Annotated in this window: 56 protein-coding genes, 12 tRNA genes and 1 pseudogene (1 of these 69 only partly in view); 44 read left to right on the forward strand and 25 right to left on the reverse strand. The window is 40.7% G+C overall.

Going from position 1 to position 57,321, the window contains the following annotated elements; all coding sequences use genetic code 11:
• Positions 1-47 precede the first annotated feature (47 nt).
• From QMF37_RS11785 to QMF37_RS11850, 14 genes are all read left to right on the forward strand, one after another.
• Positions 48-123, forward strand: a tRNA-Asp gene (locus tag QMF37_RS11785).
• A gap of 17 nt (positions 124-140) precedes the next feature.
• Positions 141-216 (forward strand) — tRNA-Phe (locus QMF37_RS11790).
• A gap of 18 nt (positions 217-234) precedes the next feature.
• Positions 235-310, forward strand: a tRNA-Thr gene (locus QMF37_RS11795).
• A gap of 3 nt (positions 311-313) precedes the next feature.
• A tRNA-Tyr gene (locus tag QMF37_RS11800) sits at positions 314-397 on the forward strand.
• Positions 398-403: 6 nt separating this feature from the next.
• Positions 404-477 (forward strand) — tRNA-Trp (locus tag QMF37_RS11805).
• An 18-nt stretch (positions 478-495) separates the two neighbouring features.
• A tRNA-His gene (locus tag QMF37_RS11810) sits at positions 496-571 on the forward strand.
• Between the two features lie 40 nt (positions 572-611).
• Positions 612-687: transfer RNA gene (locus QMF37_RS11815), tRNA-His, on the forward strand.
• Positions 688-698: 11 nt separating this feature from the next.
• Positions 699-770 (forward strand) — tRNA-Gln (locus QMF37_RS11820).
• 6 nt (positions 771-776) lie between these two features.
• A tRNA-Gly gene (locus QMF37_RS11825) sits at positions 777-851 on the forward strand.
• A 6-nt stretch (positions 852-857) separates the two neighbouring features.
• Positions 858-931 (forward strand) — tRNA-Cys (locus QMF37_RS11830).
• A gap of 9 nt (positions 932-940) precedes the next feature.
• Positions 941-1,024 (forward strand) — tRNA-Leu (locus QMF37_RS11835).
• A 210-nt stretch (positions 1,025-1,234) separates the two neighbouring features.
• The gene (locus tag QMF37_RS11840) at positions 1,235-1,852 is read left to right on the forward strand and encodes a DUF47 domain-containing protein (RefSeq protein WP_071153387.1); all 618 of its coding nucleotides are present in this window, start codon (positions 1,235-1,237) and stop codon (positions 1,850-1,852) included.
• A gap of 15 nt (positions 1,853-1,867) precedes the next feature.
• Complete coding sequence (locus QMF37_RS11845) at positions 1,868-2,866, forward strand: inorganic phosphate transporter (RefSeq protein ID WP_058385987.1); 999 nt, start codon at positions 1,868-1,870, stop codon at positions 2,864-2,866.
• Between the two features lie 105 nt (positions 2,867-2,971).
• Positions 2,972-3,055, forward strand: a tRNA-Leu gene (locus QMF37_RS11850).
• Positions 3,056-3,219: 164 nt separating this feature from the next.
• Here the strand turns inward: QMF37_RS11850 and QMF37_RS11855 are convergent.
• Genes QMF37_RS11855 through QMF37_RS11865 form a run of 3 tightly spaced genes read right to left on the reverse strand, consistent with a single transcriptional unit; the run spans position 3,220 to position 5,727 of the window.
• Complete coding sequence (locus tag QMF37_RS11855) at positions 3,220-3,672, reverse strand: hypothetical protein (protein WP_078080217.1); 453 nt, start codon at positions 3,670-3,672, stop codon at positions 3,220-3,222.
• Positions 3,656-4,483, reverse strand: a complete 828-nt coding sequence (locus QMF37_RS11860) for a DUF3100 domain-containing protein (protein ID WP_058385985.1) — start codon at positions 4,481-4,483, stop codon at positions 3,656-3,658. Before QMF37_RS11860 ends, QMF37_RS11855 begins: the two co-directional genes overlap by 17 nt.
• A 47-nt stretch (positions 4,484-4,530) precedes the next feature.
• Complete coding sequence (locus QMF37_RS11865; RefSeq protein ID WP_283478387.1) at positions 4,531-5,727, reverse strand: M20 family metallopeptidase; 1,197 nt, start codon at positions 5,725-5,727, stop codon at positions 4,531-4,533.
• A gap of 416 nt (positions 5,728-6,143) precedes the next feature.
• Here QMF37_RS11865 and QMF37_RS11870 point away from each other — a divergent pair, with 416 nt between their 5' ends.
• Positions 6,144-7,196 (forward strand): C45 family autoproteolytic acyltransferase/hydrolase, encoded by a 1,053-nt coding sequence (locus tag QMF37_RS11870; RefSeq protein ID WP_283478388.1) that lies wholly within the window; start codon positions 6,144-6,146, stop codon positions 7,194-7,196.
• 41 nt (positions 7,197-7,237) lie between these two features.
• Here QMF37_RS11870 and QMF37_RS11875 read toward each other — a convergent pair whose 3' ends face one another.
• Positions 7,238-8,284, reverse strand: a complete 1,047-nt coding sequence (locus QMF37_RS11875; protein WP_058385982.1) for a C45 family autoproteolytic acyltransferase/hydrolase — start codon at positions 8,282-8,284, stop codon at positions 7,238-7,240.
• A 240-nt stretch (positions 8,285-8,524) separates the two neighbouring features.
• Between QMF37_RS11875 and QMF37_RS11880 the strand changes: the two genes are divergently transcribed.
• Positions 8,525-9,661 carry an Ig-like domain-containing protein gene (locus QMF37_RS11880; RefSeq protein ID WP_058385981.1) on the forward strand — a complete coding sequence of 379 codons (1,137 nt, stop codon included), beginning with the start codon at positions 8,525-8,527 and terminating at the stop codon, positions 9,659-9,661.
• A 60-nt stretch (positions 9,662-9,721) separates the two neighbouring features.
• On the opposite strand, the gene QMF37_RS11885 is transcribed toward QMF37_RS11880, so the two are convergent.
• Positions 9,722-10,384, reverse strand: a complete 663-nt coding sequence (locus tag QMF37_RS11885; protein ID WP_058385980.1) for a B3/B4 domain-containing protein — start codon at positions 10,382-10,384, stop codon at positions 9,722-9,724.
• Positions 10,385-10,449: 65 nt separating this feature from the next.
• On the opposite strand from QMF37_RS11885, the gene queG reads away from it, so the two are divergent.
• From queG to QMF37_RS11900, 3 genes are all read left to right on the forward strand, one after another.
• Complete coding sequence (queG, locus tag QMF37_RS11890; RefSeq protein ID WP_058385979.1) at positions 10,450-11,595, forward strand: tRNA epoxyqueuosine(34) reductase QueG; 1,146 nt, start codon at positions 10,450-10,452, stop codon at positions 11,593-11,595.
• 9 nt (positions 11,596-11,604) lie between these two features.
• The gene (trmL, locus tag QMF37_RS11895; protein WP_058386941.1) at positions 11,605-12,078 is read left to right on the forward strand and encodes a tRNA (uridine(34)/cytosine(34)/5-carboxymethylaminomethyluridine(34)-2'-O)-methyltransferase TrmL; all 474 of its coding nucleotides are present in this window, start codon (positions 11,605-11,607) and stop codon (positions 12,076-12,078) included.
• A gap of 310 nt (positions 12,079-12,388) precedes the next feature.
• Positions 12,389-12,691, forward strand: a complete 303-nt coding sequence (locus tag QMF37_RS11900; RefSeq protein WP_078080221.1) for a hypothetical protein — start codon at positions 12,389-12,391, stop codon at positions 12,689-12,691.
• 37 nt (positions 12,692-12,728) lie between these two features.
• Here QMF37_RS11900 and QMF37_RS11905 read toward each other — a convergent pair whose 3' ends face one another.
• The gene (locus QMF37_RS11905) at positions 12,729-14,030 is read right to left on the reverse strand and encodes an NCS2 family permease (RefSeq protein ID WP_071153652.1); all 1,302 of its coding nucleotides are present in this window, start codon (positions 14,028-14,030) and stop codon (positions 12,729-12,731) included.
• Between the two features lie 151 nt (positions 14,031-14,181).
• On the opposite strand from QMF37_RS11905, the gene QMF37_RS11910 reads away from it, so the two are divergent.
• Entirely contained in the window at positions 14,182-15,012 is an 831-nt protein-coding gene (locus tag QMF37_RS11910) for an aldo/keto reductase (protein WP_071153653.1), read from the forward strand.
• A 162-nt stretch (positions 15,013-15,174) separates the two neighbouring features.
• Here the strand turns inward: QMF37_RS11910 and QMF37_RS11915 are convergent, their stop codons facing one another.
• The 3 genes from QMF37_RS11915 to QMF37_RS11925 are packed head-to-tail and all read right to left on the reverse strand — an operon-like array spanning position 15,175 to position 16,973.
• A complete protein-coding gene (locus QMF37_RS11915) occupies positions 15,175-16,020 on the reverse strand; it encodes an RluA family pseudouridine synthase (RefSeq protein WP_071153654.1) in 846 nt (281 codons plus the stop codon).
• Between the two features lie 55 nt (positions 16,021-16,075).
• Positions 16,076-16,546, reverse strand: coding sequence for a thioredoxin family protein (locus tag QMF37_RS11920; RefSeq protein WP_071153655.1), 471 nt, complete (start codon positions 16,544-16,546; stop codon positions 16,076-16,078).
• Position 16,547: 1 nt separating this feature from the next.
• Positions 16,548-16,973 carry a disulfide oxidoreductase gene (locus tag QMF37_RS11925; protein WP_058385974.1) on the reverse strand — a complete coding sequence of 142 codons (426 nt, stop codon included), beginning with the start codon at positions 16,971-16,973 and terminating at the stop codon, positions 16,548-16,550.
• 132 nt (positions 16,974-17,105) lie between these two features.
• Between QMF37_RS11925 and QMF37_RS11930 the strand changes: the two genes are divergently transcribed.
• The 4 genes from QMF37_RS11930 (at position 17,106) to QMF37_RS11945 (ending at position 22,436) form a co-directional block, all read left to right on the forward strand.
• Positions 17,106-18,650: a carbon-nitrogen hydrolase family protein gene (locus tag QMF37_RS11930; RefSeq protein WP_058385973.1), complete on the forward strand. Its 1,545-nt coding sequence runs from the start codon at positions 17,106-17,108 to the stop codon at positions 18,648-18,650.
• Positions 18,651-18,841: 191 nt separating this feature from the next.
• Positions 18,842-20,542, forward strand: coding sequence for a phospho-sugar mutase (locus tag QMF37_RS11935; protein ID WP_078080222.1), 1,701 nt, complete (start codon positions 18,842-18,844; stop codon positions 20,540-20,542).
• Between the two features lie 124 nt (positions 20,543-20,666).
• A complete protein-coding gene (locus tag QMF37_RS11940) occupies positions 20,667-21,782 on the forward strand; it encodes a GAF domain-containing sensor histidine kinase (protein WP_071153656.1) in 1,116 nt (371 codons plus the stop codon).
• Positions 21,783-21,794: 12 nt separating this feature from the next.
• Complete coding sequence (locus tag QMF37_RS11945; protein ID WP_071153657.1) at positions 21,795-22,436, forward strand: response regulator; 642 nt, start codon at positions 21,795-21,797, stop codon at positions 22,434-22,436.
• A 215-nt stretch (positions 22,437-22,651) separates the two neighbouring features.
• Here QMF37_RS11945 and rsgA read toward each other — a convergent pair whose 3' ends face one another.
• Complete coding sequence (rsgA, locus tag QMF37_RS11950) at positions 22,652-23,707, reverse strand: ribosome small subunit-dependent GTPase A (RefSeq protein WP_245830239.1); 1,056 nt, start codon at positions 23,705-23,707, stop codon at positions 22,652-22,654.
• Between the two features lie 334 nt (positions 23,708-24,041).
• Between rsgA and QMF37_RS11955 the strand changes: the two genes are divergently transcribed.
• From QMF37_RS11955 to QMF37_RS11965, 3 genes are all read left to right on the forward strand, one after another.
• The gene (locus tag QMF37_RS11955; protein ID WP_058385968.1) at positions 24,042-25,109 is read left to right on the forward strand and encodes a phosphotransferase family protein; all 1,068 of its coding nucleotides are present in this window, start codon (positions 24,042-24,044) and stop codon (positions 25,107-25,109) included.
• 212 nt (positions 25,110-25,321) lie between these two features.
• Positions 25,322-26,611 (forward strand): DUF2254 domain-containing protein, encoded by a 1,290-nt coding sequence (locus QMF37_RS11960; RefSeq protein ID WP_078080224.1) that lies wholly within the window; start codon positions 25,322-25,324, stop codon positions 26,609-26,611.
• Between the two features lie 42 nt (positions 26,612-26,653).
• On the forward strand, positions 26,654-27,703 hold the full coding sequence (locus QMF37_RS11965) for a mechanosensitive ion channel family protein (protein WP_078080225.1): 1,050 nt from the start codon (positions 26,654-26,656) through the stop codon (positions 27,701-27,703).
• A 155-nt stretch (positions 27,704-27,858) separates the two neighbouring features.
• Here QMF37_RS11965 and QMF37_RS11970 read toward each other — a convergent pair whose 3' ends face one another.
• Positions 27,859-28,752, reverse strand: coding sequence for a cation diffusion facilitator family transporter (locus tag QMF37_RS11970; protein WP_071153658.1), 894 nt, complete (start codon positions 28,750-28,752; stop codon positions 27,859-27,861).
• A gap of 350 nt (positions 28,753-29,102) precedes the next feature.
• Here QMF37_RS11970 and QMF37_RS18280 point away from each other — a divergent pair.
• From QMF37_RS18280 to QMF37_RS11985, 4 genes and pseudogenes are all read left to right on the forward strand, one after another.
• Positions 29,103-29,333, forward strand: a pseudogene (locus QMF37_RS18280) (chromate transporter); the annotation flags it as partial.
• 44 nt (positions 29,334-29,377) lie between these two features.
• A complete protein-coding gene (locus QMF37_RS18285) occupies positions 29,378-29,659 on the forward strand; it encodes a chromate transporter (protein WP_425439676.1) in 282 nt (93 codons plus the stop codon).
• A gap of 21 nt (positions 29,660-29,680) precedes the next feature.
• Positions 29,681-30,931 (forward strand): kynureninase, encoded by a 1,251-nt coding sequence (gene kynU, locus QMF37_RS11980; RefSeq protein ID WP_071153659.1) that lies wholly within the window; start codon positions 29,681-29,683, stop codon positions 30,929-30,931.
• Positions 30,932-31,555: a cyclase family protein gene (locus tag QMF37_RS11985; protein ID WP_078080226.1), complete on the forward strand. Its 624-nt coding sequence runs from the start codon at positions 30,932-30,934 to the stop codon at positions 31,553-31,555.
• Between the two features lie 68 nt (positions 31,556-31,623).
• Here QMF37_RS11985 and QMF37_RS11990 read toward each other — a convergent pair whose 3' ends face one another.
• A complete protein-coding gene (locus tag QMF37_RS11990) occupies positions 31,624-32,067 on the reverse strand; it encodes an arsenate-mycothiol transferase ArsC (protein WP_078080227.1) in 444 nt (147 codons plus the stop codon).
• 211 nt (positions 32,068-32,278) lie between these two features.
• A complete protein-coding gene (locus QMF37_RS11995; protein WP_283478389.1) occupies positions 32,279-32,797 on the reverse strand; it encodes a universal stress protein in 519 nt (172 codons plus the stop codon).
• Between the two features lie 468 nt (positions 32,798-33,265).
• Between QMF37_RS11995 and QMF37_RS12000 the strand changes: the two genes are divergently transcribed.
• Together QMF37_RS12000 and QMF37_RS12005 are read left to right on the forward strand one after the other, a co-directional pair.
• Positions 33,266-35,002, forward strand: coding sequence for an ABC transporter ATP-binding protein (locus tag QMF37_RS12000; protein WP_283478390.1), 1,737 nt, complete (start codon positions 33,266-33,268; stop codon positions 35,000-35,002).
• A gap of 2 nt (positions 35,003-35,004) precedes the next feature.
• The gene (locus tag QMF37_RS12005; protein ID WP_071153662.1) at positions 35,005-36,759 is read left to right on the forward strand and encodes an ABC transporter ATP-binding protein; all 1,755 of its coding nucleotides are present in this window, start codon (positions 35,005-35,007) and stop codon (positions 36,757-36,759) included.
• Between the two features lie 109 nt (positions 36,760-36,868).
• Here the strand turns inward: QMF37_RS12005 and QMF37_RS12010 are convergent, their stop codons facing one another.
• Positions 36,869-37,072 carry a YheE family protein gene (locus QMF37_RS12010; protein WP_058385958.1) on the reverse strand — a complete coding sequence of 68 codons (204 nt, stop codon included), beginning with the start codon at positions 37,070-37,072 and terminating at the stop codon, positions 36,869-36,871.
• Between the two features lie 82 nt (positions 37,073-37,154).
• On the opposite strand from QMF37_RS12010, the gene QMF37_RS12015 reads away from it, so the two are divergent.
• The 3 genes from QMF37_RS12015 to QMF37_RS12025 all read left to right on the forward strand — a co-directional run bounded on the left by QMF37_RS12015 (position 37,155) and on the right by QMF37_RS12025 (position 39,534).
• The gene (locus QMF37_RS12015; RefSeq protein ID WP_058385957.1) at positions 37,155-38,297 is read left to right on the forward strand and encodes a DUF445 domain-containing protein; all 1,143 of its coding nucleotides are present in this window, start codon (positions 37,155-37,157) and stop codon (positions 38,295-38,297) included.
• A 20-nt stretch (positions 38,298-38,317) separates the two neighbouring features.
• On the forward strand, positions 38,318-38,665 hold the full coding sequence (locus QMF37_RS12020) for a YlbF family regulator (RefSeq protein ID WP_071153691.1): 348 nt from the start codon (positions 38,318-38,320) through the stop codon (positions 38,663-38,665).
• An 89-nt stretch (positions 38,666-38,754) separates the two neighbouring features.
• Entirely contained in the window at positions 38,755-39,534 is a 780-nt protein-coding gene (locus tag QMF37_RS12025) for an enoyl-CoA hydratase (RefSeq protein WP_058385956.1), read from the forward strand.
• 37 nt (positions 39,535-39,571) lie between these two features.
• On the opposite strand, the gene QMF37_RS12030 is transcribed toward QMF37_RS12025, so the two are convergent.
• A complete protein-coding gene (locus tag QMF37_RS12030; protein WP_058385955.1) occupies positions 39,572-39,757 on the reverse strand; it encodes a YhzD family protein in 186 nt (61 codons plus the stop codon).
• A 208-nt stretch (positions 39,758-39,965) separates the two neighbouring features.
• Between QMF37_RS12030 and QMF37_RS12035 the strand changes: the two genes are divergently transcribed.
• Genes QMF37_RS12035 through yhaM form a run of 3 tightly spaced genes read left to right on the forward strand, consistent with a single transcriptional unit; the run spans position 39,966 to position 44,960 of the window.
• Complete coding sequence (locus tag QMF37_RS12035; protein WP_283478391.1) at positions 39,966-41,180, forward strand: metallophosphoesterase family protein; 1,215 nt, start codon at positions 39,966-39,968, stop codon at positions 41,178-41,180.
• Positions 41,181-41,184: 4 nt separating this feature from the next.
• On the forward strand, positions 41,185-44,025 hold the full coding sequence (locus QMF37_RS12040; protein WP_283478392.1) for an ATP-binding protein: 2,841 nt from the start codon (positions 41,185-41,187) through the stop codon (positions 44,023-44,025).
• Positions 44,022-44,960 (forward strand): 3'-5' exoribonuclease YhaM, encoded by a 939-nt coding sequence (gene yhaM, locus QMF37_RS12045; protein WP_058385952.1) that lies wholly within the window; start codon positions 44,022-44,024, stop codon positions 44,958-44,960. Before QMF37_RS12040 ends, yhaM begins: the two co-directional genes overlap by 4 nt.
• Positions 44,961-45,098: 138 nt before the next feature.
• On the opposite strand, the gene QMF37_RS12050 is transcribed toward yhaM, so the two are convergent.
• The 7 genes from QMF37_RS12050 to QMF37_RS12080 form a co-directional block, all read right to left on the reverse strand.
• Positions 45,099-45,989, reverse strand: coding sequence for a peptidylprolyl isomerase (locus QMF37_RS12050; RefSeq protein ID WP_058385951.1), 891 nt, complete (start codon positions 45,987-45,989; stop codon positions 45,099-45,101).
• A 108-nt stretch (positions 45,990-46,097) separates the two neighbouring features.
• Positions 46,098-46,283, reverse strand: coding sequence for a hypothetical protein (locus QMF37_RS12055; RefSeq protein WP_006828367.1), 186 nt, complete (start codon positions 46,281-46,283; stop codon positions 46,098-46,100).
• A 61-nt stretch (positions 46,284-46,344) separates the two neighbouring features.
• Entirely contained in the window at positions 46,345-46,890 is a 546-nt protein-coding gene (locus QMF37_RS12060; RefSeq protein WP_058385950.1) for a DUF3267 domain-containing protein, read from the reverse strand.
• A 100-nt stretch (positions 46,891-46,990) separates the two neighbouring features.
• On the reverse strand, positions 46,991-47,554 hold the full coding sequence (locus tag QMF37_RS12065) for an HTH-type transcriptional regulator Hpr (protein ID WP_078080228.1): 564 nt from the start codon (positions 47,552-47,554) through the stop codon (positions 46,991-46,993).
• A gap of 284 nt (positions 47,555-47,838) precedes the next feature.
• Positions 47,839-48,261 carry a YtxH domain-containing protein gene (locus tag QMF37_RS12070; RefSeq protein WP_058385948.1) on the reverse strand — a complete coding sequence of 141 codons (423 nt, stop codon included), beginning with the start codon at positions 48,259-48,261 and terminating at the stop codon, positions 47,839-47,841.
• 125 nt (positions 48,262-48,386) lie between these two features.
• Positions 48,387-48,917, reverse strand: a complete 531-nt coding sequence (locus tag QMF37_RS12075) for a tryptophan transporter (RefSeq protein WP_058385947.1) — start codon at positions 48,915-48,917, stop codon at positions 48,387-48,389.
• 104 nt (positions 48,918-49,021) lie between these two features.
• On the reverse strand, positions 49,022-49,453 hold the full coding sequence (locus QMF37_RS12080; RefSeq protein WP_058385946.1) for an HIT family protein: 432 nt from the start codon (positions 49,451-49,453) through the stop codon (positions 49,022-49,024).
• Positions 49,454-49,562: 109 nt separating this feature from the next.
• On the opposite strand from QMF37_RS12080, the gene QMF37_RS12085 reads away from it, so the two are divergent.
• Positions 49,563-50,312 carry an ABC transporter ATP-binding protein gene (locus QMF37_RS12085; RefSeq protein ID WP_283478393.1) on the forward strand — a complete coding sequence of 250 codons (750 nt, stop codon included), beginning with the start codon at positions 49,563-49,565 and terminating at the stop codon, positions 50,310-50,312.
• Positions 50,296-51,498, forward strand: coding sequence for an ABC transporter permease (locus QMF37_RS12090; protein ID WP_071153665.1), 1,203 nt, complete (start codon positions 50,296-50,298; stop codon positions 51,496-51,498). The genes QMF37_RS12085 and QMF37_RS12090 overlap by 17 nt, the downstream gene beginning before the upstream one ends.
• A gap of 39 nt (positions 51,499-51,537) precedes the next feature.
• On the opposite strand, the gene QMF37_RS12095 is transcribed toward QMF37_RS12090, so the two are convergent.
• From QMF37_RS12095 to QMF37_RS12105, 3 genes are all read right to left on the reverse strand, one after another.
• Positions 51,538-52,707 (reverse strand): M20 metallopeptidase family protein, encoded by a 1,170-nt coding sequence (locus QMF37_RS12095; protein WP_071153666.1) that lies wholly within the window; start codon positions 52,705-52,707, stop codon positions 51,538-51,540.
• Between the two features lie 179 nt (positions 52,708-52,886).
• On the reverse strand, positions 52,887-53,882 hold the full coding sequence (locus QMF37_RS12100) for a sodium:calcium antiporter (RefSeq protein ID WP_071153667.1): 996 nt from the start codon (positions 53,880-53,882) through the stop codon (positions 52,887-52,889).
• Between the two features lie 41 nt (positions 53,883-53,923).
• Positions 53,924-54,430 carry an antibiotic biosynthesis monooxygenase family protein gene (locus tag QMF37_RS12105; protein WP_071153668.1) on the reverse strand — a complete coding sequence of 169 codons (507 nt, stop codon included), beginning with the start codon at positions 54,428-54,430 and terminating at the stop codon, positions 53,924-53,926.
• A 209-nt stretch (positions 54,431-54,639) separates the two neighbouring features.
• Between QMF37_RS12105 and hemE the strand changes: the two genes are divergently transcribed.
• The 3 genes in view from hemE to hemY are tightly spaced (at most 39 nt apart) and all read left to right on the forward strand, a layout consistent with a single transcriptional unit that may run on beyond the window.
• Positions 54,640-55,686: a uroporphyrinogen decarboxylase gene (gene hemE / locus QMF37_RS12110; protein WP_058385940.1), complete on the forward strand. Its 1,047-nt coding sequence runs from the start codon at positions 54,640-54,642 to the stop codon at positions 55,684-55,686.
• A gap of 39 nt (positions 55,687-55,725) precedes the next feature.
• Positions 55,726-56,643 carry a ferrochelatase gene (hemH, locus tag QMF37_RS12115; protein ID WP_071153692.1) on the forward strand — a complete coding sequence of 306 codons (918 nt, stop codon included), beginning with the start codon at positions 55,726-55,728 and terminating at the stop codon, positions 56,641-56,643.
• A gap of 24 nt (positions 56,644-56,667) precedes the next feature.
• A protein-coding gene (gene hemY / locus QMF37_RS12120; protein WP_078080230.1) for a protoporphyrinogen oxidase crosses the window boundary here: on the forward strand, positions 56,668-57,321 show its beginning. 786 nt of this gene lie beyond the right edge of the window; 654 of the gene's 1,440 nt are visible here — the first part of the coding sequence; it begins with the start codon at positions 56,668-56,670; its stop codon lies off the right edge, out of view.

Here is a 57,321-nt window from a genome sequence, read left to right on the forward strand (position 1 = left end):
TCATAACCCAAAGGTCGCAGGTTCAAATCCTGCCCCCGCAACCAAATGGTCCCGTGGTGTAGCGGTTAACATGCCTGCCTGTCACGCAGGAGATCGCCGGTTCGATCCCGGTCGGGACCGCCATTTTCAATAAATAAAGTGGGTCAGTAGCTCAGTCGGTAGAGCATTAGATTGAAGCTCTAAGTGTCGGCGGTTCGATTCCGTCCTGACCCACCATTTTTTATTAATACTTGTGCCGGAGTAGCTCAGTTGGTAGAGCAACTGACTTGTAATCAGTAGGTCGAGGGTTCGACTCCTTTCTCCGGCACCACTAGGTGGGGTAGCGAAGTGGCTAAACGCGGCGGACTGTAAATCCGCTCCTTCGGGTTCGGCAGTTCGAATCTGCCCCCCACCACCAGTTTTTAGGGGCATAGTTTAACGGTAGAACAGAGGTCTCCAACACCTCCGATGTGGGTTCGATTCCTACTGCCCCTGCCAATTTTAAATTTTATGATGGCGGTCGTGGCGAAGTGGTTAACGCACCGGATTGTGATTCCGGCACTCGGGGGTTCAATTCCCCTCGTCCGCCCCATGTTTTCATTTCATTAAGTGAACTTATAAATAATAAAGTGGCGGTCGTGGCGAAGTGGTTAACGCACCGGATTGTGATTCCGGCACTCGGGGGTTCAATTCCCCTCGTCCGCCCCATCTTTTACTAGTGGGGTATAGCCAAGCGGTAAGGCAACGGGTTTTGATCCCGTCATGCCCTGGTTCGAATCCAGGTACCCCAGCTTTAAGCGGAAGTAGTTCAGTGGTAGAACGCCACCTTGCCAAGGTGGAGGTCGCGAGTTCGAACCTCGTCTTCCGCTCCAATATTTGGCGGCATAGCCAAGTGGTAAGGCATGGGTCTGCAACACCCTTATCACCGGTTCGAGTCCGGTTGCCGCCTCCATAATATTTTGCCGGCGTGGCGGAATTGGCAGACGCGCGGGACTCAAAATCCCGTTCCTTCACGGGAGTGTCGGTTCGACCCCGACCGCCGGTATCACGAAAGAGCCTGCCTGCTCTTTCAAAAACCTCTTAACTGTGAGAAATCATAGTTAAGAGGTTTTTTTATTGAGTTTAGATTAAACTGGAAATTCGGTTTCAACAAAAATTTGTAAATTGATTATATAGATAGTGTTAATATCTCGAGAAATAAGCTATTATAATTTAGCTGAGAAATTATGTTGCGAAAATAGTGGAGGTAGAGAAAATGGCTTTCAAAAAGAAAGATAAGTTTGCATTGCAGTTGAGTGACATTGCGTTGAATTTAAAAGAAAGTGCAGCTTATTTTGCTGAGTATAAATTAAAAGCTAGTAATGACTTGATCATTTTTTCGAACACTATGAAGGATTATGAAACAAAAGGAGATTCTTTTATACATTCCATAATCCAAGATCTTAACAACGCATTTATTACGCCAATTGAACGAGAAGATATATTGGCTTTAGCAATGAGTATGGATGATGTATTAGACGGTTTAGAACACACAGCTGCACGATTTGATATGTATTCAATAGTAGAAGCAGATGAATACATGCTTGAATTTGTTGAAGCAATTCGATTGAGCACGATTGAGATAGAAATGGCAGTCGAACTAATGGTTTCTAAGAAGTTGCCTCAGATGAGATCTCATGCGATTAAAATTAAAGATTACGAATCTAAATGTGATGCCGTCCTGCGTCGATCCATAAAAAATCTGTTTCAAACTGAAAAAGATCCGATTCGAATTATTCAATACAAGGACATATACGAAGAGTTAGAAGAAATTGCTGATCATTGTCAGCAAGTCGCGAATACATTCGAATCAATTATTATGAAAAACGCCTAAGGAGCAAAATGACTAATGGATATGGTATTGCTGTTAACAGTTTTGATTGTCATTTTTGCTATAATATTTGACTTTATCAATGGGTTTCATGATACGGCAAATTCGATAGCTACTGCGGTTTCTACAAAAGCACTAACACCGAGACGTGCAATTATGCTTGCGGCCATTATGAATTTTGTCGGTGCTATGGCTTTTACGGGTGTTGCTAAAACAATAACCAAGGATATCGTCGATCCTTTTGCGCTCGATAATGGCTCTGTCGTTATTCTAGCAGCTTTATTAGCGGCTATTACATGGAATTTGTTGACTTGGTACTATGGAATTCCAAGTAGCTCCTCACACGCGCTAATTGGTTCAATAGCTGGAGCAGCTATTGCAGGGGCTGGCTTTGCAGCTCTTAATTACAGTGGCTTTCTAGCAATTTTGCAAGCTTTAATCTTTTCACCAATTCTTGCTTTGGTCGTGGGTTATCTCATGTATAGTGTTTTTAAAATAGTATTCAAAGATCATAATTTAACAAAAACAAATAAGAATTTTAGATTAATTCAAATTGCCACTGCTGCATTGCAGTCATTTTCCCATGGTACGAATGATGCACAAAAAGCGATGGGGATTATTACGTTGGCATTGATTGTGAATAATTATCAAAGCTCTGATGATATCCAATTATGGGTACAAGCTACATGTGCCCTAGCAATGGCGTTAGGGACTTCGGTTGGCGGTTGGCGAATTATTAAAACAGTGGGCGGGAAAATCATGAAAATTCGTCCAGTTAATGGTGTAGCAGCTGATTTGACAGGTGCAGCAGTAATTTTTGGTGCTACTCTGATTCACTTGCCAGTTAGTACAACTCACGTTATTTCGTCTTCTATAATGGGAGTTGGGGCAGCGCATCGTGTTAAAGGCGTTCAGTGGGGGACAGCCAAGACTATGTTAATCACTTGGGTGATTACAATGCCAATATCGGCGATGTTAGCCGCTGTCTTCTACTTTCTTCTTAATTTGGTTTTGTAAAAAAGATAAACACCTGTTTTTGCAAAATTATTTGTTATACGAATAAAGTATTGGCGAGCGAAATGAGATGTGCTATAATAATTCTTGTCCGCTAAAGAAATACTTGCCGGCGTGGCGGAATTGGCAGACGCGCGGGACTCAAAATCCCGTTCCTTCACCGGAGTGTCGGTTCGACCCCGACCGCCGGTATACCGCAAGATTAGATGAGAGGCCCTAACATTATTGTTGGGCTTTTCTTTTTGGAATTTTTAAGATGGATTGCTGAGGATAAGTAGCAGTAAATAGATTCTTAAAGAACTAGTAAAAAGACCACCGCAAAAGCTTTAGCTTTTGCGGTGGTCTTTTGGTTAACGTTAAATAATTCCTTGAAATCGAAGGATAATTTCCGCGATGACTGCTGAGCCAAGAAATGTTCCGAGCAGAACCACCATGCCAATTACGATAGTTTTCCAACCTAATTGCACAAAGTCGAACCATGAACGGCCAATGGATACGCCGGCATAAGCTAAGATAGGCGTAGCAATTGCTAATAAAGTAACTTCTGTCGTGTAAGTGACAATTTGTGCTGCTCCCGGCATACCCGGAATTGTCAATATTAGACCGATAATGCCGATGTAAGCGATGCTAGGCAACTTGAATGGTAGTAGGCGGTGAATGACTAATCCGGCCAGGCTAATGCCTATTAGGATGGCTATTCCGGGAAGCGCATCCCAAGGAAGTATATCGTAGCCAATCCAATTACCAATCAGCATGATCACACCAATAATCATAAAGACCAGTATCCATTCTTTAAGACTTTTTATCATAATCTACGCTTCCTTTCGCTGCTTTTTTCTCTTTGTTTTTAGAGAGAATCTCATACAGTTTAACCGTTAAGGGCAAACCAATAAAAATACTCATGTATAGACCTGTTACTGAGGAAATTAAGTTGCTGACTCCTGAAAAGGCAGTCAAGGTTTCACTCATCTCAGGAAATGCGGCAATTAAAGGACCTAGAGAAGCCGCTGCCATACTACCGCTGCCCACACCTGTCGCCATGGCGAAAGAAATCGGGTGCAGGGGCGTCACGGTAGCTAAAAAGCCTGATATCAACCCAATAAAAATCGATCCGAAGACGGTACCAAAAATATACATAGCCATAACGCCGCGTCCTTCGGGAGAGGATAAACCATATTTATCGGTAATCAGAGCAAGGTTGGCTTCTCGTCCGATAGAATGCGTCATACCGATGCTTTCTCTCTTGAGTCCTAGAAATACAGCTAAAGGAAGAGCTAATAAGATCGTGCCAAGGTTACCAAATTCCTGTAACAATAGAGCAGGACCGGCTTCGATGATTTGAGGCAGAGCGGGTCCTGCTTGGACACCGAATTTAGCTATCAGTACAGAAACTGAGAGAAATACTAAAGGTTCTGCGTTAATCGATTGTTTATCGGTTACCAGTGGAGTGAAATACAATCCGAGACCAATCACAACTGCATAAAGCATCGGCAACAATAGAATGGTCCCAGGTCCAACTGGAATAGCGAATGTACCAATCGACTCAGTCACGGCTACAATCGCTAAAACGATGACATGTAGCCGCCAATCTTTCCACAATTTAAAAGCTTGTTCGCCCATGTAACATCTACTCCTTTTATGTGGGAGAACTGGCTCTCCGTTAGTGATTAGCTTGCGTTAATAGCAGACTGGTATTTTTTCGCATAGTTAAGTGCCGCTGTGCCTAATGCTTTTGCGGCTATCAGCAAAGAACGTTCATCAATATCAAATTTTGGATGGTGATGTGGGTAAGCCTCAGTGTTGTCTGGGCTCTGTGCACCTGTAAAAAAGAACGTTCCTTTTATATGTTGAAGGTAATACGAGAAATCTTCGCCACCCATGACAGGTGGTGTTTCTCTAACTTCTTCTACTCCAGGGACAGAGGATGCGAGAGCTGCTAGAAAATTTGTTTCCTCTTCGTGATTGACTGTTGTTGGATAACCGCGTGTATAGGTATATTCATAATCTGCTCCTGAAACGAGACAAGTTCCTGCAATGACGCGTTCAATTTCTTCTTCGATAAAACTACGAATGTCTTCTTTGAATGTCCGTACAGTTCCAGTCATTTCAGCCGTGTCCGCGATAACATTATAGGGATTTTTAGCTTCGAAATTACAAATTGAGACAACAGCAGATTCCAATGGATTGATTCGGCGGCTGACGATTTGTTGCAAGTTATTAATCAGTTGTCCCCCAATGACAATGCTGTCTTTTGTATCGTGAGGGCTTGCAGCATGCCCACCTCTTCCAAGGATTTTAATGTCAAAGCGATCTGGAGCGGCTTGAAGAGGACCTGAGCGATAACCAATTTCTCCAAGAGGGATTTGTGCCTGTAAATGCGTACCAAAAATAACATCGACGCCATCGAGACAGCCGTCTTCAATCATGGCGATGGCTCCGCCGGGTGGTAGTTCTTCTGCGTGCTGATGCAAAAAGACAATGGTACCTTCAATTTCTGATTGCATACTATTTAATGCTTTCGCTAGACCAAGTAGACTCGCCGTATGGCCATCATGGCCACAAGCATGCATGACACCGTCATTTTTAGATTTAAAAGGCACGTCAGTTTGTTCTTGAATCGGTAGGGCGTCAAAGTCTGCGCGCAAAGCAACAGTTGGACCAGGTTTGTCACCTTTTAAGTAGGCCAGCACACCGTTACCACCAACATTTCTGCGGACCTCGTGACCTAATTTTTCGTGGAAAAGAGCAATATATTCGGCTGTTTCCACTTCCTCAAAAGATAGTTCTGGGTATTCATGAAGATGGCGCCGAATATCGACAATCTCGTCGTACAGTTTATCGAGCTTAGTGAATAGTTGATCCAAAAAAAACCCTCCTTTAGAATAATAGTCTTATCCTATCATAATTTTCAGTGAAGTTTAAGGTGTTTTTGCGGAAAATAAAAAGTATTCAGTTATATTAACTTCCATTCCTGGTGTAAAAAGTATATTCAGGAGTAATAAGGGCTATCTACGAGAACGACTGTGGAATATGTTAGTAGTATAACTATAAGGAATACTTGGATTGATGTATTTATCCAGTTGAAATAGCAAAATCAACTGGATAAACAAAATGAAGAATAGAAAGAGTGAGCTGCTTTACTTAATAATAAGGATCGAATTTAATAAGGAATTATTTCTTTAATTTAAGAACAACTTTTCAAACGCTGCTTTTGAGTTTTTTATCGTAAATGTGTATGCTAAAACCTAATCAGTGATTCTGCACTACAAAGGAGAATTTGATGAAATCTATACATAGTAACATTTTAGAATTTAGAGGAAGTCATTACGATTTTGGATTCAAGCAAGGAGAGCTGTTAAAGAATAGTATAATATTGGAGAATCGACAAAAGCAGTGGAAAGCAAAAAGACCACGATTTAAAATAGATGTGGCAGAAACGGCAGAAGCTTATTGTAAATTTGCTCCTCGGATCTGGCATGAGTTAGTGGGTCTGCAGGAAAGTCTCGGCTTGCCGATGGAGGAAGTGCTGCGCGATTTTGGTGGATACCGAATCGATGCCATGCCATCTGGCTGTTCAATCGTGACAGGCACAGATTTTATGGTTCGAAATTATGATTTTCACCCGCAGACCTATGAAGGACGTTTTAGTTTGTTTCAACCAAACGACGGGGGCTATGCGACGATTGGTCCAACATCACGAATTATCGGACGGATGGACGGCATGAATGAAAAAGGACTTGCCATGGGCTATAATTTTACACACCGAAAAAAGCCAGGAGACGGCTTTGTGTGTTATTTAATCGGGCGGATTATTCTAGAAACTTGTGCAACAATTGAAGAAGCGGTGAAACTGTTAAAACAACTTCCTCACCGCGGGTCGTTCAGCTATATTGTCACAGATACAAGCGGAAGAACACGCATCATCGAAGCAAGCCCTCGCTCGGTTGATGTCCGCATCAGTAACGCATGCACCAATCATTTTGAAATTCAGCAGCACGAAAACCGCAATTATTTAAAGGATTCGTTTGACCGTTTAGAAGTTATTCAAAGTCAGCAAAGCCAAACGGCAGACGCATTGAAAGCATTTCGTTTATTTAACGACACCGGCAAAGGTGTATTTTCGAAGCTTTACAAGAGCTGGGCGGGGACGATTCACACATCTCTTTATTTGCCAAAAGACAAAGAAGTTTGGTTTGCACTCGGTGGAAATCAACAGCCAACCGTTTTTGATTTTGCAGGCTGGCTACGCGGAGAAAATTTGAACATTCAGCAAATCCATGGAGTAGTAGATACGGATATTGGCTTTGCACATGTCGACAAACAATTCAGCTAAACAAAACAGGCGCCAGCAATTTAGTTGCTGGCACCTGTTTTTTATAGTTCTGCCATATGAGCAAATGGAAAATGTGTGTCAATATTCCCATTGATCCGTTTGGCGTATAGTCGCTCACCTTGTAACCATTTATCGAAATCGAGCATCAGTGGCAAACGGTCAGGACCAATGGCAAATCCAATTTCGAGACTATGCGGAAAGTAAGAAGCGGTATGCAAGGTTCCTGAAGCGGTGCTGTACTTTGTTGAAAAGACACCTTGATTCGAGTCGTTTAATAGACGAAATGCACTATAGGCATCGATTTTATTTTGTTGTTGCTTTAACATAGCGTCTTCTCTTCTGCGAGAATCATCAATTTGGTACCGATTTTCTTCTACGAGCAATTCAAAATGATTGGTCGACACAGCGGAGTCACGAACGACGACAAAACGAGGCGATGCTTCAACGACCACTGATCTTCCTGTACGATCAAGTAAGACATAACTAAACGAACGACGATGAGGCAGTTCTTCTAATAACTCGACTGCATCATCAATGGTAGCGCAATTTTCCAAAATCAACCGGCCAATCATATTGCAAATAAAACCATCTTCAGAGTTGCGTCGATTGATAAAGTTATACCCCATAACAAGCCCTTTTTCATTCATACCATCCGTGCGACCGGTTATTTGCATCGTCGGGCCAATCGTGGCAAATCCACCATCAGTTGGTTGATACAAAGCAAGTCGACCTTCATAGCCTTGTGGGGAACTATCGTAATTGCGAACCATAAAGTCGGATTCGGTATAAATCGAACAGCCACTTCGTGTGTATTCTAAATAATAGCCGCCGAATTCTCGAATGGCATCATGCAACGACCAATTTAACGCATCAGCAAGGCCGTTAATTTCTTCCCACACACGTGGTGCTAACGTTTGCAAGATGTTTTTAGCGCGTTGTTCATCTATAATCAAATGGCGACTGGAAGCTGTTCGTTGTTTTTGGCGGTTGGCAAGAATTACGGACTTTTTCAATAATTCTCCTTGCATTTGACCAAAATCGTAATGGCTTCCACGAAACTGGACGATGTCACTGTGTACTCGTTTCACGTATTGATCCCTCTTTTACTAATTAATGTAAGAAGAGTTTACTGCATTTATAGGCAAATAGAAAAGAATATGCCTATGGACTACTAGTTGTGTTGTACTAGTTGTTAATGAGTGATCTCGTCGTGCAGTTAACTTATCTGTAGGGAAGACTTTTTTACAATAAAAAATAACTAGGCTTGGTTTGTTATATATTGTATGATATTACAGTAGGTAAAAGTAATCATTAAAAAGGGGATTAATATGAGTAAAAAAACAGGGGTTCTATTATTTTTATCAGGTCTTTTAGCTTTGACGGTATCAACGGAAACAACATTTGCAAATACACAATATTCACAGGCAGTTAAACAATTATCAACCTTCCAAAAGAAATTGCCTGTTGAACAAAAACTACTGAAATCTTCGACTATTCAGCAACTAGAATCACAGCTACAAAAAGAGTTGTTGATTCAGAAACACTCGGTTCCACAAGCCAATACATCTACAGTTAACCGCGCAGCTTCAGATTACCTGATAGAGCAAGAACCAAATGATGACTTTGATTTCGCTAATCAATTATCTTATTCAAAACCCACGGTAGGACAATTACTACCTGATTATGATTTGGATTTTTACAAAGTGATCGTTCCAAGCGACGGTATGTTGGCTGTTGGTGGGGGAACAACGTCTTATGAAATCGACCTTTTGTTCATGGCAACTGAAAAAGATTTTAAAGACACGGGAAAGCTTAGCTATTTAGCTAGTGATTATGACGGTAATGTAGAAATCCAAGTTTATCAAGCTAAGGCAGGCACTTATTATATTCCAGTAATTGATGCAGATGATTACAGCAATGGCTCATCAGATCTATACATTATGGCTACATCCTTTATAGATAACGTTGCCCCATCTAAACCGACTGTTAACGCAATTGACAATAACGATTTAGTTATTACTGGGAAAGCTGAAGCAAATTCCACAGTTACAATAAAAAATGGCAGTAAGGTTATAGCTACAACAAAAGCTACAACAAAAGGCGTATTTTCCTCTAAAATAGCTGCTCAAAAAGCTGGTGTGAAATTGAATATTACAGCGGAAGACAGTGCAAAAAACAAAAGTTCAAATGCAACAGTAACGGTAGCAGATAAGACAGCCCCAGCGAAACCAATAATCAATAAAATTACTAGTAAGGACTTAAAAATAACCGGTAAAGTAGAAGCAAATGCTACAGTTACAGCAAAAGTAGGGAAAACAGTGTTAGGTTCAGTGAAAGCTGATGCAAAGGGTAATTATTCTGTGAAGATAAAAGCGCAGAAAACAGGTACAACAATTGAAGTAACGGCAAAAGATAAAGCCGGGAACATTAGCAATAAGACTACAAAAGTAGTTGTTAAAAAATAAGTAAAAATACAAAAGACCAACAACTTTCAAAATTGAAAGTGTCGGTCTTTTGTATTTTTACTAGATAACATAAAACTCGGCATTTCCGCCGTTAATACCGGTAAACATATTCGAAGCGGCGGTAAGCAGCTGCAAAGCCGTATCTTTTTGCATAGAAGGACGCAGATAAAAAATATGTACTGCATTTTTTGTCTGTTCTGTAACAGCCGTCCGTTTAGAATCGACATAAGGGCTACCGAAAGCGCCTTCGTCGTCTTTGGATACGAGAATACCAGTCAATGTATTGGTGCGGTTATTTAAGCCTTCATAGCGGTCTGTGCTGGTTCCAACCGTAATTTCAATATCGCCTGAAATTTTATCAGCATCGTAAAGACCTAGTGGAATTTCGTATTGGAGCGACAAAAAGCTATTCATGTCGACAGCAGAATCGACGACGGATAAATAATTTTGCTTTTTAATACGACGGTATAATGCTTCAGCAGACGGTCGGTAACGACTTGGATCGGCTCCTAATGCTTTCCATATTAGTTGCCATTCGAGCAAACCAGGAAAATCGGTAAAGTCTTTATCTTCTAACTCGAAATACAATTGCTCTTGAAAAAGTTGCAAACGGCCTTTTAACATTTGAGGTGAATCGGAAACGGTGATATTGTTATAAAGAATGATGCCAATTTTAAAATCGCCTAGAATCTCGTTTATTTGAGGATCGATTGTCAGCTTCATTGCAATCTTCCTTTCGCGTATGGGTTTTTATTATCGTATCATAGAATTGAGTGAGGGGTTACGACATGAATCTTGATCAATTTCAAAAAGAGCTTGTTGCGTATGCCTCGGACATCGGAATTGATAAAATCGGCTTTGCATCGGCAGAACCTTTTTATAGCTTAAAGCATCAATTGATTCGTCAGCAGCAGTTAAATTACCAGTCAGGCTTTGAAGAATCAGATGTGGAAAAACGTACGAGGCCGGAGCTGTTGCTAAATGAAGCCGTTAGTATTGTTGCGATTGCCATTGCTTATCCATCAAAGATGGAAGATGCACCGCAAGGAGTAAAAGGCGCAAGGCGAGGCATGTTTTCTCGTTCCTCTTGGGGCAAGGATTACCATGCCGCTCTCAGAGAGCGGCTGACGCTGTTAGAAGCGTTCATTGCGTCGCGTTACCCAGAAGCACGAATGCGATCGATGGTGGACACAGGAGAACTATCTGACCGGGCAGTAGCAGAACGAGCTGGCATTGGCTGGAGTGCTAAAAACACGAACATTATCACGCCAGAATTTGGTTCGTACGTGTATCTGGGTGAGATGATTACCAATATCCCGTTTCGTTTTGATGAGCCAATGGAAGATCAATGCGGGGACTGTCGGTTGTGTATCGACACGTGCCCAACAGGAGCGATTGTCGAAGGCGGCCAATTAAACGCTCAGCGTTGCATTTCGTTTTTGACGCAAACAAAAGGATTTTTACCGGATGAGTTTCGTAGCAAAATTGGCAATCGGCTATATGGCTGTGACACGTGTCAGACGGTATGTCCGAAAAACAAGCGAAAAGCCAATCAAATTCATGCAGAGTTTGAGCCAGATCCAGAAATTGCGAAACCCTTATTGCTGCCATTATTAACAATTTCTAATCGTGAGTTTAAAGATAAGTTTGGTTATGTGTCCGGATCGTGGCGAGGCAAAAAACCGATTCAGCGAAATGCTATTTTGGCGTTAGCACATTTTAAAGAAACAGCTGCTATACCTGTTTTGATTCAATTGCTCGACAGTGATGAGCGACCGGTCATTCGAGGAACTGCGGCTTGGGCAATTGGTAAAATTGGCACTGATGAAGGATTAGAAGCATTAAAGCGCGTGCAACAGCTAGAAAAAGATGGTGAAGTGCAAGAAGAAATTCAAAAAGGATTGGCATTTTTTGCTGAAAGATTGAAAGGATAAGTGACAGATTTGGCTATTCATATTGTGTTGTACCAACCGCTGATTCCAGCAAATACAGGGAATATCGCGCGTTCATGCGCCGGGACAGGAGTTAAGTTGCATTTAATCCGGCCGCTCGGTTTCTCGACAGACGATAAAATGCTTAAACGCGCCGGGCTGGACTACTGGGAACATGTCGATATTTATTATTATGACGGGTTGCAGGAGTTGTTTGACAGTTACCAAGACGGGGTGTTCTACTATATTACGAAGTTCGGCGCAAAGCCGCATACTTCATACGATTTTTCCGATAGAGGAAAAGATCATTTCTTCGTTTTTGGACAAGAAACTAAAGGATTGCCGAAAGAACTGATCGAGCAAAACCCAGATCATTGCTTGCGAATTCCAATGAACGATCATATTCGTTCACTTAATTTGTCGAATACGGCAGCGATACTCATGTACGAAGCGTTGCGTCAACAAGATTATCCAGGCTTAGAATAAAAAAAGGACAGCGAATTTCGCTGTCCTTTTACACTATTCTCTTTCGTTTGTTCCAGGTTTGTCATCGTATCCAGCAGTAAAAATAGCTACTAAGAACGAAACACAAACACCTAAAATAAGGATTAAGTTCATAAGAATGACCTCCTTGAAATGTGCATCTTTGTTTAGTATAGCTTACAAGTGGGAAAAATGAAATATACAACATCGCTCGAAATGTGGATAATTTCTGACGGTCTCGTAAATAATGAAACCTTAGCTGTTATCGTTCGTATAAAGAAGATAGCAACTTTTATAGAAGGGATGAAGATATATGAAAATGAAGATTTCTGTTGCGTTACTTTGGATTACAGGCTTAGCTGAAGCCTTTCTAGCAATCCCGTTAATTGGCGGAGGCTTTGTCATCAGCACAGGTTACTCAGCGTTAGGTGTTATGTTCGTGCTTCACGCGATTACTTTATTCTTCAGCTTCCGTGAATATTCACCAAAAGCAGGTTCGATTCTCGGAATCATTACAAGCATAATCGCATGGATTCCAGGTGTCGGTTGGGTATTCCACTTGATTACTGCAGCTGTGTTATTATTGTCAGCAACATTCACCAGAAATAGAATCTAAAAAAACCGCCAATTTGGCGGTTTTTTTACATCTATCATCAATGAGGTGCGATTAATAGTTGAATCGTGAACAAAATCGCAAAGACGTAAAGAATTGGATGAACCGACTTGCCTTTGCCTTTGAAGATTTTCATTAACGGATAAGAAATAAAACCGAAAGCAATCCCCGTTGCAATACTCGATGTTAACGGCATAGCGAGTACAATCAAAAAGGCGGGGAAAGCTTCATCGAATTTTTCCCACTCAATTTGTTTGACTGCACCAATCATTAAACTGCCAACGATAATTAATGCAGGAGCTGTAATGGCGGCAACACTTGATAAAGAGCCGACTAACGGTCCGAAAAACGCTGCGAGTATGAAAAGAACGGCAACTGTTAAACTTGTAAGACCGGTGCGACCACCTGCTGCAACACCTGCCGTAGATTCAACATACGCGGTAGTTGGACTGGTTCCAACCATAGCACCGGCAGTAGCTGCGAACGAATCTGCTAGCAACGCTTGACGCATTCTAGGCATTTTATTGTCTTTTAGTAAGCCAGCTTGTTTGGCGACACCAATCATTGTGCCAGTCGTATCAAACAACGTCACGAGTAAGAAAGAAAAGACAACGCCATAAAGACCATATTCAATGACCAATTGAAGAGCTTCTAACGGATTCCAAATCAGAATCCCTTCGGGCAATGACGGTAATTTTATAAATCCTGTTTCAAATTTTAATTGACCAGTGAAAAAGGCAACGATTCCTGTGACAATCATACCGTAAAAAATACCACCACTAATATTTAATGACATAAAGATGACAGTAATTAGTAAGCCGAGCAACGTTAAGGCGACAGGAAGAGAAGTTAAATCACCTAAGCCGACCAAATTCGCCTCGTTTGCAACAATCAAGCCGCTCAGTCTCATACCGATAAACGCGATAAACAAACCAATTCCAGCAGTAATAGCATGCTTTAAGTTTTCAGGAATGGCTTGAATCAGCACTTTTCTCAAAGAAGTCAATGACAACAAAATAAAAATAAGACCCGCCACAAATACAGCTGCAAAGGCAGTTACGTAATCGATGGCCCCATTTGATCCGAGTACCATAGAAGTGAAATAAGCATTCAATCCCATGCCGGGTGCAATGGCAATGGGGTAATTAGCGGCTAAGGCCATCCATAAAGTTCCGATGGCGGCGGCGATAATCGTCGCTAAAAATACTTGATCAAACGGCACACCTGCAGCACCTAAGATGACTGGATTGACAATGACGATATAGGCCATAGTTAGGAAAGTCGTCATTCCAGCAGTCACTTCAGTCTTTATCGTCGTATTGTTTTCTTTTAAATGAAACATAAAAAACTCCTCCTAAAACACGAACAATTTTACACAACATGATATATATTATTCGTTTTAATCGGAGAGTGCAAGAGCTTGCACCGAAATCCTAAAAGTCGAATTAATCTAATATTATTTGTACAATAGAAAGATGAAAGGATGATGATAGATGGGGTTAACAATCAACTCAACAAAACAATTACATAATGGTGTAGAAATGCCCCGCTTCGGCCTCGGTGTCTACAAAATGACCGACAAAGAAGCCGCAGTAGAAGCGATGATTACGGCAATTGGAGCAGGCTATACAGCAATCGATACAGCGACCATTTACGACAACGAAGCAGAAGTAGGCGAAGCGGTACGGAATTCGGGTGTTAAACGCGAGAACTTGTTTATCACTTCGAAAGTTTGGAACACGGACCAAGGCTATGATGAAACTTTGCGTGCATTTGAAGCATCGCTAAAACGTCTGGATTTTGATTATTTGGATCTGTATTTGACACATTGGGCGATTGAAGGGAAATACGTAGACACGTATCGTGCCATCCAACGTCTTTACGACGAAAAGCTCGTTCGTTCCATTGGTGTTTCAAATCACCAAGAGCATCATTTGGAGAAAATTATGGCTACGGCCAATACAAAACCAATGGTCAATCAAATTGAATTGCATCCACAACTGACACAAGTGCCATTACGAAACTATTGCGACGCAAATGACATTGTAGTAACATCGTGGTCGCCACTTGCAAGAGGTCGTTTGCTAGAGGATCCTGTGTTAGTGGAAATCGCAAAACAGCATAATAAATCAATTGCACAGGTCATTATCCGTTGGCATTTGCAGAATGATTTAGTCGTTATTCCAAAGTCAGTAACACCCTCACGCATTCAAGAAAACGCGCAAGTATTTGATTTCGCGTTGACTCCAGAAGAAATGGGTATAATCGATGGGTTAAACCAAGATTGGCGTAGCGGAACACATCCAGATGACATTAAGGTTTAAAAGATCCTCTACTTAAGTAGAGGAAATCAAAAAGAACGAAGAAAAGGACATCCTCTTCTCCGTTCTTTTTATTGTTTTTAAAATCGCTGATTGAAATGGAAGCGTCAACGTAAGCCCACGAGAAAGCGTCCGCTGCAATGGACATCAGTCACTACTTTTTTATTATCTCGCAGTATCTTCAACCACTACTTTTTCATTTGTAAACGGGTGGATGAATGACATGCGGAAAGCATGAAGGTGATAAGCGCCGTCTTGTGTTGGCGGTCCGTCGTATAATGTATCTCCAACAATCGGATGACCGATATGAGAAAGGTGTGTACGGATTTGGTGCGTGCGTCCTGTTTCAAGTGTTAAATGAAGCAAAGATTTGCCTTCCATTAGTTTCAGTACACGGTAATGAGTAACAGCGCTTTGACCTGTTTGAGAAACCATGCGACGCGTTGGGTGATGGCGATCGCGACCAATTGCGAAATCAATTGTGCCAGATTTATTGTGAACTTTGCCTTTCACAACAGCTTCGTAGTCACGAACCAATTGTTTTTGTTCTAACATACGGTCCAGCACGTTTTTTGCAACAGGGTGTTTTGCAACCATCAACAAACCGGAAGTTCCTTGATCCAAGCGGTGAACATGCTCCCCATATGATCCGCCGTTACGAATAATGTGACCAAGAATGGCGTTAATGAACGTATCTGTTTGGCCAACTTCGTTCGGGTGTGTCGCCATACCTTTTGGTTTACGAGCCACGATAAAGTGATCGTCTTCAAAAAGTACCGGTAACTCAACATCGTGTTTTGGTTCGTAAGGTGAGTCTGCGGGAGGCAAGTCAAATTGCAAGACAGTTCCTTTTGGTAAAGGTTCTTTCCAAACTACTTCTTGGAATTTATCGTTTTTAACGCTTTTGGCCATGCGCATTTGGTGAACGACTTTTTTTCCAAGGCCCCATTCGGTTCTTAGTAATTCTTCAACGGTCATACCGTCATCTTTGATTTCATAACTCCAAGTCATGTGGTTTCCTCCATTAAAAAAGGACCATGCGCCAGGCACATGATCCTTTTGTCAGTTATTTTTTAACTACATCAGTGAAAAATTGTTCAATATTCTCTTTTGGCTGTGCACCGACCCAACGCGAAACTTCTTTACCCTCTTCGAAATGGATCAATGTTGGTGTAGCTTCGATCAAGTATTGTTGCCAACCTTGATCATATTCTAACAGATTGTACTGCAAAACGTCTATACTCATATCTTCAGCAACCGGCATCAAAACAGGTGTAGTCTGCTGACAGTAGCTACAAGTTGGGCTGTAAAAATAAACCGTAGTTGGCTCTCCGCTAGCAATTTCCTTTTCTAAATCAGCCGGTAAGACAATGTTCTGATAATTTTCATCGTCTAATTGATCAATAGTTGCCTGCTCTAGATCCTCTGTATCGTATGGGTTATCCGCCAATTTCTCATCATTTGCCTGATTCGTTAAAAAGATGATTCCGGCAAAAATAATAACAACAATTCCTGCGATGATTAATAACTTTTTCATGTTACTTTTCCTCCTTAAGGGACTTTAATAAATAGATACTCATTCCAGCAATTAGAATAAATGCAGTAAGCGCTAAAAAGGGAATGGTGATAAATCCGAGGAGATTGATATACTCACCGTTACATGGAACAAGTCCACAAGATGGTGCAGAATCTGCCAGGAAATCGAGCTTCTGTAAACCGTAATGATAAAGAGAAATTCCTCCTCCTATAATGGAGAACACAAGCGCAGTAGCTGCAATTCGAACATTTTTCTGTACGTAAGCAACTCCGATGACAATAACAAGCGGATACATAAAGATACGTTGAATCCAGCATAGTTCACACGGAGCAAAGTCACGAATTTCAGAAAAATAAAGCGAACCGGCCGTGGCGATAAGGGCTACAACCCACATGGAAAGCAAAACATTCTCCTGGCGTTTCGTCATTTGAGATTCCCTCTTTTCAAAAAATGATTCCATAGAATTATAATTGTTATCGGGAGACAAGTAAAATAATATCAACCTGAGCGACTATCCGATATAATAAAGTATGAAACTTTTGTGAAGGAGAGCTGTGCTGTGTCAGAACAATTTGATTTATCCCATTTTGAAAAAAGCATGATCATTCGCGAGATGACTTATGCAGATATAGATGCCATCCTGGCAATGCAGCGTCTATGCTTCCCGGGAATGGATCCTTGGAAAGAAGAACAGTTAAGAAGTCATTTGGGTGTTTTCCCACAAGGTCAGCTTATAGCTGAGTTAGATGGAACAGTCATTGGCTCCTGTTCAAGTTTATTAATCAACTTTGATGAATATGACGACCGTCATACGTGGGACGATGTAACCGACGCGGGATATATTACCAACCATAATCCAGATGGTTACAATATGTACGGCATTGAAGTGATGGTACACCCAGAATACCGCCGGATGAAAGTAGGCCAGCGTTTATATGAAGCCCGCAAAGAATTAGCACGCGAATTAAATTTAAAATCGATTATCATCGGAGGACGTATTCCAAATTACCACAAACACGCGGATGAAATGTCACCACGTGAATATGTAGATTCGGTTTCACGTCATAAAATTTACGATCCGGTTTTGACGTTCCAATTGATGAACAACTTCCAATTAATGCGCATCAATCCGAACTACTTGCAAGACGACGTAGCTTCAGGTAAATACGCAACGTTGATGGAATGGAATAACGTCGATTACAAACCTGTTTCTAAACGTCATTTCAAAACAAGCTTGCCGGTCCGTATTTGTGTTGTCCAGTATTTGATGCGCGCCATCGAATCGTTTGATGATTTAGCGAACCAAGTAGAATATTTTGTAGATGTAGCGTCAGATGCCCATTCAGATTTTGTGGTATTCCCTGAAATCTTCACGACGCAGCTCATGTCGTTCTTAAATGAGCCATCGCCGAGCCAAGCAGTACGTAAGTTAACGGAATATACACCTCAATATATTGAATTGTTTACAGACCTTGCTGTTCGTTACAATGTCAACATTATCGGAGGATCGCATTTCGTTAAAGAAGAAGACGATGAAATTTACAATATTGCTTACTTGTTCCGCCGTGACGGATCGATCGACAAGCAATACAAAATCCATATCACACCAAACGAACGTAAATGGTGGGGCATTTCTGCAGGAGATTCGGTTCGTGTCTTCGATACGGATTGTGGGAAAATCGCTATTCAAATTTGCTACGATATTGAATTCCCAGAACTGGCGCGTATTGCGACAGATATGGGTGCCAATATTATTTTCACCCCGTTCTGTACAGAAGATCGCCAAGGCTACTTGCGCGTTCGTTATTGCGCACAAGCGCGTGCTGTGGAAAATCAAATCTACACGGTCATTTCCGGTACGGTCGGTAACTTGCCGCAAACCGAAAACATGGACATTCAATATGCACAATCGGGTATTTTTGCGCCATCCGATTTTGAGTTTGCACGTGACGGCATTGTCGGCGAAACCAATGCAAACCTTGAAATGGTGTTGATTGGAGATGTCGATTTGGAAATTTTACGTCGTCAACGTCAAAATGGAACAGTCAAGCAGTTAAAAGACCGTCGTCATGATGTCTACCGTGTAGAATACAAAAAAGACTGAACACCGCCGCTTCCGAAATGGAGCGGCTTTTTTTTGAGATGTTTGATAAACTGGAGATTCAGCGAAAAAATTTTTAACTGATGTGCTTACTTAGTGAGGAGCTCTCGCAGGAAAGCGCAACTGGTTTGTAGAATATCTACATATAAGACTGTTTAATTTAACTCAATTTCAATATGGATGGAGGAATTTCTATGTCATGGAAAGAACGCATGAAGCGTTGGTTAGACAATGAATCACTTGATGAAGAAACGCGCCAATCATTAACTGTCTTAAAAGACGATGAAAAATTAGCAGAAGATGCGTTTTATCAAGATCTGGTTTTTGGTACCGGAGGCATGCGCGGTGAAATTGGTCCAGGGACAAACCGCATGAACGTTTATACGGTCCGTAAAGCCTCTCAAGGAATCGCGGATTACATGAAGGAAAATGGGGAACTTGCTATGGCACGGGGGATGGTCATTGCATATGACAGCCGCCGCATGTCACCTGAATTTGCAGAAGAAGCAGCACGTACATTTGCAGCAAACGGTATTCATACGTATTTGTACAGTAGCCCTAGAACGACACCCCAGTTATCGTTTAGTGTTCGATATTTGAATGCATTTATGGGAATTGTTATTACGGCGAGTCACAATCCGCCGGAATACAATGGCTATAAAGTGTACGGAGAAGATGGCGCTCAATTAAATCTAGAAGATGCCGACCGTGTCATTGACTATGTTAGCCGTGTAGAAGATGAGCTATCTATCGTCAACGAAGGATTTGACGAGTCATTACTAATCCGAATTGACGAAAAATTGGATGAAGCGTATCTTACCAATGCGTTAACTGTTCAAGAGCATTCAGCGAGTCCGATCCAAGCCGTTTTTACGCCACTTCACGGAGCATCGGGTGCAACGGTTAAGCGGTTATTAGATCGAGCAGGCTATGATCAAATTACTTACGTAACCGAACAGATGCAACCAGACGGTGAATTTCCAACTGTTACTTCTCCGAATCCAGAAGAAGGATCTGCATTTGAATTGGCAAAAGAATACGGTAAGAAATCCGGAGCTGATTTACTGATTGCCGTCGATCCAGACGGAGACCGTGTTGGAATTGCCGTTTGGAGCGGTAGCCAGTATGAACTACTGAGCGGCAACCAAACCGGCGCTATTTTGATTGAGTATTTGCTGAGTCAAAAACAAGCAAAAGGCACGTTACCCAAAAACGGTCGTATTTTTAAAACCATTGTCACATCAGAATTTGGTCGCGTCGTAGCAGAATCATATGGTGTCAGTTCGGAAGATGTTTTAACTGGTTTTAAATTCATCGGTGAAAAATTAAAGCACAACGATGAGGATCCGAAATTCGAATTTTTATTCGGCTACGAAGAAAGTTATGGTTATTTAATTCGTGATTTTGCAAGAGACAAAGACGCTGTCCAGTCTGTTTTATTGCTCGTTGAAGCAGCTGCTTTTTATAAAAAACAAGGGAAGAATCTTCATGACGTGTTGATCGAATTGTATAATGAGTTTGGTTGGTACCGTGAATCACTCGTATCTGTTACGAAAAAAGGCATTGATGGGGCCCGTGAAATTACTGCATTGCTGGAAGGTTTGCGTAAACACCCAGTACAGGCGATTGCCGGCATTCCTGTTGTTTCGATTGAAGATTATGAAACGCAAAACCGCATTTCTGTCAATTTGGGCACCAATGAAAAAATTGAACTGCCTCAATCTAATGTCTTGAAGTACTTCTTAGAAGATGGTTCGTGGGTATGTGTGCGTCCAAGCGGCACAGAACCGAAAGTGAAATATTATTTCGGCATCACCGCAAAAACACAGCAAGAAAGCGATGAAAAAATGGAATTGCTAAAAGAATCATTCATAGAAGAAGTAAATAGCCGCTAACGACTAAGCCCCCCTAAAAAAGGGGGCTTTTATTGTCTAACTCTGTATACGTATGTGCCTTTCTAAGACAAAAGTACGAGTGAGTTGGATTGCGATCACGTATATGATAAAAGTGAGGTGATTAATGTTGGCAGAACCTTCAAATGTAACGCTGTTAAAAGAAATTGCTGAACTGTTAAATGAAGAAATGGATATGACGTGTATGTTAGATGGGGCTATTCGTAAATTGTTGAACGGCTCTGCTTTTGAAACGGCTTGGATATTTTTTATTAATGAAAAAGGCAAGCATCAATTAGTGGCTCAGGCTAATTTGCCGGCCGCTTTAGAAGAAAACAGTTGCCGTCATTTACAAAAAGGTGGCTGTTGGTGCGTTAAGCGCTATCACGATGGCGATCTTGAAAAAGCATCGAATATTATCGCTTGTCAACGTATCGAAAATGCCATGCCAGAAAATTCGCGGCTACAAGGCAGTATCACTCATCATGCGACGGTTCCTTTGCAGTCAGGAGAAGAGAAATTTGGCTTGCTGAACATTGCCGCACCCGACACTGTCGGGTTTTCAAAAGACGAATTGGCTCTGTTGGAATCAGTGGCTTTTCAAATTGGCTCTGCAATCAAACGAATTGGCTTAACAAAGCAAGAACAGGAATTGGCTCTTGTGAAAGAACGAAATCGCTTAGCGCGCGACCTCCATGATTCTGTTAACCAATTGCTGTTTTCAGTGACGTTAACTGCTCGCGGTGGTGTCGAGATGTCAGAGGATCCTGTTGTTCAAGAAACTTTTCGCGATATTCAACATTTGACGCAGGAAGCATTGAATGAAATGAGAGCGTTAATTTGGCAATTGCGGCCAAAAGGGTTAGAGAGTGGATTGCTTGATGCCATCAAAGGTTACGGAGAAATGCTCGGAATTGCAGTTGAAACAAAAGTAATGGGTGTTATTCAATTGCCATCGCGAATTGAAGAAACGCTATTCCGGATTGCGCAGGAATCGTTGAACAATGTCCGGAAACACGCGGAAGTTAATAAAGTCGAATTGTATTTATCGGTCACGGCAACGGATGTTTTGTTCGTGCTAAAAGATGAAGGGCGCGGATTCGCATTTGATCATAGAGTCCACTTGCCATCTATCGGCATTCAAAGCATACGTGAACGTGCCAAAGCAGAAGGTGGCACAGCTGATTGGTCAAGTGAGATTGGCAAGGGAACGGAAATCTTAGTGCGGATTCCGTATGGATAAGGAGTTGAAAACGTGATGAAAGTTTTAATAGCCGATGACCATCATGTGGTCCGACGAGGATTGTTATTCTTTTTGAAAACACAAAAGGATATTGAAGTGGTAGGAGAAGCGATAAATGGCAAAGAGGCTGTAGAAATGGCTGCAGCACTTCAGCCGGATATTGTGTTAATGGATTTGGTAATGCCCATTATGGACGGCATTCAAGCAACGCGAATGATCAAAGAACAATTCCCCACTATCATCGTTTTAATGCTAACTAGTTTTTCAGATCAAGATCACGTGGTGCCTGCGATTGAAGCGGGAGCAGCAGGCTATCAATTGAAAGATATTGAACCGGATGAACTGGTTGCTTCTTTGCGCAGTTTGATGCGTGGTGAAAACACACTGCATCCAAAAGCTTCTTCTGAACTGATGAAAGCGCCAGCGGAACCGGCACCTCATACCATCAACCAGCTGACACCAAGAGAACAGGAAGTGCTGGCTGAATTGACTAAAGGCAAAAGCAATCGCGAAATCGCTTCTGCGTTATTTGTTACCGAAAAAACAGTGAAAACGCATATTTCCAACATCTTTATCAAACTAATTGTTCAAGACCGGACGCAGGCGGCACTTTATGCCGTGAAGCATGGTCTGACTGAACCAGAGATAAGATAAAAGGAGAGGGCTGTACTCAAAAGGTCATGAAAAACGACTTTTTGAGTACAGCCCCGTTTTCAGGCGACAAAATAGGTGGATGCATTTGCACGTACGATCTGTAATCAATGACTTTTTATATTCTCAGAAGCAATTCAAAAAAACAGGTGGAGAAAAAGAGTTTCTTTTTCTCCACCTGTTTTATGTTAGAGACTTACGGGATAGCCTCCTCTATTTTAGCGTTTTTTAACGGGTCGTTTGCGATTGTCTTTGGTTAGTTGTTTCCATTTGTTACGCGCGGCTTTTTGAGCAGCGGCATCGCTTTTTCGCTCCATATGAGCAAGCTCACGCTTTAGCTTTAAATAACTCTGGTAACGTCCGGCATCCAACTTACCATTTCGAAGTGCCTCCTGAACGCAACAACCAGGCTCGTCATGATGAGCGCAATCACGGAATCGACAGTGGAGTGCCAAATCTTCGACATCGCTAAATCCTGCTGTTACGCCTTCTGAATAGTCGCCCAGCTGAAATTCACGCATGCCAGGTGTATCAATCATTAATCCGCCTGCAGGCAGTAAAATCATTTCTCTGTGTGTAGTCGTATGTCGCCCTTTGCTGTCATCTTCTCGGATATCTTGAACCAGCATTTGTTCATTGCCAGACAAGGCATTGATCAAAGAAGATTTCCCGACACCGGAAGAACCGAGTAAAGCTCCAGTTTTTGAACCCGTTAACTGCTTCTGTAATTCTTCGATTCCTTCACTAGTACGTGCGGATACGGCAAAAATCGGAACGCCGAACGCTACATTTTCTACTTCACGTAAATAAGGGGTAATGTCAGTGCATTGGTCTTTTTTTGTTAAGACGATAATGGGATTCGATCCAGAATCCCAAGCGGCTAACAAATAGCGTTCTAACCGCCGAATATTAAAATCATCGTTTAGTGACATCGTTAAAAACACGATATCCACATTGACCGCAATCAATTGGATATCAGATGTTTCGCCCGCCACTTTTCTAGAAAACTGAGACGTTCGTGGTAGCACATGGTGAATAATGCCTTTGTCTTCACCCGGCATTTGCTCGACCATGACCCAATCTCCGACGCACGGAAATTCTATGCCATGGTGCTGGTGTCTGTACTTTCCAGATAATGAGCAAAGCCATTCGCCATCATTTGTGACAACGCGGTATCCATTTTTATGCTCCAGTGTGACACGCCCTGGAGTGCCATTCGTCGTTGTTTTGTCTTGCCAGCCTGAATTCCAGCCGTATTGTTCAATTTTCATCAATGTTATTTCCTCCTAATTATGCAAAATAAAAAACCACGGATGCGCGCAATTCGCAGTCGTGGTCTCCGGACATAATGGAAGAAGCGTATCGTCAGCGATACACAGAGGGAGACACTATAGACTGGAATTGCGTATTCAACAATAAAATAGCCATAATGCTTCACCTCTTTCTTCAAGTTAGATTAACGATATAGGATATTCTGTTTTTGGTCAAGAACATTTTTTAGATTATTGGGAAATATTTTACTGTAACTTGCATAAACGAAATGACCACGCTACCATTAAGTGACTATTCCGAATTCTTGTGGTGATTAAATTTAGAAGAGGTGGAGAAATGAGAGAGCGACAAAATGTGATTATTCCAGTAAGAGTAGGCGAAGAACTTGATATAGAGACGCTTGAGCGATTTCTCCAAGAGAAAATTGAAAATCTACCAACAGGAAAACTTGAAGTTCAGCAGTTTGGTACGGGTCATTCCAATTTAACGTATGCCTTGCAAATCGGAAACTGGCAAGCTGTATTAAGAAGGCCACCGCTCGGACCTGTAGCACCTAAAGCGCATGATATGGAACGCGAATATAACATTCTATCTGCTTTACATCCAGTCTTTAAAACAGCACCAAAGCCTTTTGTTTTTTCAAATGATTTATCGATTGTTGGCAGTCCCTTTTTTGTGATGGAGAGGCGCCATGGTCATGTATTAGATAGTGATTTCCCAGAAAATAGTAGACCGACGAGAGAGTTGGGACAAAAAATTTCAGAGAAAATGGTCGATTTGCTGGTCGAGCTTCATTCGTTAGATTACAAGCAAACGGCTTTGGCTGGAATGGCAAAACCGGAAGGCTTTATGCAGCGTCAAGTTGACGGCTGGATTGGACGTTATGAGCGTGCACAAACAGACGATATTGAAGGTGTAGGAAGATTAACTGAATGGATGCTCACAAACATGCCAGTATCTCAAGAACCTACGATTATTCACTATGATTTTAAATTGAACAATGCTTTATTTTCGGAAGATTTCTCAGAAATAACGGGTCTGTTTGACTGGGAAATGACGACAGTCGGAGATCCATTAGCAGATCTTGGAGCGGCTATGAGTTATTGGATTCAAGAGGGAGATCCTGACTTATTAAAAAAAGGACTCGGTAGAGCACCCGTTACTGTGCTAGAAGGCTTTTACAGTCGGCAGGAGTTTATAAAAAGCTATGGTGAAAAAAGTGGAAGAGACGTATCCGATATGAATTTTTATTTAACATTTGCTTATTTCAAATTGGCTGTGATTATTCAACAAATTTATTATCGTTACAAAAAAGGACAGACACAAGATCCGAGATTCGCACATTTCGATCAATATGTAGCGAGTCTAATGAAGCATGCGCTGTCGACTGCTTTGGAAAAATAATTTTCTTTAGTTCTATGTTAGTTGTGCGCATGCCAACAGATGGATTTTCTTCGGCTGTGCTAGAAGAAGGGCTGATCAACAGGTAGAGCACCCAAAAGTTAAAGTCGAACTCTAACTTTTGGGTGCACTACCTCATCAAGCCTTTTTTGTTTGTCAAAAAGCCATCAAGGGAAAAGAAAGAGGATAGATACCCACAAGAAAGGAGCATGACGATGAAGGCATTGTCTTTTTGGCTAAAAGAAAAACTGTGGATTACTCCTGCATTTTACATTGTAATTTCAATTTTTCTATCCATCTTTTTTTACTATGTTGACTTATTGTATATCGACGAACTAAAGCCATATGTCCCAGCAATTCTTTTAACGAATGTTGACTTAGCTAAGACGATTATGGGAAGTTTATCAGGCGCTCTCCTAACGATGACGACTTTTACTTTTTCAACAATTCTCGTCGTACTAACGATGTACTCATCTCAATTTTCGCCAAGAACATTAAAGAACTTTGTTCACGATAAAATTGTTTGGCGAGTTTTAGGGATTTTTCTGAGCGGCTTTATTTACAATACTTTATCATTATTATTTATGAGAGAAGATCTCTACGAAACTGATGTCATTTCAACTTTTATCGGTATTATTATCGCTTTTTTCTGTCTTTCTACATTTGCCTATTTCATCCATTATATTGCAACAAATGTACAAGTAGGACAACTAATCAATCAATTAATTAAGGATACAGAAGATGCCATTTCCAAATTTGAAAAGTTACAAGAAAATGAAAAAGGTGAAGAAATAACGTGGAGCCCAATTGGTATCAAAGACACGTATCAAGCTGAAAAAGAAGGCTACATTCAGTATCTGTCTTTCGAAAAGCTGGGAAATTATGCACAAGAGCAAAAACTAAAAGTTGAAATTCTTGTGAATCCAGGCGATTACGTCTATGAGGGCAAGCCGATTTTTCATGTTTATGGAGTGAATCACGCTAAACAGTCTATTAATAACTTCTATTCACTCGGTACTTCTAGAACGACAGAACAGGACCTTGATTTTGCCATTCAAAAATTAGTGGAAGTGGCGCTTCGTGCCATATCGCCGGGCATCAATGATCCAAATACAGCGAACGATATTATTATTCGGCTCGGACGTTTACTTGGCCAATTAGGTCGATTAAAAACAGGACCTTTCTTACTAGCTGAAGAGCATGTTTTATACCGCTTTCCTGCATATAAAAAAGCGTTGTATAAAACTTTCTATCAATTATCGCATTACGGCAAGGAAGACATTTCAGTTTTAATTTCTATTCTTGAGTCTTTGAAAGTGGCTGCTGAAATGGGAGCTAAACGGCATTATGTGGAGTTGTGGGAAATTCATGCTTACGTTTTAGAAGATGTGGATATCGGGGCATTGAAAACCTTTGATCAAGAAGTTCTTCAAGAAAAAGTGGACGAGTTAGCCATAGCCACGGATCAGCATTCGTATCATCTGGTTTTGACGAAAAAAAACTGAGGACAGTGTTAGAAATCTATCAAGCAGTAAAGGAGAGGGGTTATGAAAAACAATGAGCTGTTCGAAGGCATTACTTTTTTAAAGGATTTGTCTTTAGTAGAGTTTTTCATGTTCTTCGTGTATGTGGCTTTAATCCTTATCGGGAAATTTTTGATATTATTCCTGCTGAGAAAGGTTATAGCTTCAACAGATTTCAAAAGACGGGTTTATCCGGTAATTGAAGATGTCTTAAATTGGTTGCTTCTTTACGGCGGCATCCTGTTCTTTCTTTTTTACTTCTCGAAAGAACAATGGCTGACTTCAGCTTTTTATGAAACTGAAGGCGTTGAGATCTCCGTATTACTAATCATTGTAGCTGTCCTCATTGTGACATTTGCCAGTCGCGTCACTAAAGCTTTAAATCGCTACGTCATGCCATTTGTCTACGAACAATTTAATATAGATATGGGAATGGGCTACACAATCAACCGACTGCTTTATTATGTCGTGATGTTTTTAGCATTGGCAATCAGTTTTACTACTGTCGGGCTTGACTTAACAGCGCTCGGATTTGTATTTAGTGTTCTTGGAATTGGTATAGGTTTTGGCGTTCGTAACATCGCCGCTAATTTTGTCTCAGGCATCATCATTTTGTTTGAGCGTCCGATGGAAGTTGGAGAAATGGTGGAAATCGACGGGAAAATCGGACGTATTACTAAAATTAAATTGAGGTCAACTGTTATAGAAACCTTGAAAGAAGGAACTCTCGTCGTTCCGAATCAATATTTTATCGAGCAAATTGTTAAAAATCGTTCGAGCGCACAATTGTATGCCAGGGTAGTAGTAAGTGTGGAGTATGGCAGTGATACGAAAAAAATCGAACAACTTCTCAAAGATGCAGCTCTAAAGACAATCAACTTGATGAAAGGAATACCAGAAAAAGAACCAGATGTCCGATTTATTAACTTTCGGAATTCCGCATTGGATTTTCAAGTAGAAGTACAAGTTGCCGATGTTGAAATGAAAGAAAGGCTTGAAAGTCGAATTCGTCATGCCATTGCAGAAGATTTTGTTCACAACAATGTAAAAATGGCGCAAGCACTAGACGAATAATCAAAAAAGTCCGCGGCTCTTTAAAGCCGTGGACTTTTTTGGTTACAGAAAGCATTATATAAGCCTATATGGTCTTGCCACTTGGAGTTCCTTTCATCGGTGTGGAATGCAGAATGCCGTACAAGCACAGTGAAATGAATATTCTTTTGTTCGTTTCAGTCGTCCTGACGACTAATAGGAGACGAAAAATCTGGTTCAATGTGAACAAGAATGACGCAATGAGGTTTTACTTTCTGAATTTTCCTTTCGATTTCTTCAGTGATCCAGTGACTTTCTATTACATTAAGTTTGGGTGCAACACTGACAGTCAAATCGATAAACATGACATTGCCATGATTGCGTCCTTTAAAATCACGCAATGAAATAACTCCGGGAACTCTTCTAACTAAAACAGATAAAGTTTCCACTTCATCTTCATCAAACCCATCGGTTAACGTCATGACAGATTCCTTGAAAATATCCAGAGCCGTTTTGATAATGATCAATCCGATAATAAATGCGGTAAGAACATCGAGAATTGGTGCGCCAAAAACAGCACCCATAATGCCGATACCTGCGCCAATACTGACGAGAGCATCTGACCGATTATCGTAAGCTGCAGCACGGACAGCTGAACTTTTGATTTCTTGACTAAGCTTCAAGTTATAGCGATACACAACGTACATAACAATTGCAGAAAACAAAGCAATCCAAGCCGTAAACAGAGAAGGGGTTTCGGCAACAGGTTCAAAAATAGAGCGAATAGCGTTAGCCAAAACTTGTAATCCTACAGCCGCCATAATGAAAGATGCCAAAAGAGAGGCAATGGTTTCAGCGCGCAGATGACCATAATGATGATTTTCATCGGGCGGTTTCTGAGAAATTCGTAGTCCCACCAAAACGGCAATAGATGCGAGAATGTCAGTTAAATTGTTAAGACCATCGGCTTTTAATGCTTCAGAAGAACCTGAAAAGCCGAAGAAAAGCTTGATAGCACTAAGAAATACATAAGCACCAATACTGATCCAAGCCCCTTTTTCCCCTTTGCGTAAGTTTGTATACATGTCCATAATGTTTCCCGCCTCCAAGTTGCTGAAACAAAGTGAAACGACCCTCAGAGGAGGGCCGTTTCATTATCTTTATTTATGAGTAGTAAAATAGATGTTTGAGTTATTGCTCGCAGTAACGTGCAAAGAATAGACAGTCCAAAATAGTGAATAGCGACTTTGATTCACAGATGACCTTTTAATAGTATCAAGGTCTTTTGAAGCGTTGTCAATACTAAGAATTTCTAGAAATGCTTGAGACAGTAAAGTTACATGAATTTAATATTAAGACATATAAGTAAACGGTTATCCTCAAAAGGACTAATTTATTTAAAGGAGAGGGCTATGATAAAGAAAAAAACAACTATGCAGAAATCTTAAAAACATTGACGAAGTTGGGACTGACGTCTTTTGGTGGAGCGGCAGCCCATATTGGTTATTTCAGAGATGAATACGTCAATAAAAGAAAATGGCTCGACGATAAAGCGTATGCAGGCTTAGTAGCACGTTGTCAATTTCTCCCGGGACCGGCTAGTTCGCAGGTGGGGATTTCCATTGGCATGTCGCGTGGAAGAATGTTTGGTGGATTTTTGTTGTGGTTTGGAAATTGATGAACGGTGTATCGGGAGTGATTATTGCTATCATTGCTATGTTTTTGCCATCTTTCCTATTGGTGATTGCAACATTGCTTTTTTGGCGCATCATTCGGACAAAGTCAGGAGTACAAGCAGTATCAAGAAGAATCAATGCAAGCGTGGTCGGAATTTTACTAGCCGCTTTATATGACCCTGTTTTCACTTCAGGGATTCGTGGTCCTGTTGATTTTGCAATTGCAGTAACTGCCTTTACAATGTTAGTCTATTTTAAACTGACTCCTTGGATTGTCGTACTAGTAACAACAATTCTAGGTGCAATTGCTTATGCAATATAAAGTTTAGAGGAGGACGAAATAATGACGAGCAAAGAGTTGGATCGCGAAGATTTGTTAGCGGATTTTAAACAGGAATTTTTTGTTGAAAAAGGGATGGTTTATATGGACGGCAATTCTCTTGGGTTGATGTCTAAACGGTCTGAAGCAAAATTACAGACGCTGATGGATAGCTGGAAAACATTTGGAATTGATGGGTGGACAGAAGGTAACCACCCGTGGTTTACCTTAGCTGAAGAAATGAGTAAACGCATTGCCCCATTAGTCGGCGCACAAGGCAATGAAGTGATGGTAACAGGATCGATTACGTCGAATATTCATCAAATGCTGTCAACGTTGTTTCAACCGACTGCTGAACGTTTTGCAATTGTTGTCGATGACTTGAACTTTCCTTCAGATATTTATGCTGTAGAAAGCCATCTTCGTTTGCGAGGATTGGATCCGGCAAAAGCTATGAGAAAAGTTGGAAGTAAAGATGGCTACACACTTGAGCTAACCGACATTATTGAACAATTAACTGACGATGTTGCTATTGTGCTGTTACCTTCTGTGCTTTACCGCAGTGGTCAGCTATTGCCAATGCGCGACATTGCAAAAGCGGCACATGAAAAAGGTATTTTGGTCGGCTTTGACTTAGCGCATTCGATCGGTGCCATGCCGCATCACTTGCATGACGATGGAGTGGATTTTGCTATTTGGTGTCATTACAAATACATGAATTCAGGACCAGGTGGAACAGGGGGGCTGTACATACACGAACGCCACCATCAATTGCTGCCTGGGAATGCTGGATGGTTTGGTTCTGATAAAGCTCGTCAATTCGATATGGACCATGAATTTACGAAAGCGCAAGGAGCGGGTGCTTACCAAATTGGGACACCGCATATTTTCAGTATGGCACCGTTGCTTGGCAGTCTCGAGTTATTTGAAGAAGCGGGAATTGGAGCGATTCGCCAAAAATCACTGCAGCTGACTCGTTTGTTGAGACAGCTTGTAGGCCAACAAGTTCCTGAACTGACTGACGTTACACCCGTACAAGACGAAGCTAGAGGCGGTCACATCGCTTTTGCTCATCCTGAGGCAGCGAGAATTTGCAAAGCACTGAAAAAAGCAAAAATCGTTCCTGATTTCCGTGCACCCAATATCATTCGATTAGCGCCTGTTGCTTTTTACACATCTTTTAGCGATGTAGAGCAAGTGGCCGATAAGCTTCAGCACATTATGGACAATGAAACATATAAAAAATTTAGCAATGAACGAAATGTGGTGGCTTGAATGGACCCACAAAAAATCATTGATATTTCAATGGAATTGAACGACACAACACCGGAGTGGCCTGGAGACGTACCGTTTAGTTATGAACTATCTGTCACGATAAAGCAAAGTGGTTCAGTTAATATCGGGAAGGTGCAAACGAGTACGCATATTGGCACTCATATTGATGCTCCTTTTCATTACAATAACGAGGGGCTCAAAACACATGAACTGCCCTTAGATGTCTACTTGTCACAAGCTCAAGTGATGGATGTTAGTGGCTTGGAAAAAATCAAGGTGTCAGATTTGAAACCACTTGAAGAACAGGTCACGGCGGTGTTGCTAAAAACCGCGTCTTGGAAAGACCGTAGTAAATTTCCAGTGGAATGGCCTATTTTTGATGAAGGAATCGCACGATGGATGGCTGATCATGGTGTAAGCTTACTTGGCGTTGACGTGCCGTCCGTGGATCCAGAAACTAGCAAAGAATTGCCAATGCACCAGGCTATGAATCGTCATCATCGTTTTATTTTGGAAGGCATCGTTTTGGATCATGTAGCAGAAGGGATTTACCGATTAGCAGCATTGCCACTGAAGATTAAAGGCGGAGAAGGCAGCCCAGTCCGAGCAATTCTCTATACGTAAAAAGCAGTGTAGGCAAGTATAAAAGAATGAAAGCAAATAAAACCTTCACCGGTTTACTGGTGAAGGTTTTATGCGTAATCTGCACGGAAATAAGGTTCCATGTTTTTTATATTCGTCGCAATTTCATCACAAATCTCTTGGTAAAGCACCCATTGTTCTGTAGTGTCGCTAGTTCTTAACTCAGGGTTACGTATGTCCCAGCGCAGCAGTTTCTGAGTCGGCAAATCTGTTGGAATGTCACCATGTTCAAATTCTCCATCGTGTAAAGCGATGATTAAATCTGCTTCTCTTATTTCTTCTGGATTATAAGCACGTGCTTCAACTGCTGGTAAATCCAATATAACTTCCTTCATTATTTCTAAAGGCATGTCATTAAAAGAAGGCTGAGCTTCTTTTGACCATGCAGCACTGCGAATTTCCCAATCAGGAAGCATCAGTCGATTTGCCCAAATTTCAGCCATCAAGCCACGATGCTGATGAGGAGATAAAAAATAAACTGTTTGTCTTGACATAGGTCTTCCCTTCTTCCTTTTGTAAAACGCGTTTTGCTATTAGTAATGTTTACCCGGTAGAGAAGAAATTAAACTGTTAAATTTGTGATGGTATTGTGACTTTTTGATAAGGTATTAAAAATCCGGTCTGGTGAACAAGCAATAACTTGTCCAACTAGACCGGATTTTTTGAGTGCTTTAGTAATCCATTCAGTAGTGCAAGAGGAAATGGTTATTTAACAACCAAGATAGAACAGGAAGAATCTTTGATTAACTTGTTGCTGACAGATCCAACGAAGAATTTTTGCAAACCTGCTTTCCCGCTGTTGCCAATAATGAGCAAATCAATGTTTTGCTCATCAACAAAAGCAGAAATCGTTTTGGCCGCATTTCCTTCAAGGGCGAGCACCGATGCTTTTGTGTTGTGTTCATCTAATTGACGTTGGATAGATTGTTGAAGGTGCTTGGAATACTCAACTACTGTCTCATCATAATCCTTTAGACTAGAGACGCGTTCATCGCCAATTCCAGGTGGCATGAATTGTGCATAATTGCTGTCGACGTTTGCCGAAATTACTGGAGCCGAGGCATTGCCGGCATCCATATAACCAATGCTTTCCCGGTAGTCTTCGTTCACATAGATAACAGAAAGTTTAGCACCTGGTAATACGTTTACAAATTCCATTGCCTTTTCAAATGCAATTCGACTTCCATCAGAACCATCATAAGCCACAGCAATATTTTTATACATTATCATCACCTCATTCTAATTTCTCTTAGTGTTAAATTACCCTACGTTATCAGAATGAAACATCCGTTATATTTTGGAAAAAATAAATTTTCGAAAAATCTTGACAATTCAAAATAAACTTTGCTATTCTAGAATTAACAAATAAAAGGGAATGGAGGTCATGATGATGAAAAAATTGGAAATTAACAAGCACATTAATTTAATATTGTTATCAGACCTTCCTTCGATTTTTCTCTGACTTTATTTCGGAAATAGAATGATTCAGGACATGTCTGACTAAATGTCCTGTTTTAATGAGCGTGTGCCCATAAACGAGGCACGCGTTTTTTTGTGTGTTTTAATGCAAATTGAATGAAATGAAATCTAATGGGAGTTGTTGGATATGAAGTTGTTTCAAACGGTAGAAATGATCAATAAAGAATGACTTGAAGCTGATTATTGGAGTGGAAAAGAAAAGAGGCGTAGCTAATGTTTGACGTATTATGGAAATTAAAATGGTTTTTTAAAGAAAATTGGCTGAGGTACACGACAGCTGTTGCTTTGTTATTCGTTGCCAATATTTTAGAAATTATTCCACCCTGGTTAATTGGGAAAGCGATTGATTCAATTGCTCAAGCGCAGCTGACTTCGACGCTGATGTGGCAGTACATGGCAGTATTAGCAGTAGCGATGGTATTAGCTTATTTGATCAATTTTGTTTGGCAATATCAATTATTTGGTGGGGCTTATGTTATTGAACGGCAGCTCCGTTCTAGCTTGATGGGGCATTTCTTGAAAATGACCCCCACTTTTTACGAGAAAAATCGGACAGGCGATTTAATGGCACGTGCTACAAATGATTTAAAGGCCATTTCCGAGACAGCAGGATTCGGCATTTTAACGTTGGTGGATTCAACTTTGTATATGGCAACTATTATTGTCGCGATGGGAATGTTGGTTTCTTGGGAATTGACTTTTCTAGCGATGATTCCCTTGCCGATTCTAGCGGTAGTAGTACAAATACTGGGGAAGAAAATTCATGTTCGTTATATGGAAGCGCAGGAAGCTTTTGGTGACATGAATGACCGCGTATTGGAATCGGTTGGAGGAGTTCGTGTCATCCGAGCTTATGTTCAAGAACGCGCTTCAGAACAACAATTCGCTGCTATGACCGAAGACGTGTACGAAAAGAATATGGCTGTAGAACGAATTGATGCTTTGTTTGCGCCAGTAACCAAAGTGCTGACTGCCATTAGCTATATGATTGGACTTGGCTATGGGGCATTTTTAGTTGCTGAAGGCACGATGACGCTAGGGGATTTAGTGGCTTTTAATGTTTACCTTGGCATGATTGTTTGGCCGATGTTTGCGATTGGAGAATTGATTAACATCTTGCAACGAGGCAATGCTTCGTTGGACCGCGTCAACGGAACGCTGGATTATCCGGAAGACGTTACCGATCCACAGGAGCCATCTACTACCGGTAAACCAAAGGAAATTGGTTTTAAAGACTTTAGTTTTACTTATCCACAATCAAATTCAATCAATCTTCAAGGCATCAACCTTTCCATGAACAGTGGCCAGACGCTGGGCATTGTCGGCAAGACGGGTAGTGGGAAATCGACTTTCGTTAAGCAATTGCTGAGAGAATACCCCACTGGTCAAGGAGCCATCTTTATGAATGGAATTGAATTGAAGAAATTAACGAAAGATCAGCTGCGTAGCTGGATTGGCTACGTGCCACAAGATCATGTGTTGTTTTCGCGGACAATTCGAGAAAATATTCTTTTTGGAAAATCAAATGCTAGTGAAGAAGAGATGGCTGAAGCGCTTCGTTTAGCTTATTTTGAAAAAGATTTAGCGTTGTTGCCAAATGGGTTAAACACACTAGTTGGTGAAAAAGGAGTGGCGTTATCAGGTGGCCAAAAGCAGCGGATTTCTATTGCGCGCGCATTGATTAAAAATCCGGAGATTCTAATTTTGGATGATTCGTTGTCAGCGGTAGACGCGAAAACAGAAGCGCGCATTATCGAAAACATCCAAGCCAATCGTACTGGCAAAACGACCATCATCACAACACACCGACTTTCTGCAGTAAAGCACGCTGATTGGATTGTCGTATTAGATGACGGGAAAATTATTGAAGAAGGAACTCATAAGGAATTGCTGGAAACAAACGGATGGTACAACGAGCAATTCCTCCGTCAGCAAATCGAGGAGGTGTAAATATGGGGACAGGTAAACGATTAGTACAATATGCATTGCACTTTAAACGTGTTTTAGTTTGGGGATTAGGAATGCTTGCGATCGCGGTTGCTGCTGACTTGGCAGCACCGCTTATTGCCAAAGAAATTATCGATAAACACATCGCTACCTCTGGTGAAGTAATAAACTTTGAACCGATTGCTTATTTACTGGCTTTGTTTTTTGGACTTGCTATTATCAGCGCGATTTTTCGTTATTGGCAGTCTATACTTCTCCAAAAAGGAGCCAATCGGATTATCCGTAAAATGCGAAACGATGTCTACGGCCATACACAAACGCTACCAATTCGTTATTTTGACAATTTACCAGCTGGGAAAGTAGTATCGCGCATAACAAACGATACAGAAGCAATACGGGATTTGTTTGTGACTGTATTGTCTCAATTTGCAACGAGTTTTATGTATATGGCTGGTATCTTTATCGCGTTGTTTTATCTCGACTGGAAAATGGCTGCAATGACACTTGTTTTAATCCCGTTGTTGTATATATGGATGTTGGTATACCGTAAATATGCGGCCCGCTACAATCATGTCGTGCGAGAAAAGGTCAGTGAAATGAACGCTATGATCAACGAGTCAATTCAAGGAATGACCATTATTCAAGCATTTCGTCGAGAACACAAAATGAAAGACGAATTTGAAGAACTGAACGATGAACATTACAAGTATCAGAAGAAATTATTAGTACTCGAAGGTGCCGCTTCTTATAATTTGGTTGGGGTACTGAGATCCATGACCTTTATTTTATTTGTCTGGTATTTCGGCGGAGCTTCTATGTCGGGGAGTGAAGTAGTGACAGTTGGTATGCTGTATGCTTTTATCGACTACATTATCCGGCTATTCAATCCTATCAGTGGCATTGTCAATCAGTTTGGACGCCTAGAACAAGCGTTAGTCGCGGCTCAACGAGTATTCCGTTTACTAGATCAAAGTGGTGAAGCAGTTGTCGATAAAAAAATAACTCGATATCAGGGAAATGTCAGTTTCGAGAAAGTTTGGTTTGCTTATAATGAACAAGACTATGTGCTACAGGATATTTCTTTTAAAGCAAAACAAGGCGAAACCGTAGCGTTAGTCGGTCACACAGGTTCAGGTAAAAGCTCCATCATGAATTTATTGTTTCGCTTTTACGATACTTCTAAAGGTGCGATTACCATTGATGGCATGAATATCAATGATATGCCAAGACAATCGGTTAGAGAGCATATGGGAATCGTTCTACAAGACCCTTATCTGTTCAGTGGAACAATCGAGTCAAATGTGACTCTAGGAGATGAGCGGATTACTAGAGAAATGGTGACGGATGCGTTAGCAGCAGTCGGAGGAGAGCGCGTGTTGGCTCATTTGCCGAAAGGAATTGATGAGCCAGTTGTAGAAAAAGGCAGTACGCTTTCTTCTGGACAACGACAATTGGTTTCTTTTGCTAGAGCATTAGCATTTGATCCGGCAATCTTGATTTTGGATGAAGCAACGTCTAACATCGATACAGAGACAGAAGAAATTATCCAGCATGCTATGGATGTATTAAAAAAAGGCAGAACGACGTTCATTATCGCTCATCGCTTGTCGACAATTAAAAATGCAGATCGAATACTAGTACTGGAAAAAGGTCAAATTGCGGAAACGGGTAGTCATGAAGAATTGATGAAGCTCGGCGGCATCTATTTCCAAATGTATAAAATTCAATCAGGAATGTCCAAAACCCAGACCGTTGGGTAAGGGGACATTCCCTTTTTTATGCGTTCACAGAGCTATCGCTGTTAAAATAAGTCAAGCTTCCTTATACTTAAAAGAGCGAACGAAAAAAGCACTGGAACTTTCCAGCGCTTTAATCGTATACATGATAGAGCATGAGCTCGTGGATCATCGTTTTGATAGCTTCTTCATCTTGCGGTGGATTTGAACGCCAAACGATGCTGCCATCGGGATGATACTCCCCGTTTATGCGTTCGTTCTTATAAAAGAAGGAAATGTTCCAACCTGGTAATTGATGATTTTCGAACATTGGTTTAAATTTAAAATGCTGAAGCATATGGAACCTCCTTTGCTTTCTTCTCCCTATTATAGAGGATTGCGAAGAATACACAAAGAAGAAAAAGAAATGAGTGACAACAGTGAATATTATCGTAACATTAGTTTTTATGGCGATTGTGGGTGCGTTAATTGGTGGCGTCACCAACCATTTAGCAATTAAAATGCTTTTTTGGCCGTATGAGGCAAAGTATATTGGGAAATGGCGAGTTCCACTGACACCGGGACTCATTCCGAAACGACGCGATGAACTATCTCGTCAACTGGGTCGAACAGTTGTTGAGCATCTGTTAACTCCTGAGACATTCAAAAAGAGGTTTTTTAACGAGGAAATGCACATTAAAACAGAAAAATGGATCAATCGGCAGTTGCAGAAGCACTTATTTAATTCTCCAAAATCCTTCAATGACTGGCTGCAAGAAGCTGGACAAACAGAAATGGATATAAAAATAGAAGCAAAATTAGATGAGTTGGTTGATCTGCAAAAAGAGTCCTTGCAACAGTATATTGCTGGGAAAACGATTCGTGAACTCATGCCTGAAAACTGGAAAGCAGAGACAGAAGCCAAGCTCTATGAAGGTGTCGAATATGCCATCAGTCAAGGAACAACTTATTTTGAATCGCCGCAAGGAAGACAAACGATTAAATCTTTGTTGGATGAATTTTTAGAATCGCGAGGTCGCTTTGGTCATATGCTGCATTCTTTGCTTGGTGAGTCAAAACCGTTAGTAGATCGGATTCAACCGGAAATCATCAAATTTCTCAACTCCCCAAGAACCTTCGAATTGGTAGGAACATTGGCATTTAGTGAATGGGAAAAAGTACAGGACCGGAGAGTCGATGAGTTACTTAAAGAATTTGATTTTGATACAGCATTAACCGCAGTGAAACAGTATGTGCGTGAAAAAGCCGCGATTTCAACGCGTTTAAACACAACACTTGCAGAGACTTGGCCTGGAGGGTTAAAATGGACGAGTGTCAATTTTACGCCACTTGTGACAGACTTTGTCTTCGAACAAGGAGAGCATAAACTGGAAGAAACCATATTGAAAATTGATATGGAAGGTATGGTGAAAGAGCAAGTCGATTCTCTGCCGCTCAGTCGCCTAGAAGAATTGGTGCTTGGAATATCCCGGAGAGAATTTAAAATGATTACCGTATTGGGCGCTTTTTTAGGAGGATTCATCGGAATCTTCCAAGGGATTTTCGTCATGATACTAAACTAACAAAGAGGAGATGGATGAACATGACAGTAAACATTTATGACGACATCAACAAATTAGAAAGCACGTTCCGTTCAACAGACGAGTTTAAGAAATTAGAAGAGGCAGTTGCACAAGTAACTTCTGATAAAGAAGCAAATGAGTTATTTAAGACGTTCCGTGATTTGCAGATTTCTCTTCAGCAAAAACAAACAGAAGGTGAAGAAATTACAGAAGAAGAAATGATGAACGCGCAAAGCACTGCACAAGCAGCTCAGCAAAACGAAAAAATTCTTGCAATGCTTGAAGCTGAAATGGGATTAAGCCAAATGATCGAAGAAGTAAACCGTGTCTTGATCAAACCGGTTCAGTCTTTATACGAAAGCATGTAATTTTCAAAAAAATAAAGGAATAATAGAAAGAGACACCGAATACATAGAAGTGAATGACAATTCATTTCTATGAAGGGGTGTCTCTTTTTATGTACGAAACGATTGAATTGACAAAACAAGGACGAATTGGCCAATTGGTTTTGAATCGTCCGAAATCAATGAATGCCATGAATGGAACGATGATGAAAGAACTAGCGGATTGCTTTGAATCTTTGTTGCAAGACAGCACAATACAGGTCCTAATTATCCGTGGCGAAGGTAGAGCATTTTCAGCGGGCGGCGATATCAAAGAAATGATGGACCCGGAACATCCAATGGATATCGATTTGGTTATGAAGGACGTCAGCCGCTTGGCAAAAGCACTTTACACGCTGCCACAAATTACAATTGCTGCTATACATGGAGCAGCAGCTGGTCTTGCTTTTAGTATGGCACTGGCCTGTGACTATGTGGTCGCAGAAGAAAATAGTAAATTGGCTATGAATTTTATCGGCATCGGGTTAGTACCAGATGGTGGCGGTCATTTCTTTATGAAAGAACGAGTAGGTGTACCAAAAGCCAAGCAGATTATTTGGTCAGGACAAGTGTTAAAAGCACACGATGCACTAGCAAAAGGATTAATCGAAGAAGTGACTGCCGAAGGAAGAGGTCTTGAAAAAGCAGAAGCCTATGCAACTGAAGCAATCTCATCACCAATCGGTGCTAAATTGGCATCTAAGCACATTCTTCATCAATGGAAAGTAAAAGAGTTAGTCAGTACGCTGGACATGGAAGCGGCAGCACAATCGGCAATGCGGAAATCAGCAGATCATTTAGAAGGCATCCAAGCATTTGTTGAAAAGCGAAAACCTGAGTTTAAAGGTCTATAAAAAGCATGGCGGAATCTCCGCCATGCTTTTTACGTTCTTATGAATGGAAAAGAATAAGTTTCCCAGCGGGTGACGCTAAGCGATGTGTTTGGTTAATCAATTCTTTTTCTTCTAACATAGCTTGACCTTTGCCACGTGCTTCTTCGTCCGTCTCAGCGGTAAATGTTTCGTCTAGTAGTTGTTTGCCAGTTTGTTCAAAAGCTGTCAGTTTGTAAGTTCTCAAGCAGAATCAATCCTTTCTGAATGGATGTTCATTTTAAGTATAAAGGCTTTCCATTAAAAAGTCCTGTCATTTTTAAAACATCTTATTAAGTGCTTTGAAACATTGATCGATTAGACTGTTTACAGAAACTTTTCTGCAAAGAGTTTTTTTAATGGTTTTGTCATGGTAAAATAAGAACAAATATTCGGTAATTAAAAGGGGTTTATTTATGGAGTCGATTCGCTTTATCCACACGGCAGATTTGCATTTAGGAAGCCCTTTTAGCGGCATGAGGGATTTGCAAAAAGAGCAATGGCAAAAATTAAAAGACAGTACGTTAGAAGCGTTCGATCGACTTATCAACTATGCACTAAAAACAAAACCAGATTTCGTGTTAATTGTGGGAGACATTTATGACGGGGAAGATCGCAACATTCGTGCGCAAGCGCGTTTTCAAAAAGGCATGCAACAACTTGCTAATCAAAAAATACCAGTTATTATGTGCTACGGCAATCATGATCATTTAAGTGGCAATTGGACGCGCTTTGAACTTCCGGAAAATGTTCATGCTTTTGATGACACAGTTTCTCAATTCAAACTAGCCACCGCCTCAGGGCCTGTAACGTTTACTGGATTTAGCTATGGCAAACGTCACATTAGTGAGTCCATGGTCAAGCAATACCCGGTAGCGCAAAACCAAGAGTATCATATTGGGCTACTACATGGCAGTCTCGAAGGAGATTCAACACATGCTGTTTATGCGCCTTTTAAAAAAGAGCAACTACTTAGTAAACAATACGATTATTGGGCATTAGGGCACATCCACAAGCGTCAAGAACTTGCTAACGAGCCCGCTATCGTGTATCCCGGTAATATTCAAGGACGTCACCGGAAGGAAACCGGTGTAAAAGGCTTTTATGAAGTGACTTTGTCAAAGACAACAACACAATTAGCATTTATTCCAACGTCAGTTGTTCAATTCGACAGAGTGGCTGTTTCAGCTAAAGGCATTATTCACATGAATGAATTGATCGAGGCTTGCCAAGACAAAATAAGTCTTTTTACTCAAGGAGCAGGAGCCTCCATTATTGAATTGGTCTTTACAGAATTGGATCAAGAAAGCTTTCAACTGCTGGCTGAAATTCCCGAAAGTGAATTATTAGAAATGCTTCGTGAGTCGATTGCTGAAATGGAATGGTTTGTTTGGATCCAATCGATTCAACTTCAGCAAGTGGAACAAGATAGTGAACTTTCTCCAATAGGAGCAACGTTGATTGAGACGATAGAGAGCTGGGAAATAGACAACTGGAAAGCTATTTTGAAGGATTTGTACAGACATCCAAAAAGCAGCCGGTTTTTAGAAGCTGTAGACGATCAAACCGTCGGAGAACTTCAATTAGCTACCGCCCAAAAAATTCGGCGTAGGATGCAGGCGGGAGAGTGACAACATGAGAATCGAAAAATTAACAATCTATGGTTTTGGCAAACATGAAAACCGAACCATCGAATTAGGAAATCAATTGGTTTTATTTTATGGTCCCAATGAAGCGGGGAAAACAACAATTCAGCAATTTATCATTCAACTTCTTTTTGGCTTTCCTACACGCAATCAAACGCAATTACGGTACGAGCCAAAAACTGGCGGAAAATATGGGGGCAAACTATATTTGACAGACCCGTATTATGGAAAGCTTGTAATCGAACGAATAAAAGGGAAATCCGCTGGAGACGTCATAGTAGAATTTGAAGACGGTCACAGAGGTGGTGATAACGAGTTGAAACAAATCTTGCGAAACTACGATCGCGCTTCTTTTGAATCAATTTTTTCATTTTCGATTCATGAATTGCAAGGCCTAGATCAACTCAGTGAATCAGAACTGAGCCGAACTTTACTAGCTTCAGGGACAACAGGTATTGATGCCTTGACAGATTTAGAAAATCAGCTTGAAAAACAAATGGCTGAGCTATTTAAAAAAAATGGTCGCAAACCACAAATAAATGCCTTGGTTGAAGAGCTTCGTGACATCGAAGAACAGCTAAAGGAACTTCGACATCGTGCAGAACTTTATAGTCCTGCTATTGAGCGATTACAAGCAATTGAACAGCGTTTAAAGGTCATTGGAGAAGTAGAAGCAGAAATGGATCAAGAGCTTAAAGAAATCCACAGATGGCAACAAGCCGCGCCATTAGTAGCAGACCAGCATCGATTGACTAAGCAATTAGACAATCTTGCCATTACGCAATTCCCAGCAGAAGGCAGAAGGCAAATGGATCGGTTAGTGGATAAGCTAACTCAAACAAAAGCCGATATGGAGTATTTAACCAACCAACGTCACCTACTAACCACTGCAGATAAAGCCGATTCTTTAGACGCCATTGAGAATTTATTGAATCGTGAATCAGACTGGCACCAATTAAATCTACAACTAGTTCAAAAGCGTAATGAAACAATCGAGTTATCAGAAGAACGCGAAGAACTATTATCGTTACTTGGACTTACGGAACAACAAGCGATGGCGGTTGATGTTTCGTTAAATCACGAAGAGCAACTGCTTGAGCGGTTGAAGGAGTTGGATGTAGAAGAAGAAAACCAACGCTTTAACCAACGTAATTTGCAAGAAGAGAAAAACAAATTGGCACGGGCAGAACAAGATTTATCGGCGTTTTTAGTTCAAGAACCAACTGCAAAAGAACGACTCATTGCAGAAGAATGGCCAGAGACTTCAGCACAATTAGCAGAAGCTAAAGCTGCTTCGAAGTTTCAAAAAAGCGACACTAGACAAGACCAAATCGTTCGTTTTGTATTGTTTGGACTGGGATTACTCGTAGTAGCTTATGGATTTATCCAATCGACTGCTTTACTTATTGTGATTGGACTTGTCGCAATGGCTGCAGGTGTATGGCTTTTTGTGAAAATGCGAAAACCCAAAGAGCTGCCTGCAAATTACGCCGCTCTGATTAAAAAATACAGTGGAAAAGAATGGCAGTGCGAAACAATCATCACAAAAGTAGCCGAGTTTGATCGGCAGTTAGACAGCTTGATGAATCGTGTGGAGACAGTCAAAAAGAACATAACCAGTTATGTAGCTGTCGATTCAACCGCTGTAGCACAAGAGGCTTATCAGCAACTCTTGCTTAAAATTGGTTTGAAACCAGATGCTAGTCGAACGATGATACTGGAGCTTTTTAGTAAGTTGCGTAAAGTTCATGCAAATTATTCGCGTATATTACGAATTCAAGATGAAATAGACAAATTAGCAATGCAACAACAAGAGTGGATGGATAAAGCGCAGCAAGCATGTGGCAAAGAGCTCGCAATAGTAGGCTTGATTGCCACGCTGCGTTCTGAACAATCAGTGCGACAGCAAAAGAAAGATCAATGGAATAAGCAACAAAGGGAAACCCATGACTTGTTAGAAAAAATCGAGCGGTTGCAAGCATTCCAAGAGCAACTTGAAAAAGAACAGCAAGTGCTAATTGCCTATGCGTTAGCAGAAGATGTCTTTGATTTTTATCGGTTGGCCGATCAATGGGATCAGAAAAAACGAGTGGAAAAAGAACTTGAATTGGTCGAAGGGCAATTGCAAGCTATTGGAGAAATTGAATTGCCAGAAGACTGGGAGTCGGATCATACACAGCAAGCAATTGAGCAACGACAAGAAAAAATGACAGAGCTTAAAGCCCAGCGAAATAAATTATTAAACGAACAAGCAGACAAGCAACACTTGACTCAGATGTTAGTAACGGATACTTCTTACGAAGAAAAGTTACAGCATTTTGAAGAGAAAAAAGCCGAATTTATTGATTTGGCGAAGCAGTGGTCCATCAACAAAGCAATTGTTGAAGCAATCAACCAAACAATGAGTGAACTAAAAGAAAAAAAACTACCTACTGTACTAGCTAACGCTCAGCTTTATTTTAGTAAATTGACAAATGGTGCTTATACTGAATTAGCCATGAATCGAACCGGCTATTTTGAAGCTAAGCGTCAAGACGGGGCACGTTTTCCAATTTCCGAACTTAGTCAGGCAACAAAAGAACAAGCGTATTTAGCATTGAGGTTGTCGTTGGCCGTATCTATGAAAAAAAGCCATCCGTTTCCGATCATTATGGACGATGCTTTTGTTCATTTTGATCGCAGTCGACTGCAGCAAATGATAAACTTAGTGACAGAGTTGCAAAAAGAGCACCAGTTCATCTATTTTACTTGCCACGACAGCATGCAACAGGCTTGGCCTAATGCGCAAATTATTAACGTGGCCATTACCGAAAGGAGCGTTCATTCATGACTAAAGGAATTACACAGTATGCAGTCGGCGAGACAGTCGATGAATTCTTATTGATCAAACAGTCCGTCAAAGGAGTTACCACTACCGGAAATCCATTTATTTCGCTCGTGTTACAAGACAAAAGCGGAGACATTGAAGCAAAATTATGGGATACAAAAGATGAGCAGGAAAAAACATTCGCTGCTGAAACAATCGTCCGTGTCGGTGGTGAAATCCATAATTACAGAGGGAAAAACCAATTGCGGATTAAAAGCATTCGTCCAGCAAAACCAGATGAACATCAGTCAATATCAGACTTGATGCCATCTTCGGAAAAGTCGACAGATGAATTGTTAGAAGAAGTAACAAAGTATTTGTTCGAAATGGAGAATCCCCAAATCCAACGAATGACGCGTTACTTGCTGAAGAAATATCAGCAGCAATTCTTAACTTATCCTGCAGCAACACGTAATCATCATGACTATGTGTCTGGTCTGGCAGATCATGTGGTGTCCATGTTGAAGCTAGGTAAAGCACTGGTCGACATTTATCCAGGATTGAACAAAGATTTACTGTTTGCAGGAATTATTCTTCATGACATCGGCAAGGTGATCGAACTTTCTGGACCCATTGCAACTACATATACAGTAGAAGGCAATTTGATTGGACATATTTCCATTATGGTAACAGAAGTAGCAAAAGCTGCAGAAGAGTTGGAAATTGAAGGCGAAGAAGTTATGCTACTGCAACACATCATTCTTTCTCACCATGGCAAAGAGGAGTGGGGAAGCCCGAAAAAACCAATGCTGAAAGAAGCAGAAATTCTTCATTATATCGATAACATCGATGCGAAAATGATGATGTTGGACCGTGTTCTTGGGAAAACAAAAGAAGGAGAGTTTTCTGAACGCGTCTTTGCATTGGATAACCGCTCATTTTACAAACCGAAAATTTAATGAAGAACTGAGTCTCCAGCGAAAAATAGACACAGACAAGTTAGCTATCTTGTCTGTGTCTATTTGTATGCCAAAAAAGAACCGTTGCTAAAAGTCAGTTGCCAAACTTTTAGAACGGTTCTTTTAAAGTAACTTCTATTATTCAGTTGGAGCAGCAGGCGTTTGAGGATTTAAAATATCATCTAGTGCCCCTTTAAGATCTTCGTCCTGGATTTCTACATTTGCGTCTTTCATTAACTCAGCGACTTTTGGAAGCAAAGTGGATTGATCTGCTTTAGCTATAGCCAAATCAGAACGAATCTTATCTTTTTGGTCTTCTAGTGCCGGTTGATCTTCTACTTTACGTGTTTCAAGAACTTGAATGATATGGAAGCCGAATTCAGATGCGACAGGTTCACTAATTTCGTCAATTTCAAGCTCGTAAGCGACTTTTTCGAACTCAGGAACCATTGCCCCTGGACCGAACCAATCAACGTTACCGCCATTTTCAGCAGAACCGGTATCTGTCGAATTTTCTTTAGCTAATTTCGCGAAATCAGCGCCTTCATCCAATTGCTTTTTAAGAGAGTTAGCGGTTTCCTCATCAGCAACAAGAATGTGACGTGCATTTAATTCAGTGCCTTGGCGATCGTATTGTGTCTGTATTTCTTTATCCGTCACTTCGATGCCTTCAGTCAATGCTTTTTCTTGTAATAAATTCAAACGGATCACTTTTTTGTAGCTTTCTTCTGTTTGGTTGTTCTGGGTTAGAAATTGGTCAAAGCTTTCTCCAAGTTCTTCTTTGTTGCTGTCGTATTCTGCAGTTACTTCTTTGTCAGTCACTTCGAAGTTTTCAGCAAGTACTTTTTCAATTAGTAAAATTTGAACTGCTTGTTCACCAATCGATGTTTTCATTTCTTCATAAAGCTCGTCTTTTGTAATATCACCAGCATCAGAAGTTACAATTGTTTTGTCATCCCCGCTATCGCTACACGCAGATAAAGCCAGTACAGATGCTGCCAAAGTAAATGTTAAAAAAGATTTTTTCATTAGATTTCGCTCCCAACTTTCTATCTAGATGCAGTAGTTACTATACTATAAACGTATTACGGTTTGCAAAGTTTCAAAAAAAAGTCACTTGCCAAAGAGGCAAGTGAGTTAAGGTGTAAATTCTACGCCTACATACAACGATACCAATAGTATTGTAATTAATATATTTATCGTTCGGAATATCTTTTGATGATTTTCTTCTGGAATTTCTCGAGAAGTTACAAGTGCCAATGTCATCCGGTTGATCTGGAAAAGATAAAACACAGAGAACATAACAATAAATGCGATAATCATGGATTTCCTCCCCTCTGACTTTACTTCCTAGTATAACAAAGACCGGAAGAAAAAGCAGATATCAGCTAACTACTGGAGGGATAAGGATTTCAAAGCCGGTGTCTGTTTCTTCTATTAACGCATACTTTGGCGAACGGGCTAAGTTGCGAAGGTAAATAATGTCGGTCAAGCACAGCGCACAATGATACGCCAAAAGCATAGCGAAGTAATGGCTAAATTCAGGCATTGCAATACTTAAGCTAATAATAGCTGTATTTAGTACAAGAAAAGGTGTGCCCAATGAAAGCAAAAACCGTATTTTGGGAACCGGTTCATTGACATGGAGTGAAAAAGCGGGACACACTTTCATTTGTTTTCGAATTATGAATTTCAATGATTTATGGCAGCCGATCAAAGGCAAGAAATGCAAAATCTTGTGAAGCGGATAAATAGCGAGCAAAGACACTATAAAAAATAGAAAATATTGATCGGATAGAGGCGTGGCATAGACGATTGCAAGCCCAATGTAAGAAGCCATAAAAACAGCGACTCCAAAAAGCGCAGAGATCATGAAAAGCCGGTCAAATCCGTATTGTTTTTTTAAGTTAATTGTTTTCCAGCAGTGCATGTGTGCATCCCCTATTTACTAAATTCATTTTTGATTCGATACATACAATACAATGATTTATAAGGAAATGCAACCATAATTTTTTTTATGAAATGACTTGTTATTGCTGGCTTTCTTGATGCTTGATAACATGGTTTTCTTCGCTAAATCGATTCTCAATATTTTTGAAGGAAGCTTCGAAGATTTCCATGAAGTCTTCGCCATAAATATTGCGTATAACAGCCATGATGTCCATGAATTCAGGGAACTTTCCGTAGAGTTCGCGTAAAGGTAGAGAGCCTTCAATGACGGAGTGAGGAGTTTCATGATAGTTCTCAATCATCTCTTGCATTAATTTTTCGCCTTTCTCAGTTAGCTGGACATATGTATTGCGTTTATCCGTATCGCGTTTTGAAAAAGACAGCAGTTCACGTTCTTCTAATTTTTTGGAGAAGTTAAAAGCAGTGGAAACATGCATTACACCAAATTTTGCGACATCTGATATCGAAGCGCCTTTTAAATGATAGGAAATCCAAAGAATGTGATGTTCATTAATATTCAAATCATAAGGTTTTATCCACATTTGCCAATCTTTTTCTACCGCTTTCCATAGAGCTTTCGACAATTGACCAATGCGTTGACTAAACAGCATAGCTTCTTTCATGGTATATTCCTTCTCGTTCACACAGGCACCAACTTTCCTCCAAAATCTTTTCTTTATTATAGCAGTAAAGCAAACGTAATTAAAGTAAGAATAGTAAAATAATTTACAGTGGGGAGATATACGAGTTTGTTTAGTTTTTTGGAATAAAAAGACAACGTGGCAACAGAAATCAAACTGGCAAACGTAAAAGATAACTCAGTCTCCAAAAATCACTGCGATGGATTTTTGATAGATAGTAGATTTACAATGAACTTTCTAAGTTATAAACAGACCATCAAAAAAACAACCGCCGGAAGGCAGTTGTTTTAAGCGCTTTGAGTATCATCGTCAACTTTTTCTGATTTGGGTTGGTCATCATTTTTTATAACTTTTTTATCTTTGCTAATGGCTTTTTGCAATTCTTCGATTGAATTTTGGATGGCCATGATTTCAAGTTGAAGATGTTCTTTAGCAGGAGCGGTACTCTCTGTCCATGTTTCCAGTGAAGCTTTTAATCCATCGACTGCTTCAGGAAGCTGAGATTTAGCTTCTTCTGTTAAATGATTGATCGACTCTTTTAAGCTATTCACTTTATCTTTTAGTTCGGTCAAATATTCTTTCCATTCAGCTGACGTTGATTTCACTGTAGAGCGAAATTCCTGTCCTGATTGTGGAGTAGAGAATAAAGCTGTTGCAGCTCCAGCTGCTACCCCTGTAGCAAGTCCTAAGAAAAATCTTGATGCTTTCATATTTGAAACGCCCCTTTCTTCCTATAAACTTCTTTTCCTCTATTATACCTAATTAAAACATATAGATGAACGACTATTCAATAAAAAGAGCTTTTCACTGTTGTTACTAGTGAAAAGCTCTTTTGTTAGGCGGCTTGCGAAACCGCCGTTTCGAATTTTGAACGCTTGACCAATGTAATCACAATCGGGTAAATAAAAGCGAAAGCGATTCCGTTTAACAAAACTGCAGGCAGCACTACTGTGACAAACAACAAACTAAAAGGAATGTTGGCGCCAATAACGAAAATAGCAGCAGAAAGGAAAATCGTTCCCGATAATACAGTTCCCATTGCAACAAGGGCAATCGTAACAGGTAACTTTGCAACGAATTTTTTCAATAGCATGACCAAAGCAAGGAACACAAACGCTGTGATAAATTTATCGATAATATTCGGGAAAAAGCCACCTGGGAATGTCGAGAATAGACCTGATAAGACACCGGTCGTTACTGCTAATAAGAAGACATTTTTTACATTTGGGAACAACAGAATTCCGACAAACATCATTGTCAACATAAAGTCGGGCTTCATCCCGCCGTTGATGCCTGGAATCACTACATAAAGTGTGGCTCCGACACTGACCAACAGCGCCATTAAAACTAGATTTTTCGTATTCATTTCTCATCTCTCCTCAGCTATGTGCTAGTTTCTTTTTCCCGGACGTGCCCTCATGACCGCCGGCGAAAAACTTAACCTGATTTTATCCTGTTTACTTCAGAAAATCAAGCTTCAGCGTTTAACTTTTCTTTTACGCTTTCTGCCAGTTCTTGTATACGTTCAGAAGTGAATTCTTTTTCCTTGGTCATCCACTTGGCACCGAAACCATCACTTTGACCATAGCGTGGGATAAAGTGTAAGTGGAAGTGGAAAACACTTTGTCCGGCTTTTGCGCCATTATTGTTTAGCAGGTTCATGCCTTCAGGTTGAAAGGTTTCATTGATAGCTTTAGCAATTTTAGGAGCTACGGAAAACAAGTTGGCTGCTTCTTCTGGGGTCATGTCGTATACGAATTCACGATGTGTTTTCGGAATAAGTAAAGTATGGCCTTTTGACAAGGGCATAATATCCATAAAAGCGAAGACGTGCTCATCTTCATAAATTTTTACGCTAGGGATTTCGCCTGCAATAATTTTGCAGAAAATACAATTTGTCATTGGGGATCATCCTTTCTATTTTCACCATGTTACCATAATTGCCATATGACAAAAGAAATCGAGAGTCAGTTTTGATACAATAGTTTAATAGAAAGAAAGAGGTGTTTCGATGGCTATTTTGGAAGTTGATGCGTTAACAGGGGGGTATACACGTAAACCCGTTTTACAAGAAGTGACGTTTTCGATAGGAAAAGGAGAACTTGTGGGCTTGATTGGCTTGAACGGAGCAGGCAAGAGTACCACCATCAAACATATTATCGGTTTGATGCAACCAAAATCAGGGCAGATCCGCTTGAATGGCAAAACTTTTGAAGAAGATATGGACACGTATCGATCTGCTTTTTCCTATATTCCGGAGACTCCAGTGTTATATGAAGAATTAACATTGCGTGAACATCTTGAACTGACAGCGATGGCTTATAATATCGATGCTAAGCTGTTTGAAAAACGTTCTGCAGAATTGTTGAAGGAATTTCGAATGGAAAAGCGCCTAAAATGGTTCCCGTCACATTTTTCAAAAGGAATGCGTCAAAAAGTGATGATTATGAGTGCGTTTCTCGTGAATCCCGCACTGTATATCATCGACGAACCTTTTGTTGGACTCGATCCACTGGGTATTAAATCACTATTAGATCAAATGGAAAAACAAAAGAGAAAAGGCGCATCGGTGCTGATGTCGACACATATTTTGTCCACAGCTGAGCGTTATTGTGACCGGATTATCCTGCTTCATAATGGCCGTGTGCGAGCAAGTGGGACAATGGAAGATTTGCGCAAAGCCTTTAATATGCCAGATGCGTCGCTAGACGATTTGTATATTGCGATGACTGAGGATGAGCTAAATGAAGAATTTGCATGATATTTGGTCAAGCCGACTTCATAAGCACACTGTTGAAGTTCAAAACTATTTAAAATATATTTTTACAGGTCATATTGCGGTCGTTTTACTTTTTGCACTTGGAGCTGCCGGTTTTGCTTATAGCGAATGGATACAGGATATTCCACCTGAATTCCCAGCCGCATGGCTATTAGCAGGAGTGTTTGGATTGTTGCTCGCCATCAGTCCACCGTCAACCTTGTTAAAAGAAGCGGATACGGTGTATTTTTTGCCATTGGAAAGCAAATTAGATGAGTTTTTGAAACCTGCTTTAAAATGGTCGTTCGTGTCTCAACTGTATTTGCCGGTAGTCGTTTTCATCGTTTCGCTGCCGATGGTCAACGCCCTATACGGTCTGCCGTCTTCTTTTTTGATTGGCTTTCCAATTCTCTTACTGCTAATCAAATGGTGGAATGTTCAAACTGAATTCGCCTTTCGACGCCAAGGAGCAGGAGAAGGCGTGTGGCTAGACCGATTGTTACGTTTTTTGCTAGTTGGTTTGTTCACCTACTTTTATATAGAAGAGCAGTTAATAGTTGCTGTATTTGTTCTGTTTGCTATCATTTTTTATGGCAAATGGATTACTCGTAAAGCCGTTGGCAAGCCTTTTGCTTATGAGCATTTTATTGCACTAGAAGAAAATCGCATGCTGCGTTTTTATCAGTTTGCTAATTACTTTACCGATGTCCCTCATCTAAAGGGAAAAATAAAAGTCAGGTCATGGCTCAATTGGATTTATCGCTTTATTAAGCCGGGAGCAAAAAATGCTCACTTGTATTTGGTTTGTAGAACGTTTATCCGATCAGATGAATTATTTTATTTATGGGTACGGCTAACTGTCATTGTTATGATAGGTGCTTGGTTCATTCCGTTTCAAGTGGGTGTGGCATTGTTTGCAGGCGCGTTGGCGTTCGCAACCACTATTCAAATTTGGCAGGGCTTGACACACACACAACATTTCCGAATGGACAATTTGTTTCCACTATCTCGCTTTAGTAGACAACAAGCTGTTTTTAAACTTATTCTTGCGTTGCAACTAGTGCAGAGCATCGCTACAGCCATCATGTTAGTAATCATGGGTCAGTTGATCACAGCTTTGATAACGCTTATGGTTATTTTGGTCGTGTCTTTCGTGACTGTTGCTGTATTAAAAAGTAAAAAAACTTAAAAACAAACCCGGCCTCTGAAAAAGAGGGCGGGTTTGTTTTTATTGATGAAAATGAATAGCTGCTGTGCCTAAAGTTTTAGCGGCGACAAGCATCGCTTCTTCTTTAAAATCGAATTTCGGATGGTGGTGGGGGAACACATCACCATCGGGCATAGCTCCTGTAAAGAAGAAGGCTCCAGGAATTTCCTCTAAGTAGTAGGCGAAATCTTCTCCACCCATTTGAGGTGGGCAGTCAAAGACTTCTGTAACGCCTGGAACGGTTTCCGCAATGCTTTTAATATAAAGCGTTTCTTTTTCATGATTAATGACAGCCGGATAGCCTCGTTTGAAATTAAATTCATAACGACTGTTGTTAGCCAAACTCGTTCCTTTAATGACGCGCTCCATTTCTGTTTCCATCAAGCTACGAACATCTTCCTTAAATGAACGGACAGTACCTGACAATACTGCTTGGTCTGCGATAATATTAAAAGGGTTTTGCGCAACAAATGAACCGATAGATAAGACAGCAGATTCTAAAGGATCTACACGTCTAGATACTAAAGACTGGAGAGTAGAGACAATTTGAGAGCCGACGACAACTGCGTCAATGGTTTCATGAGGACTTGCTCCGTGACCACCACGGCCTTGAATTTTCAATTGAAAGCTATCTGCTGCTGCCATAATTGGACCGACACGTGTGTCAATTCTTCCGAATGGTGTCGTTGACCAAAGGTGCGTACCAAAAATGGCATCAACGCCTTCCAAGACACCAGCTTCTATCATAGACTTTGCCCCTCCAGGAACGAGTTCTTCAGCGTGCTGATGAATTAATATGTAGGTTCCTGCTAATTCTTCACGCATGGTGTAGAGTATTTTCCCTAAAACTAAGAGAGTGGCTGTATGACCATCGTGTCCGCATGCATGCATGACACCATCAACAGTTGATCGGTAAGATACTCCTTCTTTCTGGTCCTGAATCGGCAAAGCATCAAAATCAGCGCGCAATGCAACGGTTTTTCCAGGTTTTGCGCCTTGAATGGTTGCGACGACACCATTTCCGCCAATATTGTGTTTAACGTCAACGCCTAATTTTTCGTAATAATCTCGAATAAACTGAGCAGTTTGGGTTTCTTGAAACGACGGTTCAGGATTCATGTGGAGATGACGACGAATCTCGACCATTTCTGGGTAAGCAGCATCTAATTTAGCGTAAAGCGTATCAATCATTTTTAAAACCCCTTTCTTTTTTAAAAGCATATCATAAATAACTAGCAGTATGAAAATGAACCTAAATGTAATATGCGATATATGGTATAGGAACTATTAATTTATTTAAGATTTAAAAGAAATAAAAAAAGCAAAGTCCAACTCCGCAGACGGGAATCGGACTTTGCTTTTAGTTTATCTTAGTAAGTGAAATTAAAGTAAGATGCTGCAAAATACACAACGACAATAATAATTGACGGTAGTGCATAGGATAATGTAGAACCACTCTTTTTTCTATAAAGCGAAAACAAAGCGAGCAATGACATGATCAATACACCGACAGCGATAATCATATTCGCACCAGATACCCCTGAAATAATTGTCCCAGCAGTATATACAGGGTCAGAAAGGGCAAGAATGATCATATTAAAGATGTTGCTTCCGAGAATTGCACCAACAGCCATGTTCACATTGTTCAATCGTAGCGCCACAAAAACAGAAATGGCTTCCGGAAGAGAAGTCGCTGCTGCAATTAAGAAACTACCGATAAAGCTAGAGCCGATTCCAGTAATGACCGCAATTTCGTCTCCTGTAATGGATAGCGCCGTCCCAGCAGCTAAAATGATTAGTGCCGCGATAACAAAACGAAAAATGGCTGCTTTTGACGATAAAGAAGCACTTGGGTTATCAGGTTCTTCTTCTGACTCGGCAATTGCTTCTGCTTGAGGATCAAGAGACGGCAATTTATTGATAGCAATCATACCAACTATATAAGTGATGGCAATGATTAATGCATCTAAACCAATACCTAAAATTTGGACATCAATGCGTAACCAAAGTGCCAAAATGACCAAAACGGTTAATAAGGTTCCAAGAAGTGCTGTATAAATATTATTGCGTGAAGCTCGATCTAAAATACGTCGACCACGCAAGAGAAAATCAAATCCAGCGAGGATAAACAAGTTAAACAAGTTCGATCCGATCATGTTTCCAACAGCGATATCAGCGTTGCCAATCGCTGCGGCAGAAAAACTAGTGGAAACTTCAGGCAGAGAAGTAGCACCTGCTAATAATAATGTACCGACCATCATGCCGCCCATTGCTGTTTTGGAACTGATGACATCTGCATATTGAGATAGCTTGATGGAGGCAAATACAGTAAGTGCCGCTGCTAATATAAAAATAACAAAAACCAATTGATTTCCTCCTTTTTAGTTATGGGCAAGAGTATGCCGTATTAGTCTTCTTCAGGTTTTGCTCTATAGGTACTAATATGAGAAACACCTGAGAAAATATTTGGACGCTGTGCACCACTATCCGGTTTCTCAGAATGAGCTTGTGCAAAAGCTTGAGACTCTTTCCATTTTTCATAAAAAACAGGAGATTCCCATTCAGTCAAAACGATATAAGTGTCTGAATCAAGCGGTCTTAAAACACGAAATGCAATGTATCCGGGCTCATTTTCAATAGCACTCGCACGATTTTTAAAACGGTGTTCAAAAATTGGACGACCTTCTTCAGTTACCGGTATATTGTTTAAAACGAAAAATCCTTTCTCAGTTAAGTCACCTGTCCCATCGACGACTTCATAACGCCGAGGTGTTTGGAAAATAGTTTTTCCCTTTGTTTCGTGCATCATCATTGTCGTATTTTCGCCCTGCATGACGACCATTGTCTGTTGTGGGTGTTTGTCACGCATTTTTTTCATGTAATCGTATGTTCCAGTTGTCATGTAAAAGTTCATTAATACCCCTCCTAATAAATATAAATACTACTATATCTACTTCCCTTTAGGAAACTTCCTGAAACAGGAATGGCAATCAAGTGAAAAGAGAAGCGTCGAATTTATGACAAATGCGTTTGGAATCTATACAATATAGTACGGAACGTCTATAGTATAGACGGATATAGGTAGACAAAAGTAGAGTAGCACATCGAAGGGATGAAACATTCATGACATTTAATGATACTTATCTTCGCGCAGCACGTGGAGAAAAAACAGATCACGTACCCGTTTGGTATATGAGACAAGCTGGACGTTCACAGCCAGAGTACCGCAAAATCAAAGAAAAATACTCATTAGAGGAAATTACGCATCAACCAGAATTGTGTGCATATGTTACCAAGCTTCCAGTGGATCAGTATAATAACGATGCGGCCATTCTGTATAAAGACATTGTGACCCCACTGCCGGCAATTGGAGTGGACGTAAAAATCAAGTCAGGAATCGGTCCGGTTATCGATAACCCAATCCGTACGATGGCAGATATCGAACGCTTAGGAGACATTAATCCTGAACAAGATGTCGATTATGTACTTGAAACAATTCGTATCCTAACACAAGAACAATTAAACGTGCCATTGATTGGGTTTTCAGGCGCACCTTTTACATTGGCGAGTTATATGATTGAAGGCGGTCCTTCGAAGAGCTACAACAAAACAAAAGCAATGATGGTTTCTGAGCCTGCTATGTGGTTTGCCTTGATGGACAAACTAGCCGACACAATCATTCCTTACGTAAAAGCACAAGTAAAAGCAGGAGCTAAAGCGATCCAAATTTTCGACTCGTGGGTTGGTGCCTTGAACGTTGAAGATTACCGTATTTTCATCAAACCGGTAATGGATCGTATTTTCGCAGAATTGCGTACAGAAAATGTACCATTAACCATCTTTGGAGTAGGCGCAAGTCATTTAGCTAAAGAATGGCACGAACTTCCTGTCGACGTCGTTGGACTGGATTGGCGTTTGCCGATTTCAGAAGCGCGTTCAATGGGCTTGACAAAAGCGTTGCAAGGCAACTTTGACCCAGCTTATTTATTGGCAGATTGGTCAGTAATCGAAGAGCGGGCGAAAAAGATTTTAGATATGGGTATGCAAAATGATGGGTATATCTTTAACTTAGGTCACGGAGTATTCCCAGAGGTGAATCCAGATACCTTGAAACGCTTAACATCATTTGTTCACGAATACAGTGCTGCACATAAAAATAACTGGAAGTAAAACAAAATTCATAATGAGGTGACTAGGTTGAAAAAGAAAATGGGATTATTAGTAATGGCATATGGAACACCTTACTCAGAAGATGATATTGAACGCTACTATACACATATCCGCCGTGGCCGTAAGCCGAGCGAAGAAAGTTTAGAAGACTTGAAGAGTCGTTACAAAGCAATTGGTGGTATTTCGCCACTTGCTAAAATTACACTAGAACAAGCGAATGGCCTATGCGATCGTTTAAATGACGTTCAAGATGACATTGAATTCAAAATGTATTTAGGTCTTAAGCACATTGAGCCATTTGTAGAAGATGGTGTTGAAGAAATGAAAAAAGACGGCATTACAGAAGCAATCTCAATCGTCTTGGCACCCCATTTTTCAACGTTCTCAGTAAAATCATATAATGGCCGTGCAGCAGAAGCAGCTGAAAAAGCAGGCATCTCGTTGACTTCTGTTGAAAGTTGGTACAAAGAACCAAAATTCATCCAATATTGGACGGAAAAAGTAAGTGAAACGTTTGATGGAATGTCAGAAGAAGAACGAGCAAATGCTTGTTTAATCGTATCTGCACACTCATTGCCAGAAAAAATTATTGCAAACGGCGATCCATACCCAGACCAATTAAAAGAAACAGCCCAAATGATTCAGCAAGCAACGGGCGTTAAAAATGTAGAAATTGGCTGGCAAAGTGCCGGACAAACAGGCGAACCTTGGATTGGACCAGATGTTCAAGACTTAACTCGTGATCTTTTCGAGGAAAAAGGGTATACATCATTTGTTTATACACCCGTTGGCTTTGTAACAGATCATTTAGAAGTTCTTTTCGATAACGATTATGAATGTAAAGTAGTATGCGATGACATTGGTGCAAATTATTATCGTCCAGAAATGCCGAACGTTCAGCCTTTATTTATTGATGGGTTAACAGATGTTGTATTGCGCAAACTAGCAGAAAAATAACTTAGATAAAAGTGAGGATTAAACGTGACTGTAGAAACGCATAAAGTAGTCGTTGTAGGCGGTGGCATAACTGGACTGTCAGCGGCATACTATTTACAAAAGCAAGCAATTGAGCAAGGTTTGGAAATCGAAATCACTTTGATTGAAGCGGCCCACCGTCTTGGCGGGAAAATCCAGACTTTGCAAAAGGATGGTTTTGTAATTGAGCGTGGTCCGGATTCTTTTGTCTCACGAAAAAATAGTATTCAACAGCTGGCTCGAGAATTAGGGATAGAAAATCAATTGGTCCAAAGTGCTCCTGGTAAAACCCATGTAGTGGTTGAGAATCGACTTTATCCGATTCCAACAGAATCGGTTATGGGCATACCTACCAATTTCGCTTCGTTTTTCACTTCAGGTACTAGCTCTTGGTTTGGCAAGATTCGTACTTTGGGAGATTTTGTCTTGCCTGCATCAACTATACTTGACGATCAGCCACTGGGGAGATTTTTAAGACGTAGATTTGGTAACGAATTGGTTGAAAATTTAATTGAGCCCTTATTTTCAGGTGTTTTTGCTGGGGACATTGACCGATTGAGTTTAAAAGCAACATTTCCTGAATTACTGGCAATTAAGCAACAACATCGTAGCTTGATTCATGGCTTAAAGAAAAAGAAAGTATCAGATTATCGTGCTTTT

The organism is Planococcus sp. S3-L1 (assembly GCF_030063085.1).
Lineage (GTDB): Bacteria > Bacillota > Bacilli > Bacillales_A > Planococcaceae > Planococcus > Planococcus kocurii.

Bases quoted from the DNA above. Each gene is read 5' to 3' on its own strand.
- QMF37_RS11880 (WP_058385981.1), top strand. From the start codon at position 8,525: ATGAGTAAAAAAACAGGGGTTCTATTATTTTTATCAGGTCTTTTAGCT.
- QMF37_RS11845 (WP_058385987.1), top strand. From the start codon at position 1,868: ATGGATATGGTATTGCTGTTAACAGTTTTGATTGTCATTTTTGCTATA.
- QMF37_RS11925 (WP_058385974.1), bottom strand. From the start codon at position 16,973: ATGACGAAACGCCAGGAGAATGTTTTGCTTTCCATGTGGGTTGTAGCC.
- QMF37_RS11910 (WP_071153653.1), top strand. From the start codon at position 14,182: ATGGGGTTAACAATCAACTCAACAAAACAATTACATAATGGTGTAGAA.
- QMF37_RS11900 (WP_078080221.1), top strand. From the start codon at position 12,389: ATGAAAATGAAGATTTCTGTTGCGTTACTTTGGATTACAGGCTTAGCT.
- QMF37_RS11860 (WP_058385985.1), bottom strand. From the start codon at position 4,483: ATGGGCGAACAAGCTTTTAAATTGTGGAAAGATTGGCGGCTACATGTC.
- QMF37_RS12010 (WP_058385958.1), bottom strand. From the start codon at position 37,072: ATGCTTCAGCATTTTAAATTTAAACCAATGTTCGAAAATCATCAATTA.
- hemH (WP_071153692.1), top strand. From the start codon at position 55,726: ATGGGATTATTAGTAATGGCATATGGAACACCTTACTCAGAAGATGAT.
- QMF37_RS11870 (WP_283478388.1), top strand. From the start codon at position 6,144: ATGAAATCTATACATAGTAACATTTTAGAATTTAGAGGAAGTCATTAC.
- QMF37_RS12105 (WP_071153668.1), bottom strand. From the start codon at position 54,430: ATGAACTTTTACATGACAACTGGAACATACGATTACATGAAAAAAATG.
- yhaM (WP_058385952.1), top strand. From the start codon at position 44,022: ATGACTAAAGGAATTACACAGTATGCAGTCGGCGAGACAGTCGATGAA.
- hemE (WP_058385940.1), top strand. From the start codon at position 54,640: ATGACATTTAATGATACTTATCTTCGCGCAGCACGTGGAGAAAAAACA.
- QMF37_RS11840 (WP_071153387.1), top strand. From the start codon at position 1,235: ATGGCTTTCAAAAAGAAAGATAAGTTTGCATTGCAGTTGAGTGACATT.
- QMF37_RS11920 (WP_071153655.1), bottom strand. From the start codon at position 16,546: ATGAAAAAGTTATTAATCATCGCAGGAATTGTTGTTATTATTTTTGCC.
- QMF37_RS11905 (WP_071153652.1), bottom strand. From the start codon at position 14,030: ATGTTTCATTTAAAAGAAAACAATACGACGATAAAGACTGAAGTGACT.
- queG (WP_058385979.1), top strand. From the start codon at position 10,450: ATGAATCTTGATCAATTTCAAAAAGAGCTTGTTGCGTATGCCTCGGAC.
- QMF37_RS12050 (WP_058385951.1), bottom strand. From the start codon at position 45,989: ATGAAAAAATCTTTTTTAACATTTACTTTGGCAGCATCTGTACTGGCT.
- QMF37_RS11995 (WP_283478389.1), bottom strand. From the start codon at position 32,797: ATGTATAAAAATATTGCTGTGGCTTATGATGGTTCTGATGGAAGTCGA.
- QMF37_RS12090 (WP_071153665.1), top strand. From the start codon at position 50,296: ATGAAGAATTTGCATGATATTTGGTCAAGCCGACTTCATAAGCACACT.
- QMF37_RS12095 (WP_071153666.1), bottom strand. From the start codon at position 52,707: ATGATTGATACGCTTTACGCTAAATTAGATGCTGCTTACCCAGAAATG.
- QMF37_RS12085 (WP_283478393.1), top strand. From the start codon at position 49,563: ATGGCTATTTTGGAAGTTGATGCGTTAACAGGGGGGTATACACGTAAA.
- QMF37_RS12000 (WP_283478390.1), top strand. From the start codon at position 33,266: ATGTTTGACGTATTATGGAAATTAAAATGGTTTTTTAAAGAAAATTGG.
- QMF37_RS12080 (WP_058385946.1), bottom strand. From the start codon at position 49,453: ATGACAAATTGTATTTTCTGCAAAATTATTGCAGGCGAAATCCCTAGC.
- QMF37_RS12075 (WP_058385947.1), bottom strand. From the start codon at position 48,917: ATGAATACGAAAAATCTAGTTTTAATGGCGCTGTTGGTCAGTGTCGGA.
- QMF37_RS12070 (WP_058385948.1), bottom strand. From the start codon at position 48,261: ATGAAAGCATCAAGATTTTTCTTAGGACTTGCTACAGGGGTAGCAGCT.
- QMF37_RS11965 (WP_078080225.1), top strand. From the start codon at position 26,654: ATGAAAAACAATGAGCTGTTCGAAGGCATTACTTTTTTAAAGGATTTG.
- QMF37_RS11955 (WP_058385968.1), top strand. From the start codon at position 24,042: ATGAGAGAGCGACAAAATGTGATTATTCCAGTAAGAGTAGGCGAAGAA.
- QMF37_RS11985 (WP_078080226.1), top strand. From the start codon at position 30,932: ATGGACCCACAAAAAATCATTGATATTTCAATGGAATTGAACGACACA.
- QMF37_RS12055 (WP_006828367.1), bottom strand. From the start codon at position 46,283: ATGATTATCGCATTTATTGTTATGTTCTCTGTGTTTTATCTTTTCCAG.
- QMF37_RS12040 (WP_283478392.1), top strand. From the start codon at position 41,185: ATGAGAATCGAAAAATTAACAATCTATGGTTTTGGCAAACATGAAAAC.
- QMF37_RS11960 (WP_078080224.1), top strand. From the start codon at position 25,322: ATGAAGGCATTGTCTTTTTGGCTAAAAGAAAAACTGTGGATTACTCCT.
- QMF37_RS11885 (WP_058385980.1), bottom strand. From the start codon at position 10,384: ATGAAGCTGACAATCGATCCTCAAATAAACGAGATTCTAGGCGATTTT.
- kynU (WP_071153659.1), top strand. From the start codon at position 29,681: ATGACGAGCAAAGAGTTGGATCGCGAAGATTTGTTAGCGGATTTTAAA.
- QMF37_RS12060 (WP_058385950.1), bottom strand. From the start codon at position 46,890: ATGCACTGCTGGAAAACAATTAACTTAAAAAAACAATACGGATTTGAC.
- QMF37_RS11940 (WP_071153656.1), top strand. From the start codon at position 20,667: ATGTTGGCAGAACCTTCAAATGTAACGCTGTTAAAAGAAATTGCTGAA.
- QMF37_RS12035 (WP_283478391.1), top strand. From the start codon at position 39,966: ATGGAGTCGATTCGCTTTATCCACACGGCAGATTTGCATTTAGGAAGC.
- QMF37_RS11915 (WP_071153654.1), bottom strand. From the start codon at position 16,020: ATGACTTGGAGTTATGAAATCAAAGATGACGGTATGACCGTTGAAGAA.
- QMF37_RS11990 (WP_078080227.1), bottom strand. From the start codon at position 32,067: ATGTCAAGACAAACAGTTTATTTTTTATCTCCTCATCAGCATCGTGGC.
- QMF37_RS11935 (WP_078080222.1), top strand. From the start codon at position 18,842: ATGTCATGGAAAGAACGCATGAAGCGTTGGTTAGACAATGAATCACTT.
- QMF37_RS12020 (WP_071153691.1), top strand. From the start codon at position 38,318: ATGACAGTAAACATTTATGACGACATCAACAAATTAGAAAGCACGTTC.
- QMF37_RS11855 (WP_078080217.1), bottom strand. From the start codon at position 3,672: ATGATAAAAAGTCTTAAAGAATGGATACTGGTCTTTATGATTATTGGT.
- QMF37_RS12005 (WP_071153662.1), top strand. From the start codon at position 35,005: ATGGGGACAGGTAAACGATTAGTACAATATGCATTGCACTTTAAACGT.
- QMF37_RS11970 (WP_071153658.1), bottom strand. From the start codon at position 28,752: ATGGACATGTATACAAACTTACGCAAAGGGGAAAAAGGGGCTTGGATC.
- QMF37_RS18285 (WP_425439676.1), top strand. From the start codon at position 29,378: ATGTTTTTGCCATCTTTCCTATTGGTGATTGCAACATTGCTTTTTTGG.
- QMF37_RS12025 (WP_058385956.1), top strand. From the start codon at position 38,755: ATGTACGAAACGATTGAATTGACAAAACAAGGACGAATTGGCCAATTG.